We start from the raw sequence: 57,671 nt of genomic DNA on the forward strand, positions 1-57,671 counted from the left end.
AAATCAATAGAATTAAAACAATGGAAAAAAATAAATCGGAACAGAATTAATTCTGTTCCGATTTAACTATTTTTGATATAGTAACGAGTCAACCTTTTTTAGGACAACTCAAGGCTAAAATTCCAGCTTTTAAACTGTCTGGAATAGAATTTTCTAGTTTCGCAAATTGTAAAGATAAACTGCCTTCTCTAATTTCATCTAACAACCATTTCCCTTCTGTATATTGGAATAACCAAATATAATCTAAACTTTGTACCCCACTTTTTCCTTGCACAATTTTTCCAGAATCTCTTTCTTTTAAATAATCTTCGGCTTCTACATCGATAGCAACTGCAATGCGGGTTCCTTCAAAATCAGGATCTTCTGTTAATTCCAAGTATAAAGGTCTTATTTTTTCAAGTTTTTGTAAACGACTAACATTTTTTAAATTATCTCTTTTCCATTGTTCAATAAAAACTGCTTGTTGATTTTGCCAATACCAATGATTTACATATTCTCTTACTTCGCCCATGTCTTCATTGGACCAAGCATTGTAAACTCTTCTGATACTATTTGAAAATTCTTTTTCAAGTTGTAGCCAATTGAACGCTTTATTCTTGATGCTTATTTTTTGTAAAATCTTTTTATTCTTTCGCTCTTTAATAGATTCCACAATTTTCACATATAGAATCAAAGGGAAAAGAACTACAAATAAAAGGGCTAATAAAATCTTACCCCAAAAGGATTTAAACAACCCTTTTGCTATGAACCCTCCAGGTCCAGCATATATTGGGTCTATATAAAATAAGGTTATAAGAACAACCAACCAAAACCATTTTTTCTTATCTAATTTCATTTTGTATGTTTTAGGGATTGAAAAGTATACTATTTTTCTTTAATACTAAAATAAATTTTAAAAAGCTTACAAACCAATGTTCATAAGCTTTTCACTAACTAAACTATTTCACAAAAATTTCGCGCAATTGTCCGATGACGTTGCCACCTCCAGAAATGGTAATTTCTCCAATCTTATCTGCAATCTTTTCTACATATTCCATTTCTTTCAATTTCCACAACATCTCATTTTCTTCCATCAATTTGGCAGTATTCAACATATTACGCATTGCTGCAGTTTCTTCACGACGCATAATACTGTTCGCTTGTGCTTTTTTCTCTGCTACCAAAACCTGGTTCATGATTTCTTTCATATCACCTGGTAAAATCACATCACGAATACCTGCTTCTTGAATCACAACCCCTAAAGCAGCAGCTTTATTGCGTGTGTCTTCCAAAATGATTTCAGTAATGCTCTCTTTTTTGTTTAACAATTCATCCAAAGTAAATCCGCCTACAAACGCACGCAACGCCAACTGCATCAATACATACAATTGTTTTTCATACTCTTTGTTGTCGATAACTGCTTTGATAATATTGGTTACTTTGAAATTCACAAAGAAGTTGATACGCAAAGCCGCTTTATCTTTGGTCAACAATTCTTGACCAGAAATTTCCATTTGCTTTTGACGCATATCTACATAAACCACTTCTACTGGAATGGCGTTGTTCCAAAAGTAGTAGGTTCCTGCGGTTAACTCTTTGTTGAAAATACCATTGATAAACAACAACCCTTTCTCATAGCTTGCTACTTGAAATTTACGAGTGTATACTTTCAATTTGATGTTCTCTAACAAACCTCTTTCGATTTTTTCGGTAATCTCAACTTTCGTTAAATCTACCTTTACGAATTCATTCTTCAAATAGCCTTTCCAGAACGCATAACGACCGGTTTGCAATACTTCTTTAAATATACCATTGGTAAAGTACAACGCCATTTCGGTATCGCCTACTTCAACAATCTCTAGCATAGCAGCCAATTCTTGGTTCTCTAACAAAATATTCAATTCGACTGGAGCCACAAAAGAATGTTTCATCTCAAAGAGTTTAACCTCTTTCTTTCCCCAAATCCAGTATTTACCTTCTTTTAAAATTTGTACCAACTTACCGCGTTCCAATACCAAACCAACTTGGTAAGCATTAATAGTAATTAATCGAATCATTTCTTTATATTTTTAAATTTTAATTTGCTTTTAAAAAGAAAATTTTTGGTTTTTATCCTTCACCCAAAACGGAATAAGGTTAGTAAACAGAAGCATTCTCATGGTGTACTGTTTTATGGTATCGGTTTATAAAAAAACCAATCGTCACACAGCAAAGCAAAAGAACGGTTTTGAAAACGAAGCCCTGTTCAGGTTTCTTCGTAAGTGTTTCGCTTTTTCGAAAAATAACGAAACTGATAAAAACCAAAATATTTTCAATGGTGTACCTTTTTAAGAGTCGTACGTCTCTTCCTTAAGACAGATTTACAGTCTGTTTTTGGCACTCTACCAAGCTGAGTTAATACTCCATGATGAGTATATCGGAATCGAACCGATGACATCCAAAAGTTACAGTTTACAAGAACCCTAATCTTGCGCGTTTGACCACTCCGCCATACAGCCACAGTGGCTGTAGCAGGATTCGAACCTGCGAAAACTTTGGTGGATTATTTTTTGGAAAACAACCCAAAACCTCCAAGCCAAGTTGCATAATACGACTTCATACACCCTTCGTGCAAAACGCATCACATTAGTGCTATACAGAAACACCCAACAGGACTTGCTTGATATTTTTATCCTACTATTGTCATTTCGACGTAAGGAGAAACTTTAGTTCAGCGTAGCTAAATCTCATCATCTTTTTTATTTAAAGAACGTTTTCTTTATCGCTGAACAAAGATTCAAAAAGGTGTGCGCAATTATTTTTCGTTGTAAAAAAACTTATAATCCCATGCGTTTTTGATGTTCTTTATCGCGTACATCGATGGCTCCGAACGGACTTCCTTTGAAATAGCCAATATTCACAAACCCGTTTTCTTCTGTTATAAGAGATTCTTTCTTGGTTATGGCTCCTGTATACTTGGAACCATACTGACCTGTTAATTTTTTAGTCACCACATCTACATCGCCCCATTGTGGCGTTTTACCCGTATAAATGGGTTCTACAAAATAGATGATTCCAGTAATTCTCGACTTCATCAAAAATCTACCCGTCTCATCCGTGTTGGTCAAAAATCGTTTTAAAATGTCTTGTCTCATCTTCTTTTGATTTAAATTAAACGTTGTTTTTAGTGGAACAGATTCGGATCGAACGAATCCCTCTAGGTTTAGCTCCATGCTCTTATTTTATATTTTGGTCTCGCTGAATGAATAAATTCATTTCAAACTAGCGTGCCACACCAAGTACACCACTGTTCCTTTTGTACAGGAAGAGAGATTTGAACTCTCAAAATTCAGATTCTAAGTCTGACGCGTCTACCAATTTCGCCATTCCTGCTAGTCGTGGAAGTAATAGGATTCGAACCTACTCAGTCAAAAGACAACGGTTTTACAGACCGTCTCAGCTCTCCAACTCTGACGTACTTCCATTATGTCTGGGAAGCAGGACTCGAACCTGCAACCTCTCGCATCCAAAGCGAGTAAACAACCAATCGTTATCTTCCCAGTGCTAACTCAAATTCATTTTTTGAGAGACAGTCAAAAAAATCCTTTGAGCAGGTTCCTTTCTAAGAACACTTGTAATTCCGTCAGGATTCGAACCTGAGACCCATCGCTTAAAAGGCGATTGCTCTAACCAACTGAGCTACGAAATTAGATGTAATGCCAGAAGGATTCGAACCTTCAACCTTTCGCTTCGTAGGCGAATGCTCTTTCCAGTTGAGCTATGACATTCTTTTTATAGTATAATCTTCATCCTTTTGAGAGCGAAGCGTATCGAGGTTTTTTTTCCTAATAAGGGTTCTCGATACATTTTTTATAAAATTGCTGTTCGCATTTGATAAAAAACACTCGAACTGACGAACTGCGATTTACTAAGTACGAATCACTAGTTACTAGCATACATAAAAAAAGCACCTCTTTTGAAGGTGCTCTATAATAATAGTATAGCAAATACATTACTATTCCGTATAGGGAGGCACCCATGATGTATCAAAATAAAAACGCGGTAGACCATGCGCTTTTGAAGCTGCTTTTACAGATAGTATTTGTACTGGTCGTTGTTTTAAATCTCGTTTCATTTTTATTGTATATTATATGAATTCTAAATTATTATTAATTCGTAATTTCTAATTCGTAATTCTTAATTGCTATTGCTTTTATTATTGTTATTGCAATTGTTATTGTTTCTTGTAATTTTCTGAGGCAAAGATAAAGTGAAAAAAACCGAACTTCCAAATCTTTTTTAAATTTATTTTATTGATTTTCAATTGGTTAAGAGTAAATTTAAGCAATACAATCCCGATCCGTTTTACAACAGATACTTCGAATTTTGCAAATGACTGTCTCTCATTTGATTACTCATTTTTGTTTATTTCAGCTCGGGTTTACTTCGCATCCACTATTTTTTTAAAAATTTTTCTCATTTTTTTTAATATAACTGATTTTACTTCCTTTTTGAGCATAAAAAAAGCGTCCTTTTGAATAAAAGGACGCCTTGAAATATGATATAATCGTTTACTTTAACGCATATATAATGATACAAAACATCCTGTTCGATTAAAAGGGTAATCTCCTTTTAAGCGAAAAACTGACTTTGCTAGTGCAACAGTATGTATGTTCTGTGTTCTCATTTCGAGGGCAAATATAGGATTTATTTTGAAAGAATTACTTTAAATTTCTTTTTCCCAACAGTTTATTGCACAAATAAAAGTATCTAAAATAAAATTGCACCCCTTCATAAACAGGTAATTCTACGCTATTTTTTCCCAATTGATAGCGGTAATTTTATACGATATTAATTCAAACAACATCATAAACATGGAAACAAAAGAAAAAAAACAAACGGAAAAAAGTAGCAGTGCAGCAGCTTCTACTTTTCAATTCAGAACTCCTGCGGGCATTCAAGATTTTTCGGATAACTCCTTAAAACAAGAAGCCATGAACGCGCTTTGGAGCTCTAATTTAGACGGCTTTACCCAACAAGGAATGCTTAACAATCCTTGGAATACAAACAATACTCCTAAAACCACTAATTATTTTAACCCTATTGATGACAATACGCAAAGTAGTGCTTTAAATATCAAATGGAATGCTTTTCCTGGGCGATTGGCTTTTAACTTTCCCAATGCCTCTCAAGATCAATTGAATCAAATGGCAGACACAGGAAATATGCCAGGAAAAATTACAAATAGTCCGTGTAGTGCAACCGGACAACAAGTTGCTTATTTTCCATACGGACCAAGAGGTTGGCAAGATGAATATTGCGAATGGGCAGTTACACGAGATACCAAAGGAAACATCGTTAGAATCGATTTTACTTGTGAAAATCCGGAATATTGGAACAGTTTATGGTTAATCGACCCCAATAAAGTGTTAGAATTGTATCAAACGATATTAGACAAACCACAAATTACTTTAGAAGATTTGAGTTTGCCAGGAGTTACCAATCCAATTACCAATCAACCCGTATATAATCCGTTGAACAAATGGAACTCGGGAACGGTTTCAGATAGTACGAAAGGAGGTGCGATTCATTTAACCAGTACGCCCAATACGCTTCAAACGGAAATTGGTTTAGCCACCACCTCAACGGTTCAACGTTTTAATCCACCAGGTTCCACTGGAACGAGTACGATGTGGCCTTCTTCTCAATACAATGATTTAATTTGTGTGGGCCAATTTGGGCAACGGTACCGTAATAGTGATCCAAATATTGGAGGAAATGTAAATAATTTGGTTACCCAAGGCACCGTAGTAACTTTAGCCGATCCACCAGGATTGTACATTCAAATGCCTGATTTTTCAAATTATGTAACTCCAGACAATACTCCTGCTTCGGATTTTTGGACGATAAAAAGAGGCTCTAAAACCTTAAATGATCAATATGGCAATCCGTTACCCGGTAATTTTATTTTACATGCAGTCTTTGAAGTTCCAAAAGACAAATCGTATACCGTAAGTGATATTAAAATTTCTGGTGAAACGATTGATTGGGGCTCTCAGGTTGCTGCAACTTTTAAAATGCAAATTGTAGCCGCAGGATATTCGGGTACTACACCTCAAGGATATAATCAGGTAACGGATATTGAAAAAGATGCTTTGGCACAACCTTTACAAATTTTCTACAAAGACTATTTTGATACCATGTACAACACTCCAGTTCCCAACCCAGTAAACAATCCTATTTCCCTTTTAAGTAACAGTACGTATGTACCGCTAAGTGTGAATGTTGGAACAACAAGTGCGGAAATGGTAGTGATAGCAGGAACGTGTACGGCTAAAGAAAACCAACCGAATACGTATCCTAAAATATCCTTTAACGATCCTAACATTACTGCTGTAGTCACCGCAGTAAAAGAAAATGTGTATTATGCCGTTCCGGGAAATAGTCAACCCAGTATGAATACAGCTTTATATATCACCGTAACGATAGGTAGTGCAGCCAAAACAGGTCAGCAAGGGGTTTTTGTAACCAATGTAGGTCAGCAACTGAGTACTGCAATGCCTGCTTTATTTTTAGTGACTCCCGTATCGGTTCAAGCGGATTTGGCATGGCAAAATACTGGTGTTGTACTGACGTCTTCTAATAAAACACAAATCACCTATCAATCGGGATTATGGACTGCAAACCCCAATGACAATGGCGGAAAATTATACGATGCCAAAGGAAATCCAACCTTTATTCCTGCCAAAACAGGGTACACTATGCCTGGTGAAAATGAAGGAGCGCTTATTGGTAAAGTGGGGAATACAGTTTTCTTAGTAGGATTAGGAACTACTGTTCCTGCTGGACTTTCGGGAGAAATTCAACTTTGCATCAACGACGATTTGAATGCTCTATATGGAGTAGGTTTAGTAGATAATTTGGGAGCAATTACAGTTGCTATCGAAGTACAATAAGTAGTCCTTTTAAAATAAACTAGAAAACATGAAACTACTTCATTTTAAAATTACAGTCTTGATAAGCCTGATTGTCATTGGTTGGCTCTCTTTACGAAATACGAGTAGTCAAAGTGCCACCTATCAGAAGATAGCTACTGTTGACAATTCTTGTGATTGCTACTCTACATCTCCTTTAACTAAAATTGTCATCAATTTTAATGGCAAGGTACCAGGTGATTTACTTTCGTTTACCAATCAATCTCAAGCCAATTGTTTTGCTTGGCAAGAATTTATCAGTTTGAATTGGCCTACCACTAAAAGTGCTTCTTTTGGAGATCCTGGAGATACCAATCCGGTAGCATGGGAAACCTATATGCCAGAAAACGTATTGTTTCAACCCGAAGGTGTTCCACCTCCAGAATGGGGAACATTAGTGTCGCAGGAGTATGCTTCCAAGTTTAAAACCAGTCGCTTACAATTCAATCCATCCAAAACCAAATTGCTTACGTTTGCCGCAAAGTTTGATGTAAAGGACACGGTTAAAGGTTTGAATCCAAATCAGGCTGCCCCTTTTGGGAAACCCAATTGGCTAGGCGCGCAGAACAAAACTAATGTTTGGTATGAGATCAAATTGAATTACGATTACTATAAGTTTGTAGTAGATAATGGGTATTACAATGCCATTACACAGCATGATAGTGTTCGAAATGGCGTGCCTATTAACTTTCCACAAGGCGTGTACAATGGCAAAGTAGGTGCTATCGAACTGAAAGCCGCTTGGATGGAAGTAGATACTCCAAGTTCGGCCAAATGGAAGCAGTACAAACTTTCCAATGCCATTGTGATGGATCCGTATACAGGGAAGTTACGCAATACAACTGTGGCTTTAGTAGGACTGCATATTTTGCATAAAACCCAAAACCAACCCACTTGGGTTTGGGCTACCTTTGAGCATATCGATAATGTACCCGATGTGGCCAATGCACCCACACCAACCTATGGTTATAATTTTTACAATGCCAATTGTACGCCTACGCAAGTAGCATTAAAAAATGGGAAAACAGTGACTGTTCCTTGTACGCCCAACACACCACCACCCTATTATTTATCAGAAGGTAGAGTGGCACCCATACAAGTAACGCGGGTAAACAGTATCGATCCAGAAGATGCGGTACCTATTAATACGAGAATGCAAAATAACATTAAAACGTTTTATCCGAATTCGGTGTTTCAGTATTACCAATTGGTGGATGTCATTTGGTCGCAATTGCCCATTCCTGATCCAACCAAACCCATTCAAGCACCACAAAATATTAACGCCTCTTCCATGTTGAGTGGAAAAGCCATAGTAGCCAATACCACTATGGAAAGTTATGTACAAGATAGCAATACTTGTTACAGTTGTCATAAATACAGTACGATTGCCGATTACAGTAAAGACACCATAAACAATAATGTATTTGGCGATTTTAGTTTTGCCATTTCAGCGGCTCAGTATCCTAAGAATGGTACCGTAATGAAATTTAAAAAGAAGGGAAAAAAATAATTTTGTAAATAACTAACTTTTATACCTAGCACCCTATTGTTCTTCGGAAGAATTGGGTGCTTTTTTTAGGTGTAAAAAACAACTGTAAGGTAAAAAACTATATCAATAAAGAATAAATTGTCTTTAAAAGTCTTTTAGGAGCGTTGCTTCTTCACTTTTGATTTGCTTGCTTGACTTAATCGTTTCGCTTGAGCTCTTGCTTCTTCTAAGGTAATTGGAGATTGTTTGGATAGTATTTCCATACCTAACTTGGCTCTTTCCTGAAATGATATTTTGTAGTTCATGCTTCATAGAATTAGTGTAACAAATATACTGATTTTATTCTTTCAAATCTTAGTATCCATTTTGGAACCTAAACCCATTACTATGCAACAATCTATTAGAAAAATCCATCCCTTACAATTTTAACTCGAGAACCTAAACTTTTAGGTAAGACAGTTAAGATTTTATGTCTGGAACTTAAAATTTTATGTCTGGGACTTAAAATTTTATGTAGTAGGACGTAAAATTTTACCCTAGAGACTTAAAATTTTATGTAGTAGGACGTAAAATTTTACCCTAGAGACTTAAAATTTTAGGTGGGTGCGTTAAAATTTTATGTCGGGCACTTAAAATTTTATGTTTAGCGCACGGCTGGTACGAGTTTTTATTTTTTTGACTACGCTTTTTTGATACTTAAATGTCACCCTGTAATCCCGAAACTTCGGGACATAAGATGCTCCACCCAATTTTTTAATCTCTGATGAGATTCCTAAAACTTTTAAATATCCATTTTAACCCAATACCCTAAAATTTTACGTTACAGACCGAAACGTTTAGGTTAGGAACCCAAAATTTTAGGTTAGGAAGCCAAAGTTTTACGTCTGCCTACGTAAAATTTTACGTGCCGGGACGTAAAATTTTACGCTAGAGACCCAAAATTTTACGTTAGGTGACGTAAACGTTTAGGTCTAGCGCACAGCTGGTAAGGGGTTTTGTTTTTTGGAGGATGAGATTGAGTATAAAAAACGTCCTTTTGGATTAAAGGACGTTTTGAAATAGTGCACTGTTCAATCTAAAATAATTAAATATATAATTCTTTTCGTATTGCAATTAGTTTTCTAAGTATCATATCGTTTTCAGGAGTTTCTGGTAAACTTGTTACTTCATACAAACCTTCTATTTTACGAATTAAATCTTCTGCTTTTTGCAATAAAGTATCATATTCCATTTTACCAGATTTAATTGAAAGTAATTCTTCTCTATTAGGCACTCGAATATCTATACTTCCCTTTGAAAATATTTGTTCCGCAGTTTGTAATAAACGAATTGTATGCATCATGTTCTTACTATCATAGTTTTTACTATGAAGTTGATTCGTATTGTAACGTGCTTCATTTCGTTTTTCAATCCAATCCCAATATTCAGAATATTCTTTACAATATTTCGAATACCCTTCTAAATTACAACTTAAATAACCCATGGGTTCGGCTCCTTTTTCAATGGAAGATACCGATACTTCATTAGACAATTCATTTTTAACAATACCTCTATATCCCAATATTTTATGATAATCATAAAAGAGTGCATATATACCTTTTGCATTGGGAACCTTAATTAATCCACATTGTTCTTGAGAAAGACCATACTCCTCTAACCATTTTGTAAGTGGAATTGAATCATAGCCCTTTAAAATAGCACAAAAATCTAATAAAGTTTTACGCTCCTTTGTCATTGGATTTACAATCTTCTTTTTCAAACCCCGTGCTTTTTTTATTTGCGTCATAGCATAACCTGCAAAACTATCTTTACACAACTTAGACAGAAAATCTTCAATTTGAAATTGATTCATAATTGGATGTTTATATAAAATACAGTCTTCAGGAGTAGCTAGAAGTTCCAAAATATTTGGATTATTTTTTAGCAATAACTCAATAAAACGACCCAATTCATAATATACAATATCATTGGTTTCATTACTAATTTGAGGAATATACTCTAACCCAAAGAATTTTTCTTTTGGTAAATAATATACCCCTTTAATATCAGTATCTGAAGTTGGTGTGTCTAAACCAAAAGCTTTGCTTCCAGAAATCACTTCAAACAGTAGTAACTTACCCGATTTTAAATCTTCAATTGTCATTTCATTTATTTAGAATTATTTTTTTGAAAATTTCATCAAGTTTGAAATTATCTCTTTTACTATTCGCTAAACTAGTAGCATTTTCGATATTGAAAGTTAATGTTTCTTTTATAAAATTAGTTATAATCTCTTCTTTAGGGTGCAGGTAACTTTCGTCTTGACTTGCTTTAATATCCATTAACGTTATTACTTTCTCCTTTATTTTTTTAGGTGCTATATCCAACAACTCCATAAAAGCTACAGGCGGAAAACTATTCATTTTAACAATCCACATTCCAGATAATACAGTTCGTAACGCATAAAAATAACTTTTCAATTTGACTTGTTCTTTTTCGCATACTTCTAGAAAGTTTTTAGTTGTGCCGATATAATGATACATGCAAGAAACTGGAGAAAAACATTCATTGGCTACTTTTCGTAATTCATCTATAAAATCTTTATTTTCAAAATATACTATTGGACTATATATCCATTCTAAAAAAGGTGCATTTGATTTTGCCAACAGCAATAATGCTTTCCGTATATCCCAACCTGAGCCATCTAAATCTTCATCAGTCATGAATTCAATTACATCAGTTTTTTCCCAAATTGATAAATAATAATTCAAATCATGTTTGTAAATGAACCGTATATCATAATCACTGTCTGGAGATGCAAATCCCCAAGCCCTGCTTCCCGATTCTACTGCGTATAAAATTTCTACTCCTTTTTCAAGTTCTATTTCTCGTATTTTTTTTAGTATTAATTCTTTCATCATTAAATTTTTAAAAAAAGTAAACTTCTCTAATCCTCCCTACTCCCATCATCTGCCATTCGTACCATTTTAGGAGTAAACTTGGCAACGACATCGACTAAGGCTTCTTGGCTTGCCATTACTTGGTTGATGTCTTTGTATGCCATTGGGGCTTCGTCTAAACCAGCTCCAATTAACGTAACGCCATGATCTTTTAAAATCGCTTGCATCTCCTTTTTCGTAATGTTTTTTATCGCCTGAGTTCGACTCATTTGTCTCCCTGCGCCATGTGATGCCGAATGCAAAGCTTCCGCTTCTCCTTTTCCGCGTACTAAAAATCCGGGTGCGGTCATACTTCCTGGAATAATTCCCATCACACCTTTGGCTGCTGGTGTGGCTCCTTTTCGGTGCACAATCACTTCTTCTCCATTATGGATTTCTTTCCAAGCAAAATTATGATGGTTTTCCACTTTGGCTAAAACGGTTGCCCCTAAAGCTTGAGCCATTTTATTATGAATTACTTCATGACAAGCGGAAGCATAATCACCAGCTAAATTCATGGCAATCCAATATTCTTGACCTAATTCGGTATCCAAACCTAAATAGGCTAAGTTTTTGGCTTTTTCAGGGAGTTTGCAATGTTCTTTGGCCAACTTCGTATACTGTCCGGCTATCGTAGCACCAAAACCTCTCGAACCCGAATGCGTTAACAAGGCTACATAGTTTCCTTTTGGAATGTTCAACACGGCATCGTCTTTTTCAAATTGGAGGATTCCAAATTCGACAAAGTGATTACCACCACCCGAACTTCCTAATTGCGACCATGCTTTGTCTTTCAATTGCTGGATGAATTTGTGGTTCGCAAACTCTTTTCGTTCCATCACTTCGTGATCGGCTTTGTACTGACCGTGAAATCCATGACCCGCACCAAACTTCGTATGTGCAACCAATTCTCGTTGGAACTTGGCTTCGTTTTCGTAATAAAATAATTCTGGAATATCATATACCGATAATGCCATTCTACATCCAATATCTACACCTACTCCATACGGAATTACGGCATTAGTTGTGGCCAACACACCACCAATTGGCAATCCATATCCTTGGTGCGCATCGGGCATTAAAGCCCCAGCAACAGTTACTGGCAATTGCATCGCTACTTCCATTTGTTGTCTTGCTCCTGCTTCAATATGATCGGCTCCATACATCGCAAATACAGCTGGAGTATCGTTTAACGCAATGAAATCTTCTGGCTTTTCATTGGATTTTTCAATAATGGCTTGCGCCAATGCACCGAATAAAGCATCATCCAAATAGGTTTCGGGTTGCGCTAAGACTTTAGTATAGTTATCCAGCATTTGTTCTTTGGTAAAACCCGTTCTTTTTCGGTTGCATTTTAAAGCAATACCGATTAAGTTTCCTTCTGCATACCCTAAGGCTAATAAATCGTTTCCGTTAATGGCTGTGTTCATAACTGTAAATTTAATGTATTTTGGTAAACCAATTATTTTGTGTTGGATGCATTGGTAAACCTTCTTATTTTGATACTGCAAAGATTTTATATCCATACGCAATTATTTCGCGTAGTACTAAAAAAGTTTTAGTTTACTTGTAGCTTCAACTTAATTTTAATTGGATTACTTTTAAGAATGAAAGTTTTTTACTGTATTTTCGTGATTGAATTGGGTTCCCATGAAAAATATAGTCTTATTTCTAATTTTCCTATTATTTGCTTCTTGTGCAAACAAGGAAAAACAACTTGTGGGACATTGGCATGAATACGAAAAAGGAAATGATGATTTTATAAACTGTCATAAAATTACAGATAGCACCTATTTTCTTAATGCATATACATATGGAAGTGGTGAACCATTCAAAAGAGGTATTGAAATGAAAAAGACTGAAATTGCAATTGGTGGCGATTATTTTTTTTCTAGCGATTTTACTTTTGATAAAAACCAACTTATAGTGAATGATTCTATTTATTGGATCAAACAAGAAGATAACCTGAAAACATTTATCGATGATTTTTCAGCAGGTCTTTTGGTAAATATTCATCCTTTTGAAACGAACTTAACTGAGTTTGATTATAATAAATCGGAAAAACCTCTTGAAATTATAATATATATTGGTACACTTAAAAGAAGTACACTTACCCTTTATAAAGACTATAATACAAAACTACATTACATTCAACTGAATGATATGATTAGTTCTATAGATGACATAAGAAGTTTTGTAATTCCAGCATGCACTTTAAATAGTACTAAAGAGGATAAGATTTTACTTCATTTAGATAAAGAAACACCAGTTGAATTGATTAATCAAATAGAAGCAGAAATTCTAAATAGCGGTTATAAACGAAATCAAATGTATTATCTAACCATAAACCCTAATAAAAGAGTGTATGGTTATAATCATCGCAACTTATGAAAACCTATTTTATTTTCCTCTTACTCCTTCTCTTTTATGCTTGTAATGAAAAAAAAGAAAATGTAGTAGAAACACAAGAAATAGTTTCTGATAGCATCCTTAAAAAACAGGATAGTTTAGAAGAACTTAAATTTACTGTGGAAGAAACGCCAACTGATACCCTTTCAGAATTTAGTGAAATAGAGACCTTTTATGTAGTAGTAGTCGATACCAGTTTGAATTATGCAATGTTGCACCAAAAAATGTTTGACGTTCACCATAAATTAACTATTCCTATTGACACTATGGGTAGGTATTACAACCCTACAAAAGATTTAATTACACTTCCAGAGGATGATGAAGACGAATTGTATGCAGGTGATTATTTTCCAAGACGTTTTCCTTCTGAGACCTTAAGTTTAGAATATTTATCTATATACAAAAACAATACAAATGAAAAAACAATTGCTGTCGTTTCTGGTATATTTGAACAAGAAAAAAAAGCAGACAGCTCTTTGAAAGAGATTCAAAAAGTGTTTCCCAAAACATTTAAACTAAAGACAGAAATGTTTGTGGGATGTTTGCATTAATTGCAGTTCCTCATGTATTTACAGTATATTTTAATCGATCTTCAATAGAAGTTACACTCATTTTAAAATAAGAAGCGCCTCCATTCTTATAAAACCGATCAAAATCGCAAAGAAGTGTGGTTAGGAAATGAAAACAAGCCAGTTTTTCCAAGTTGGGATTTTTCTTTTCAATTAATTGTGGAATGGCTTCCATACAATACCTTCCAATAAAGTTAAAATAATCAGCTGTAAACTGTTGTAAATAACAATCTACATTTTCTAATAACTCAATTTGAATACATAAAAAATCTTCTATAGTAGTTGCTTTATGCAAAATCTTACCTATTTCATAATTGGTGTACATCCAGAATTATTTAGTTTGGGTTAGCGGGTTAAAAAGCATATACGTATAGAAGTTTGTTTTGGTTTAAAAAAATCACTTTTTTATTTATAATGCTTGAATACAATAGGAAAGTATATAGTATTTTTACTATATTCGCTTTACCTATCAATTCGTTTACAAATGAATATTAGATTGGTTTTGATGCAGCTAATATACAAACAAGTTTTTATTTTACAAACATATTTTAATAAAAATGCAAACTTTTTTTAAAAGATTATTACATATTGTTGAATTTCAGGGATTTAAAAACATAAATGATTTTGCTTTAAACGGATTAAAATATGACAGTTCCAGTAAATTAAACCGTTTGAAAGATGAAAAAAACAAACCTTCAGTAGAAATTATTTTGGATATTGCCAATCAATTTCCCGACATTAACATGCATTGGCTACTTACAGGAAAAGGAAATGTATTACTTTCCCAAAACGACACTCAAACAACTCATCTACAAGAACCTACCGAAACATATGTTTTAAAAAATAAGAATCCATTAGCTAACAATTATGATACTTTGAAAGAAACTATCTTTCTAAAAGATGAACTGATAAAAACGCTAAAAGAAAAAATTGAAATTCAAGAAAAACAATTCGTTCCCATAGCATCTATTTTAGAAAAAATGGAAAACCGAATTACGTCTATCGAGGAATTTTCGATTCTTGCCAAGGAAAAATTAGATATAAAATAAAAGCCTGAAAGAATCCTTTCAGGCTTTTAAATATTTTTCAGTACTATTAAATATTAAACCTCTACCCCTACAAATTCCAAACGTACACTACCATCTTCATCAATATGCGTCAATTTTATTTCATGTAACGTATTGGCTAATGCTGGATTCCAAGGTGTTTTTACTTTTACATAATTTTCAGTAAAACCATGAATATAACCTTCTTTATTTTCACTTTCAAACAGCACAGTTCTTTGCATTCCTATTTGGCTTTCGTAAAACGCCCTACGCTTTTTAACCGATAACCCACGTAGCATTTTACTTCGTTTTGCACGCACATTTTTTGGTACAACACCTTCCATAGTTGCCGCTTCTGTATTATCTCTTTCTGAATAGGTAAAAACATGTAAATACGAAATATCCAAGTCATTTAAAAAGTGATACGTTTCTAAGAAATGTTCGTCAGTTTCTCCAGGAAAACCTACAATTACATCCACACCAATACACGCATGAGGCATTACTTCACGAATTTTATGGACTGTATCTACATACAATTCTCTCAAGTAACGACGTTTCATTTTTTTAAGAATGTCGTTACTTCCAGATTGTAAAGGAATGTGAAAATGAGGTACAAAAGCTCTGGATTTTGAAACTAAATCAATGGTTTCATTTTTTAACAAATTCGGTTCAATGGAAGAAATTCGCAAACGTTCGATTCCTTCTACTTTGTCTAATTCGGTTACTAAATCTAAGAAGGTATGTTCGTGTTTTTTGTTCCCAAACTCACCTTTTCCGTAATCTCCAATATTCACTCCTGTTAAGACAATTTCTTTAATCCCTTTTTCAGCAATTTCTTTGGCATTTTTTATAACGCCTTCCATAGTATCACTCCTAGAAATTCCTCTTGCTAAAGGAATAGTACAATAGGTACATTTATAATCACAACCGTCTTGTACTTTTAAAAAAGCACGAGTACGATCACCGATAGAATAACTCCCAACATAAAAATCTGCGTCTTCAATTTCACAAGAATGCACTTCTCCCATGTCGTTTTTAGACAAATCCTGAATATAATCGGTAATTTTAAATTTTTCAGTAGCACCAAGAACTAAATCTACACCATCAACTGCAGCTAACTCTTCTGGTTTCAACTGTGCATAACAACCCACAGCTGCAACAAAGGCGTTTTCATTTAATTTTAATGCTTTTTTTACGATTTGCTTGAATTGTTTGTCTGCGTTTTCAGTAACCGAACACGTATTGATAACATACATATCTGCTACTTCTTCAAAATCAACACGTTCAAATCCTTCGTCTTGAAAACTTCTCGCTATAGTAGAGGTTTCGGAGAAATTTAATTTACAGCCTAAAGTATAAAAGGCAACTTTCTTTTTATTTTCCATATATCAGCTCAATTAATGAAATCGTTGTCAAAAAATTGAGGGTGCAAATTTACATTATTTTTATAATTATATAAAATTTATACATAATTCTGTAAGACAATTTTAGTTGGTTATTCAGAAATTTGAAGTAATAAAAAATCAAAACGTTATGTCTAAGGAAAACTTATTTAGTAAAGATGCTATAGAAAAATTAAAAGAGCTTTCAGAAAAAGCTGGAACTTGTATGTTTGTGACCAATTTAAATACCAAACCGCCTTTTAACGCTCGACCTATGAGCCTACAAGAGTGTGATGAAGAAGGGAATTTATGGTTTATAAGCAGTAAAGAAAGCAACAAAAACATGGAAATCGAACGCAATAATGAAGTACAATTGTACTTTATGAATAATGGCGATTACGAATACCTTTCTGTGTTAGGAAATGCTTTTATTTATGACGATAAATATACGATTGAAGAGAAATGGTCAGTTTTTGCAAATGCTTGGTTTGATGGTAAAGAAGATCCAAATGTTAGTATCATTCGAGTAGAACCAAGAGATGTATATTATTGGGATACCAAAGCTGGAAAATTCGTATCCATGATGCATTTTGTTTCATCAATTCTTACCGGAAAAAAAACTGATAATAAAGATGGTGTAGAAGGAAAAATTAAAATTTAATCTAGATAACTTATTGATCTCTATAGATACAAAAGAGAAGTAATCTACTGCAAGATTTACTTCTCTTTTCTTTTATAAGTAATGCTATTAAAAAAATATCAAGATGGGTTTGTAACAATTTTACAATTTTCAGCGTACAATTATAAACCCTAAAAAATAAAATTATGCCAGGCGAAGGTTCTATGATGAGTGCTAATACAAGTTTAAAGAATAATAGAAGAAATAGAACTTCTAAACTAGAAAAATTTGTCAACACCACTACAAATGACAGTATTGAATTTGTGGATCCAAATACAGCAACTCCTGAAGAATTAGCTGCTATTAGACAACGAATGCAAGAAGAAAACAAAGTGATTCAAAAAAAGAAAATCACACTAACCTTTAGCATTCTAGTTGTTATTCTAATTACTCTTGCTGTATTAAATTGCTATTTGTAACAGTATCTTTAAAATTAAAAATATGGGAGGATATTATGGTTCACCAGCAACCGTTCTAAGAAATAACAAAAAATTATTAGGTGAGAAAAACAAGCTCACCCGAAAGGACTATGTGGGTATAAAGAGTAAAAAAAATGAAAATCAAACAACAGCAACAGCTGACTTAAAAATACTTTATGAAATTAGAACAAAAATGCAAATTGAAAAAAGAAAAAGAAGGAGAAAACAACTTTTTCTATTCTTATTTTCTATCTTTTTGACCATTTTAGCGCTCTATTTAATTACAAAGATAAAATGGATCGGTATTGATCTAAATAGAACTATATATTAAATAAAGAATCGTTATCTTTTCCAATATCATCAATATTTTCAATGGGCTCTGCTTTTTTTGATTTCCAATGTTTTTCTAAAAAATAATAAAAAGCATAACAAAACAAAGCTCCAATTGGAATTCCAATAAGACTGTACACAACATTATCGATATCTATATCCAAATAAAAAAATTCAGATATAATAACCAAGATTATTCCATACACAAACTGACCGAAATAATAGATAATTACACCTAAAATCGCAAACAACCATTTGTTTTGATGGTATTTTTCTGCCAGTGTATAAAAACGCTTACCTAACCAATAAATTAAAAATAATCCTAAAAACATAACTATTCCTTTCTATATTTTTTAGTTTCTTCGAAAACATGTTCTAATATCTTCGCGTCTTGTTCTGAAAATTCAACTTGTCTGCGTTGCATTACCACTTTAGCTACCTCAAAAGCTTTTTTAGTTAAATAGGTCGTAAATCCAGAAGCTCCTCCCCAAGAAAAACTCGGTACAAAATTGCGTGGAAAACCACTTCCAAAAATATTGGCAGAAACACCGACTACTGTACCAGTATTAAACATGGTATCGATGCCACACTTACTATGATCACCCATCATTAATCCGCAAAATTGCAAACCAGTTCTTGCAAAACTTTCGGTTTCATAACTCCATAAGCGTACTTCTTCATAATTATTTTTTAAGTTGGAAGTATTGGTATCTGCACCTATATTACACCATTCTCCCAAAACTGAATTTCCTAAAAAACCATCGTGCCCTTTGTTAGAATACCCAAATAGTACCGAATTATTAACCTCTCCTCCTACTTTACAATGCGGACCAACGGTAGTAGCACCATATATTTTGGCACACATTTTTACTTGACCGTATTCGCATAATGCAAAAGGCCCTCGAATCACAGAACCTTCCATAATCTCAGCATTTTTACCAATATAAATGGGTCCTGTAGAAGCATTCAAGGTAACAAACTCTAATTTTGCTCCTTCTTCAATAAAGATATTTTCTGGTGCAATCACATTGACACTTTTAGGAATAGGTTGTGAATGTCTGTCTTCCGTTAATAATTGAAAATCTTCACGTATCGCTTCATCGTTTTTTGAAAAAATATCCCACGTATTTTCAATTCTAAGGATTTCTTCCTCATAATCAATTAGTTCGTAATCATCAAAATCAACTTCTTCTTGGGTTTCATTAGAATAGAATGCGATAATTTCTTCCCCAGCTATAATCGCTTGTTTGGGTTCCAAATTACGAATCATCTCCACAACTATTTCATTGGGAAAAAAAGAAGCGTTAATCATAATATTCGCTTCCATTTCCACCATAGGAAATTTTTCCATTAAATACTCTTCAGTTAACGTAGTAGTTGTATATCCTAAATATTTTTCCCACTTTTCTCTAATGGTTAAAATTCCTACACGAATATCGGCCACGGGTCGGGTAAAAGTAAATGGAAGTAAAGCATTGCGAACGGTTCCATCAAAAAGTATGTAGTTCATGATTGGCAGCTATTATCAGTTTTCTTTGTACGGATGCATTTTGAGGTTAAATTTACTATAATTTGTTTAAACCAAAAATTTAAGCATAAAAAAAGCTCCATTTTTATGGAGCTTTTTTAGTATGATATACGTTCGATTATTTTTTATCGAATTTAGCGTATTTGTTTTTGAATTTATCAATACGTCCAGCTGTATCGATAAGTTTTGATTTACCTGTGTAAAAAGGGTGAGATGTTCTAGAAATCTCCATTTTAAATACTGGATACTCTACTCCTTCGTGCTCAATCGTTTCTTTTGTTTCTACTGTAGATTTAGTAATAAATACATCATCATTTGACATATCTTTGAAAGCTACTAATCTGTAATTCTCTGGGTGAATTCCTTTTTTCATCTTGATAAATCTTTTTTTATTAATGATTATAAATTGCTTCGCGGCTTTTTTTATTTTATTAAAAAAGGTGTAAACACTTTATAACCTTTTCGTTTATAATCTTTTATTTTGAGAGTGCAAATTTACACTAAATTTTTAATTCACAAGCATTGGTGTAACTTTTTTTTATTTTTTTACACTAATACACTAAAACTTTATTATTTCTATATTTGTAAACTAACAAAACTTATTATGGACAAATCAACTTCACCAGCAAAATCAGGTTTAAATTACGGAATTATCTTTGCAGTAATTATGATTTTAGAATTTGTAATTATGTATGCATTAAATATCAACCCACAAGAAAAACCTATGGTGGGAATCATCATGAATGTATTAAACTATTTAATTTTACCTTTCGCTTTTATTTACTTAGCTGCTACAAATTTTAAAAACAATTTTAATAACGGTTTTATTTCTTTAGGGCAAACATTAAAAATAGGTGTATCTTTGTGCGCATTTGCTGCACTTATTTATGGTTTATTTTATATTATATTTGATTTAATTATTCCTGAATTTAGTGTTGAAATGTTTGAAAAAATTCAAGAAGTCACAGTTAGACAAAACCCTAATATGACTTCAGAACAATTAAAAATGTCCATGAAATTTGTTAAAATGTTTATGAACCCTTATGTTTTAGTTCCGTTCACCATTATAATGTATTCCGTAATAGGTATTGTTCACTCATTGATAGTTGGACTAATAGTTAGAAAAGACAAACCTTCATTTTAAAGCATGAATTTATCCATAGTTATTCCTTTATTAAACGAGCAAGAATCGTTACCCGAATTACATAATTGGATTGTAAAAGTTATGACAAGTCATAACTTTTCTTATGAAATACTGTTTATAGATGACGGAAGCACGGATGCTTCTTGGAACACTATAGAACAGCTTTCTGAGCAAAATCCAAATGTAAAAGGGATTCGCTTTCTTAAAAATTATGGCAAAAGTCAGGCTTTACATGCTGGTTTTGCTAAAGCTCAAGGTGATGTTATTATTACTATGGATGCCGATTTACAAGATAGCCCGGATGAAATTCCAGAATTGTATCATTTGATTTGTAAAGAAGGTTTTGATTTAATTTCTGGATGGAAGAAAAAAAGATATGATTCGGTACTGTTTAAAAATGTCCCTTCCAAATTATTCAATTGGGCAGCCCGAAAAACCTCAGGGGTAAAATTGAATGATTTTAATTGTGGCTTGAAAGCTTACAAAAACGAAGTCATTAAAAACATTGAAGTTTCTGGGGAAATGCATCGCTATATTCCCGTTTTAGCGAAAAATGCAGGATATTCAAAAATTGGCGAAAAAGTAGTGATTCATCAAGCCCGAAAATACGGCAGCTCAAAATTTGGTATGAGTCGTTTTATTAATGGCTTTTTAGACTTGATTACTATTTGGTTTTTATCTAAATTTGGGAAACGTCCTATGCATTTATTTGGTGCTTTAGGCGTTGTAATGTTTTTCATTGGTTTCTTAGCGGCTGGAAGTATTGGTGTTCTTAAATTATGGAAGTTATACCATCACGAATCTACCATTTTAGTAACTAGCAATCCTTGGTTTTATATTGCATTAACTACCATGATTATAGGTACTCAATTGTTTTTAGCAGGCTTTTTAGGAGAAATCATTTTAAGGACAAAAAACAACGAAGAACGATATAAAATTTCAAAAATAATAGCGTAATAGCCCTGATAGTAGTGGCATCCTTTTATTTTATCGGAGCTTGTCGAAGTAAAATAAAAGATATAACGAATAGCAGGAAATAGCTTCAAAAAAAACATACAATATGCATATCGACAAACAAATTCTAGACAAAGCAAATGAATGGTTAACGCCTACATTTGATTCCAAAACGAAAGAAGAAATTGAAAAAATGATGACTAGTTCTCCCAAAGAACTGGAGGATTCTTTTTATAAAAATTTAGAATTTGGTACTGGTGGAATGCGTGGTATTATGGGTGTTGGAACTAACCGTATTAACAAATATACTTTAGGCAAAAACACACAAGGTTTAAGCAATTATTTAAAGAAAGTATTTGCTGGCGAAGCTCTTAAAGTGGCTATTGCTTATGATTGTCGTCATAATAGTAATACTTTAGCTAAAGTGGTGGCTGATGTTTTTTCTGCAAATGGCATTCAAGTCTATTTATTTTCAGACTTAAGACCTACTCCTGAATTGTCATTTGCTGTACGTCATTTAAAATGTCATGCTGGTATTGTTTTAACCGCTTCTCATAATCCACCAGAATACAATGGTTATAAAGTATATTGGCAAGATGGAGGACAATTAGTACCACCTCAAGACAGTGAAATTATTGAAATCATTGAAAACCTGCAATACAGCGATATTCTTTTTGAAGCAAATGATTCTTTAATTGAATACATTGACGAAGAAATTGATGTTGCTTTTTGGAATTCAACAATTGAAAACGCAAGTTTTAATACACCACAAAGCGCAAAAGATGCGTTAAAAATTGTGTATACTTCTTTACACGGCACTTCAATTAAATCTATTCCAAGTGTTTTAGATTTGGCAGGTTATAAAAATGTAAATATTGTTCCTGAACAAGCAGTTCCAGATGGTAATTTCCCAACTGTAAAATCTCCAAATCCAGAAGAGCCTGAAGCGTTAACCATGGCTTTGGCATTAGCAGATAAAATAGATGCTGATATCGTAGTGGGAACCGATCCTGATAGCGACCGATTAGGCGTTGCAGTGCGTGATTTAGAAGGTAATCTTAAATTGCTTAATGGAAACCAAACGATGGTGATTATGACTGCCTTTTTGTTAGAACAATGGAAAAGAGCTGACAAAATAACAGGAAATGAGTTCATTGGCTCGACTATTGTATCGACACCCATGATGCTCGATTTAGCTTCTGCTTATGGTGTAGAATGTAAAGTAGGTTTAACCGGTTTTAAATGGATTGCGAAATTCATTAAAGATTTTCCAAAACAACAATTTATTGGCGGTGGTGAGGAAAGTTTTGGTTATATGGTAGGCGATGCAGTACGCGATAAAGATGCTGTTGCCGCTATTCTATTAGTCTGTGAAATTGCTACTCAAGCGAAAGCTGCTGGTAGTTCCTTATTTAAAGAATTAATCAACCTTTCTTTAGATTATGGCTTTTACAAAGAACACCTTATTTCTATCACCAAAAAAGGAATTGAAGGTGCAAATGAAATTAAAAAAATGATGGTTGACTTGCGCGAGCATCCTTTAAAAGAAATTAACGGTCAACGCGTGGTTTGTATTGAAGATTACCAAAGTTCAAAAGCTTTGGATGTAATGAGTAATGCAACCTATGAAATTACCATTCCTAAATCGAATGTATTAATTTATTACTTAGAAGACGGAACAAAAATTTGTGCAAGGCCAAGTGGTACGGAACCTAAAATTAAATTTTATTTTAGTGTACATACCGAATTACCATCTGTAGATGATTATAATGCAACAGAATTGATTTTAGATCAAAAAATTACAAATATTATTGCTGAAATGCAGCTTACCTAATGAAAAAAATAATTCAAAAACTTAGACCTTATTTAAAACCTTTCAAAAATCATATTGGTTGGAATGTATTCTATAATATTTTATATGCTTTATTTAGTACATTATCTTATGTGACTTTGTTGCCCATGATGAATGTATTATTTGATAAAACAAAAAGAGTTACAATCGAACCTATTTATCAAGATATCTTTCATTTAAAAAGTTATTTGGAAAACTTACTCTATTATAAAGTAACACTATTTAGTGATAGTGGCACACCTCAAAAATCGCTACTTTTAGTGGTTTCTATAGTAATTTTTACATTTTTACTCAAAAACATATCTGGCTATTTAGCTTCTTATCATATGATGCATTTACGGAATGGTGTTACTGCTAAATTACGTAATGTGATGTATAAAAAAGTTATCAGCTTACCCGTTTCTTTCTACTCTGAAAAACGAAAAGGAGATGTAATGGCAAGAATGCTTGGTGATGTAGGTGAAGTACAAAATTCTTTCTTTATGCTATTAGAACTTATTGTAAAAGAACCTTTTACAATCATTTTTTCGATAGCCATGATGTTTGTTTATAGCTGGAAACTGACCCTTTTTGTATTCATCTTTATACCGATATCAGGTTTAATTATTTCCAGAGTTGGTAAAAGTTTAAAATCACAATCCTTACGCGCGCAAAACGAAGGTGGTTACATGATTTCTTTAGTTGAAGAAACACTTACAGGATTAAAAGTGGTAAAAAGCTACAATGCAGAGCCTGTTTTTAAAAATAAATTTGCTAGTTCCATAGATCGTTTATTAAATCTTTCCAATAAAATTGGTAAAAAAAATAACTTAGCAGGACCTTTAAGTGAGGTAATGGGTATTATAACCATTGCTATTCTTCTCTTTTATGGAGGAACTCTAGTTTTAGAAGACAAAACTCTTGACGGAGCCATCTTTTTGGTTTTCATGGGATTAGCCTATAACATTCTTACACCTGCCAAAGCCATTTCTAAAGCTTCTTATGCAGTAAAAAATGGTATTGCTGCGGCTGATCGTGTTTTTGAAATTTTAGAACAAGAAAACACCATTGATACGAAAGAAAATGCTTTAGTAAAAAATACTTTTGAAAACGAAATTTCTATTGAAAATATCAACTTTAGATATGGAGATGAAAATGTACTTAAGAATTTCTCTATAAAAGTACCTAAAGGAAAAACGGTTGCTTTAGTAGGACAATCCGGTTCTGGAAAAAGTACGATTGCAAATTTATTAACGCGTTTTTACGACGTGAACGAAGGTAGCATTAAAATTGATGGAACCAATATTAAAGACTGGAACATTCATTCTTTAAGAAGTTTGATGGGATTAGTTACGCAAGATTCTATCCTATTTAACGATACGATCAAACAAAACATTTTGATTGGTAAACCAGATGCAACAGATGAAGAAATCATTGAAGCTTTAAAAATTGCGAATGCTTACGAATTTGTAAAAGATTTACCTCTTGGCATTGAGACCAATATCGGTGATGCGGGTGGAAAATTATCAGGCGGACAAAAACAACGTTTGTCTATTGCTCGCGCAGTCTTGAAAAATCCTCCAATCATGATTCTAGATGAGGCGACTTCTGCTTTAGATACAGAAAGTGAAAAGTTAGTACAAGTTGCTTTGGAAAACATGATGCAAAATCGTACTTCTGTTGTTATTGCACACCGTTTGTCTACTATTCAAAAAGCAGATACTATTGTAGTAATGCAAAAAGGAGAAATCGTAGAACAAGGAACACATGCGGATCTTTTAGCTAAAGATGGAATGTATGCTAAATTGGTTTCTATGCAATCTTTTGAATAAACCCTACTATGAAAAAAATAGCTTTCTTTTTTATTGTAACAGCGTTGGTTAGTTTAAGTTTTTCCTCTTTACGAACGGGTAGCAATCCCGCTGATGCTATTGTAGGAACTTGGTTAACGGCTGGTGAGGACAATGCTAAGATTGAAATTTACGAATCGAATGCAAAATACTACGGTAAAATAGTATGGTTAAAAAATCCTCTTCGAGAAGGCAAAAAAGCTTTGGATGTAAACAATCCTGATAAAAGTAAGAGAACCAACCCTATTTTAGGATTGCAAATTATTTCTGGATTTGAATACAATTCGGAAGATAAAATTTGGGAAAACGGAAAAATATACGATCCGCAATCGGGTAAAACCTATAGTTGTCATCTTAAAAAAGAAGGCAATACTTTAAAAGTTAGAGGTTACATCGGCATTTCCTTATTAGGTCGTACGGAAATTTGGACAAAAGTAGATTAATTTCTACTCCAACTATTTTAAAAATTTACTACATTTGAGAGGAAACGGCTTCCATATGCATGTAAATAGTCCTGACATTAAATTATCTGATAACGACCAACTTGTGGTTTGGAAATATTTGGATTTATCCAAGTTTTTAGACATGCTTTTATCGCAAAAGTTATTCATGTCGCGTTCGGATAAATTTGAAGACCAATACGAAGGTACTTTTTCCGAACCCACCTTTGAAGAAATTAAAAAAATTGCAGCCAACAATCCCAAGTTTTTAGATTATTATAAATCACATCGTGAAAAAGTAGTGGTGAGTAGTTGGCATGCCAATGAATATGAATCTTTTGCAATGTGGCAAATTTTCACTAAAAACAATGAAGGTTTAGCCATACAATCGACCATTGGAAGGTTAAAAAAAGCTCTAATTGTAGAAAAACATTTTGAGCAATATATTGGTGAAGTCAATTATATCGATTACAAGAAAGAATACATCCCTTTTGAAGATACATTTTTCCCTTTTTTATTCAAACGAAAAAGTTTTCAATACGAACGTGAAATACGAATAATTTCAGATGTAAGTCATTCGCAAATGTCAATTAATGAAGGATTAAAAATAGATGTAATAATCAATGAATTGATTGAAAAAATTTACATCCATCCCAAAAGCGAAAATTGGTATAAAAACCTAGTAGTTCAAATGGTGAAAAAACTCGGTTATGAAATTGCTATTGAAAAATCCGATTTAGAAAGTGATATATTAATCTAGAATTTAGAAATTAGAATTTAGAATTCAGAGGTTAGAATTTCATAGGATTTACTTTTCGTTATTTTTTCATCTGATTACCAAAAAAGAACTTTATAGGTAGAAAATGATTTTATATTCCGTTATTTTCTATATTAAATTTTAAACAGATTAATTGAACTATTAAATCAATCTTTGTTCCAATTACAACAGTTTTATTTTTAATTGGCCAATCTGTCATAATAGCTATTAACTTTGGTTCTGAATTTGGAATTAATATTTCAAGTGGATTCGTAAACCATAGACCACAACCACTCATTCCAAACAAATCTGGTCCCATAGTTATTTTAACTTTTCTTGTATTTACAGTTCTTTTTCTATCATATTTAATTATTATATTTCTTTTTTCATCACGATTTAGTAGCTTGTACGTTTTTAGAGGTTCAGGATAATTATAATGAAAAAAAACGTTAGAATGAAAGCTCTTTTTAGAAACTGAATATTCAGAGAATGTAGTTGGATATCCAAGAAAAGTATAGAATGTGTCTTGTACTGTATGATTAGTTAAAATATTTTCTTCTGATAAGAAATTGTAGTGATTATGTAATTCTTTCACAGTATAATCATCGAGTTTCATGAACGCTATATCTATCGGATCATTCTCTCTACTCTTCTCAAAATTTGAATAAGTAATTAATCCTCCAGGTCTCAATAATTTATCAGACCCTAAAGGTATTTTTAAATCGTCTCGTAAATCTATTACATGTGCAGCAGTTAGAAGAAAATGATGTTCTTTGATTCTAACAAAAACTGCACTCCCATAAACCTTATATCCAAAACCATCATCAATTAATAATTTTGTGGTATATTTTTGAGCTTTTGAAATATGTTCAAAATGACGTTTTTCATAAATTTCACTCAAGTCTACCATAAAATCAAATATACTATACTTTTAAATAGGCCTATATTCCTCTACTTTCCATTCGTCTGCTAATAAATTAACCGAATGGTAATGCACTTTATCGTTCTTATCAAAAGCACCGTTTTTATTAATATCTTCAATACATCTAAAATACAGTCGGTTTTGTACTTCGATAATGTTCCAATCGATAAGTTCTTGTAAAGGTTCTGATAATTTAGTAAAACCAGAACCATCTATATTGCTGATATACAAGGATTTAATATCATTTTGATTCACCTTACCATCGATATTCGTATCAGAATCTACTAAAATATAGACTAAAATTTGCTTTTTAGTTTTATCTGCAATAGTATTCAAATAGGTTACCGTTTGAATTTGAATAGTTTTATCAGTTAATTCTTTTACCGAAGTAGAATCGATATGTTGAAATTTTAAATTTTCAAAATAACCTGTCAATTCAAAACGGTTGTAATTAGAAATAGCATAACTTACTTGATTGGTTTTACTAGAACCATAGACTCTGCTGTAATCATCATATACGCGAACATCTCCAACGGGATGAATCAAAAATTTTGTTCCTTCCATTAAAATAGGTAAATCGGCTATCTTAATAGAAGAAGTATCTATTTTTTTCTGTTCCGTAGGTCTTTTCGTTTCTTCATAGATAACTTTAGGAGTTGTTTTTTCTTGTTTACAACTCACTAAAAAAACAATAATCAAACAAGGGAGATATTTTATAATGTAATTCATAATCTGAAATATATAATCAAATATACTAATTTTTTTGACTGCTTTTATTTATAAATGCGCGATTAACTTTACATTAAAAACCCTTGTGGTTAAATAGTTTGGCACACCATATTGAGATTTGGTATACACATCTCTAACCCAAGTATTTGTAATGGCATTCTGATTATTAAACAAATTGAATATTTCTAATCCTAAAGAAAAATCAGTAAAAGGTTTCAACCATTTTTTACTGGATTGAATCTCATGATCTTTAAAAACATATGAAAATCCAACATCCGCTCTACGGTAATCTTTTAATCGCAACTGATAGTCATATGGATCTGCATAAGAAGGAGAACCACCTGGTAAACCAGTGTTGTAAACCAAATTCAAATACACTTTAAAATTCGGAATATTTGGCATATAATCTTGAAACAATAAACCAAATTTTAACCTTTGATCGGTTGGTCTTGCAATATAACCTCTATCATTCTGATTTTCTTCTGTTTTTAAATAACCAAAACTAAACCAAGATTCAGTACCTGGCACAAATTCCCCATTCAAACGCGCATCAAAACCATAGGCATACGCTTCTGCATCATTGTTGGCACGATAACGAATTCTTACATTATCAATCGTATAGGTATTTACATCCGTAATTTTTTTATAATACGCTTCACTAACCAATTTAAAAGGTCGGGTCCACAATTTAAAACTATAATCATTACTCACTACTAAATGCACCGATTTTTGTGCTTTAACATTGGGTTGCACCACACCATCATAATCTCTTAGCTCTCTGTAAAAAGGAGGTTGGTAATACATTCCTCCAGAAATTCGGAACAACATATCCTTTTCCCAATTCGGTTTAATCGCAAATTGTCCTCTAGGAGAAATCACAAATTGACTATCTCCATCCACACTATTAGCATTCTTTACTTGCCATTGATGTCCTCTTACACCAAGATTCATCCAATATTTATGTTCACCAAATGTGCCTTTGTAATTCCATTGCGCATATCCAGAAATACGATTAATGGTAGTATAATTAGTTGCTCTTCTATTTTGATAGGGTGCTAAAGGTCCAACATAAGGATTATAAGGCTGATCATTTTGGTAATCCAAAATTGGTGCTGGTAAAGAAAAACCAGCAGAATCAATTACTTCCCATTCTACAATTCGATCACGAATATCTTCTTTGGTGTATTTAATTCCCCATTCAATTTGCGTTTTTTCATTGATTTCATGAAATCCTTTGGTTTCTGCATTAAATATTAAAGCATCTAAATCATTTCTAGCGTGACTTAATTGCGAACCAATTCCTCTAGAATACACTACATTTCCAAACGTTTCCGAACCAATATTAGAATCTACTTCACCCAAACGATATTGAGCTAAAATATCATAATATTCTTGTTCTTGCGTATGATATGTTGAAGCAATGAATTTCAGTTTATTGTTTGCATTGTATTGGTAAACCGATTTAAAAGCACCAAATAAAGTCAAGTATTTATCTTTTTCTTGTCCGTCATAAACAACCACAAGAGCAATCGGTTCACTTACCGTTCCAAAATTAGTCTGACGTGTTAAGGGTTCGTAATTGTATTTATTTTGAGAAATATTACCTAAAAAGCTCCAACTCCATTTTGTAGAGGCATTAAAGTTCACTAAAGTTTGCACATCGGCAAAAGAAGGTCTAAAATTAGTTTCTGTTTCTTTGCTGTTTACCAATAAACTATTGTCTCGATAACGAATACCCGTTATATTACTCCATTTTTGATTTTTAGAAACCGCTTCTACGGTAGCACTTCCACCCATTAAACTGGCTTCAATACCTGCTGCAAATTGTTTGGGATTACGATAGGTAATATCTAAAACGGAAGACAATTTGTCACCATATTTCGCCTGAAATCCTCCTGCTGAAAAATCAACATTTTCAACCATATTAGTATTCGTAAAACTTAAACCTTCTTGTTGTCCAGAACGAATTAAAAACGGACGATATACTTCTATTTCATTTACATACACTAAATTTTCATCATAATTTCCTCCTCTCACCGCATAGGAAGTACTCAACTCATTATTAGAATACACTCCAGGTAAGGTCTTTAGTACATTTTCAATTCCAGCATTCGCTCCAGGTATTGTTCGTATTACAACTGGATCAATAGAAGTAACCCCTTCTACTCTTTTTTTACTTGTTCCAGTAACGGTAACAGGTCCTATTTGATTGACTCTATCATTTAACACTGGATAAAATTCGAAATCTTCATTCTTTTTTAAAGTTGTGATGATGGTAGCACTTTTGAAGGATACGTGAGAAAAAACGATAGTAATTTCTTTTTCTGCTGGAACTTCTAAAGAATAGAAACCATTTTTATTGGTTTCAGTTCCTTTATCTCCAACACTTACGGTTACTTTTTCGATAGGATTATTAAACTCGTCTAAAATAACACCTTTAATTCTTGCTGTTTGTGCCAAAATAAATTGTGCTAAAAAGCAAAAGAAGACTAAAAAAATTCGTTTTTTCAATTATTCCAACTTTAATTGTTCATAAAAAAATGCGACTCAAAGGTAGCTGAATTTTGCATATTATCGGTTACTACAACTTTAAAATCGTTTTTACCTTTTATATACTTATTATCACTTAACGCATGAATTAGCTTTTTAGTCTTATAATCATATTCCATTAATATCCATTCTCCATTTAAATAGGCATTATAGGTATCAATTCCAGATAGATTGTCTGCAATAGAAACACTCAAGGTTTTTTGATTTTTCAAATCTTTACCTTCTACAAAATTCACATTATAAATTCTTGGCGCTATCGTATCAATGCCTAATTTGTAAGTATCCAAATCTCTTACACGTGTAGAAAAAGTAGTTCCTTTTCTATAGGTTTTGTTGTAATACAATTTATACCCTTCTACTGAGGCAATAAAGGTTTTATCCAAAAGATTCGTAGGTATATCTTCTACATCATTAAAAGTGATGGTAATATTTTTTTGAATCGGAATATTTTTCTCTGAAAAACGCAATATGCCATTCTTTACTTCAAAATCAAACTTAAAATCATCATAAAAAGCATTTTCTGGAACATAGATAGAGACATTGTCTTTTGTATAATTATTTTCAACTTTGGACCGCAAGGTATATGGTTTCTCACTTTCTGTTTTCAAAATAGTGGCTTGTTGATTTTGATATTCAATGGGAATAATAATTGTTGTTTTATTTCCATGATAATCAAACAATTCAATCTTATAATTATAACTTGCGTTAGGCTGTGTATTGATCACACCATTGTTTTTACTAAACTTAATTACCGACAAGGGATAAGGACTGTAATGAAACAAACGTTGTACTCTTTGATTCATTGCTTTATAGCGTTCATAGTCAATTAAATTATTAATGTATCGCGATTCATCAAATGAAAAAGTTTCAAAATCATATTGATAATACAACACTCCATTTAGATAAGCATTCACTTTATACAATCCGTTTTTGTTATAGGGATTGGTACAATAATCATAAGCATTAATACCAAAACCTATTTTTCCATTGGTAAACACTTTAGAAGCTAAATACGAGCCATCCGCTTGTTTATTATATGAAATTGCAATCGGTTTTTGGGATTTATTTACAGATGCACTATCCATAGGATACGCTATTATTCCTTGTAAAAAAGGTTCTCTTTTATCGGAAACGAATTTAGTAAAACCAAAATGCAAAGGATTGACTATTTTTTCCGTTTTAACATCGCGAAATTCAAAATGCAAATGAGGTCCACCACTTCCTCCAGAATTTCCAGAAAAGGCAATCACATCACCTTGTTTCACCTTAAGTTCACTTGCGTTTGGAAACATTTCAACTTCAAATGATTTTTGAGCATATTGTTGCTTTTTAATATAGGTTTCAATAGCTCCATTGGCTTCACGCAAATGTCCATAAACAGACACGTAACCATTAGGATGTGTTACATAAATTGCTTTTCCATAACCAAAAGTTGAAATTTTAATTCTAGAAACATAACCTTCAGCTACCGCGAAAACGGGTAAACCTTCTTTTTTATTGGTTTTAATATCTAAACCAGCGTGAAAATGATTGGAACGTAATTCTCCAAAAGAACCAGATACATCTATTGGAATAGATAATGGAGAAATAAAGCCGTCAGGGTAATTAGTCTGCCCAAATAGGGAAACCGAACAAAATAGGATAATAATAAGTCTCATGTGCGTATAGTATATTTAGGCTAAAATAATAAAAAAACTTTTATGATTTGAAGGAAATAAAGGCTTTTTATAAGTAGTTAATAATCAAAATATTAAAAAAAATACAAATAAAAATATAATTTTTTACAAAAAGTATTGTTATTATCCAATAGTAATACTAATTTTGTAGAAATAGAAATGAATTTTATCATTGATGAATGGATTATCTGAACTAATTGATTCTCTTGAAATTAAATTTTTCAAGCTCAACCAAAAGTTGGTACACCTTGAAAAAATAAACAAAGAATTAGTTGAAAAAATTAAAGTTTCTGAAGATATTCAAAAACAACAAGCAGCTGAAATAGCTGAATTGAAAGATAATATTGATAATTTGAAGATGGTAAATTCACTATTAGGCAGTGAAGAAAATAAAAGAGAAACGAAACTCAAAATAAATTCATTAATACGAGAAATTGATTATTGCATAGCACAACTTTCTAATTAGAGAGGCATGAGTGAAAAATTAAAAATTAAAATATCGATTGCAGACCGCGTGTATCCTTTAACTATTGAGGATTCGCAAGAAGAAGGATTAAGAAGAGCTTCAAAAAAAATCGATACTATGATTAAAGAATTTGAAGAAAACTATGCCGTGAGAGACAAACAAGATGTTTTAGCCATGTGTGCGCTTCAGTTTGCATCACAAACAGAACAGAAACAAATTGACAACTCACAAGAGTATGAAATAGCATTACAGCGTTTAAGGAATTTAGATAAAAAAGTGAGTGATTTACTCTATAAATAAAGACGTTCTTACATACAAACAAAGATACTGCCTACATTAGTATATATTTGATAAACTCAACACTAACAAATTAAAATGAGTGAATCTTCGTAACTATTGCAAGCCCTTCAGTGGGAAGCATGAAATGCGAGTTAGCTCAAAACTTGTCTTTACGAGTTTATACAAACACCTAATGTAGGCTTTTTTTATATAATTTATTTAACAAACTATGGACATACTAAGTATAATAATTGGAATCATCGCAGGTCTTGCTTTAGGTTTTGGAATTGCTAAATTTCTTGAAAAGAGCAATGTTTCAAACCTTATCAAAAATGCTAAAAAAGAAGCAGGTTCCATTTTAAAAGACGCTAAAACGGAAGCGGAATCACTTAAAAAAGATAAAATTCTACAAGCTAAAGAAAAGTTTTTAGAATTAAAAGCAGAACACGAACAAGTAATCTTATCTAGAGATAAGAAAATGGCTGAAGCTGAAAAAAGAACAAGAGATAAAGAATCTCAAATTTCTAATGAATTAGCAAAAAGTAAAAAAGCCAACGAAGATTTAGAGAAAAAAATAGCTGATTACGATACTAAAATTGATTTCTTAGAGAAAAAACAACAAGAAATTGACAAGCTTCACAAAAGTCAAGTAGAGCAATTAGAAGTGATTTCTGGTTTATCTGCTGATGAAGCTAAAAATCAATTAGTAGAAAGTTTGAAAGCTGAAGCAAAAACAAATGCGATGTCTTTCATTCAAGATACAATGGAAGAAGCAAAATTAACAGCGCAACAAGAAGCTAAAAAAATCATCATTAGTACCATTCAAAGAGTGGGAACTGAAGAAGCTGTTGAAAACTGTGTTTCTGTATTCAACATTGAATCAGACGATGTAAAAGGTAGAATTATTGGACGTGAAGGAAGAAATATTAGAGCTTTAGAATCGGCTACTGGTGTAGAAATCATTGTAGATGATACTCCTGAAGCTATTATCTTGTCTTGTTTCGATCCAGTAAGAAGAGAAATTGCACGTTTGGCTTTACACAAGTTAGTAACTGACGGACGTATTCACCCAGCTAGAATTGAAGAAGTAGTTGCGAAAACGCAAAAACAAATTGAAGAAGAAATCATTGAAGTTGGTAAACGTACTGTTATCGATTTAGGAATTCATGGCTTACATCCTGAATTAATTAAAATTGTAGGTAGAATGAAATACCGTTCTTCTTATGGTCAAAATTTACTACAACACTCAAGAGAAGTAGCTAATCTTTGTGGTATTATGGCGGCTGAATTAGGTTTAAATGTGAAATTAGCAAAAAGAGCTGGTTTACTTCATGATATTGGAAAAGTTCCTGATACAGAAAGCGAATTGCCTCATGCTATTTTAGGTATGCAATGGGCTGAGAAATATGGAGAAAAAGAAGAAGTATGCAACGCAATCGGTGCGCACCACGATGAAATTGAAATGAAACATTTAATTTCTCCAATTATCCAAGTTTGTGATGCCATTTCTGGAGCTCGTCCTGGTGCAAGAAGACAAGTACTAGATTCATACATCCAACGTTTAAAAGATTTAGAAGATATTGCTTTTGGATTTAATGGCGTTAAAAACGCTTATGCAATTCAAGCTGGTAGAGAACTTCGTGTTATTGTAGAAAGTGAAAAAGTATCGGATGAATTAGCATCTAATTTATCTTTTGAAATTTCTCAAAAAATTCAAACTGAAATGACATATCCAGGTCAAGTTAAAATAACAGTTATTAGAGAAACTAGAGCGGTTAACATCGCAAAATAATTTTTCAAAAACTATTCAAAACAAAGGCGCTTTTCTAAAGAAAAGCGCTTTTGTTTTTCGTAACAGGCAAATACAAAAAGCTTTGGCACGATTTTTACATATAAAAAAAAGCAACATTAAAATAAATTTATATGAAAAAAGTTCTTTTTGCTTGTTTTGCATTGGTTATGACCCATGCAGTTTTGGCTCAAAATGGAGATTCAGAAAGTTTCGGAATCAAAGGTGGTTTAAATTATTCTACAATTACAAAAGGAGACTTCAATGAAGGTGCAGATCCTAGAACCAGTTATTATATTGGATTTTTTGGTGAAGTTCCAATAATTAAAAAAGTTTTATCCTTACAACCCGAAATTATTTATTCAAGACAAGGTTTTGAAAACAATTACACTACGTTTTTAGGTGAAAACTACACACAAGAGTATCGTATCGATTATATTAATTTGCCTGTATTAGCAAAAATTCATATTGGTCGTGTATTTTCTGTAGAAGCTGGACCTCAATTCGGATTTAAAATCAATGAAAAAATTAAATCAGAAAACAATGCAAGCATAAACAACGATGTGAATAGTTTTGATACAGCACTAGCTGGAGGTGTTTCTTTCAATATAGATAATTTCCTTATTTCTGCTAGATACACTTACAGTTTAAAAGAAGTAATCAAAAATACCGATTCTAAGAATTCGGTCTTTCAACTTGGCGTAGGTTTTAGATTCTAAACCTAAAATAAAAAAGCATTACGTTTGTAATGCTTTTTTATTTCCTTGGATGATAGTTTTGCAACACTTCTTTCAAAAATTTTCTATCTAAATGCATATACACTTCCGTGGTTGTTATGGATTCATGTCCTAGCATTAATTGGATAGAACGTAAATCGGCTCCATTCTCTAGCAAATGAGTAGCAAAAGAATGTCTAAACGTATGCGGACTAATAATCTTGTTCAAATTTATTTTAGAAGCCAAATCTTTAATAATTGTAAATATCATAGCTCTTGTTAATTGTTTCCCTCTACGGTTTAAAAACAAGGTATCTTCATGCCCTTTTTGGACCTTAATTTGATTTCTAATTTGATTTTTATATATAGATATATATTTTTCCGTTATACTACCAATAGGCACAAAACGTTGCTTATTTCCTTTTCCAGTGATTTTTAAAAATCCTTCTTCAAAAAATAAATCTGATATTTTTAAATTTACCAATTCTGAAACACGCAGACCGCAACTATATAAGGTTTCTAAAATAGCTCGATTGCGTTCTCCTTCTAAAGTAGACAAATCAATGGCTTGAATTAAAGCATCAATTTCTTGAACAGAAAGTGTATCTGGAAGTTTTCTACCTGTTTTAGGCACTTCAATTAATTCCATTGGTGTATCTGTTCTGTAGTCTTCAAAAACTAAATAGGAAAAAAAACTTTTCAATCCAGAAATAATACGAGACTGACTTCTAGCATTCACTTCTGAAGCAATTTTATAAATAAACTGTTGTACCGTTTCTTCTGATATTGTTAAAGGGCTTTCCGAAATTGAATTTTCTGAAAGAAATAAAACTAATTTTTCAATATCAAAAGTATAGTTCTCAATAGTATTTTGAGAAAGTCCGCGTTCTAATTTTAAATAATGCTGATAATCTTTGATATACGTTTTCCAATTATTCATATTTCAAAAATATCAAATTAATTGCAAAAAAAATCTCAAGATAAACTTGAGATTTTTGATTTTATAATTTAAAAACGCCACCAATATTAAATGAGCCATAAGTATTTCTAATGGTATAATAATTATCCTTTGGAACATCTGTTAAACCAGTTATTCCTTGATAGTCAATTAAAATACTAAATTTCTCATTCACTTCAATTTTATATCCAATACCATAAGCTAATCCTAATTGAAATGAATTTGCTTCGTCTTTTATATCAACTCCATTTCCATCTGCAGCAGTTAAAAAACTAAAATTAGGTCCAAAATTCAAATTCCATTTTCTAGTGGAACCAAAATGCCAGTTCGCATTTACAGGAACAGTAACATAATGCAATTTTTCTGTATAATTTCTCGCTACTTTTGAACCCATAGTTTGAAAAAGCAGACCCGATCTTAAACTCCATCTATCATTAAAGAAAAAGTCTAAATCTGCACCAAATTGAGTACTAGAAAGGTTTTGATTGTCCAATCTATCTTCTCCATAATAGTTAGAAAATGCTACTCCAAGAATAGGTGTTAACTCAACATCATTCTTACTTCTTTGCTGCGCATTTAAAGAAGTCATAGTTAAAATTGTAAAGGCAAAAATTAATTTTTTCATTTGAAATTGTTATAAAAATTTATAGCTGCAAAACTATTGATAAATTTAATATACGCAAGTAAATTTCAAACAAAAACAACGCTATTTTAAACAAAAAATCCCGCTTAAAAGCGGGATTTAATTATTTAATAATTTACAAATTAGAATTTGTAAGTTAAACCAAATTGAGCTGTTGTAAAGAAGTTATTGAAAACATTTACATTAGCATTGAATTCAGATACAGCTTCTCCACCATCGTACTTGTTTGTAGAGTAAGATAAAATATCAGTTAAAGCAAAGTTAATTGCAAAGTTCTCAGTAAGGAAATAGTTAATTCCTAAACCAGCACCAGCACCAACTCCAGAATATTTAGCGTCAGCTAAACCTTGTTTTCCTGAATTAAATCCAACACCAGCTTCAGCATACGTTTTGAATCTTTGTCCTAAATCTAAGAAATAGTAACGACCAAAAACACCAGCTCCAAAGTTAGAGTTTTTGTCAGTTTCTGTTCCAGCTACTTCTTCTTTATCAGAACCAACAGATAATTCAAGACCTAAAGCAAACTTATCATTTAAGAAATAACCCGCTTTTGGATTGAATTCAAAACTGTTCGTTTTAGTCTCAGTGTTTTTGTCATTTGAAGATGAAAAACCTAAATTCCCTTCTAAAAGGATATTTCCTTGAGAAAAACCAAAAGTACTTCCTTCTTCTTGAGCATTAGCTGTAGCGAATGCAAATACTGCAGCAGCAGCAAATAATAATTTTTTCATTTTTTATTTAATTTTAGAAATTTGAGAAAGCGAATTTATAGAATTAATGCATTCGAGCAAGAAAAAAAGTATTAAAAAAAACATAAAAATCGCAAGTCTCTAATTATCAAATACAAAAAAATCCCGTATATTACGAGATTTGATTTTCACAATTAAATTGAGATAAAAAAATGACTAAAATAATCCATTATTACCTTTTAAAGTTAAATACAATTGAACTCTTCACTATTACTAACGCACCTATTTAAATAAAAAAATCAATCTTGCTGTTTTTAAAAATTGTTTTCAAAAATTAGAATCTATATCCTAAAGAAAATTGCAAGTTATTTATTTTAGATTTTGGCTCGAAAGTATACTGCATACCATTATATTCTTCTTGCATGTCTTTATAAACATTAGACAAGCCTAGATCATATCGTATCTCTGCAAAAATAGTATCGGTAAAGAAATAACCGGCACCAAAAGATGCAGCAATATTTAAAGCGTTCAATTGATTTTTAACATCTTCTCCTTTTATGGATTCATTTTCAGTGTTCCCGTTCGAAGTATATGTATAATTAGAATCTTGTTTTGCCATAACCAAAACACCTACTTTAGGACCAGCACTAAAATATAAGGTATAAGTAGGATAATATTTAAGCAAAAAAGGAAAATGAATATAGCTCGTTTTAATAGTCGATTCTGAATTTTCAGTATAATCAAATCCAAAATCTGAACCAGAAGCATTGGATTCATATTTTGAACCTTCAAATGAAAACAATAACTCAGATTGGAAAGTTATTCTTTCTGAAATTCCCATTTCAATAAAACCACCCGCATGAAAACCGATGAACATTTTATTATCTGGAACTGTAACCAATGTAAGATCAGTACCTGAAAAGGTAATAGGAATAGTAGCTAAATTGCCCCCAACTTTGGTTCCAAATTTGAATTGTTGTGCATATGAAAATCCAATACTAAAAAGGATAGCAATGAGTAGTGTTCTTTTCATTCATTTAATTTTAGTTTGTAAAACGAATTAATCTCTCTTTATCGTTGCTGCAAATTAGAATAAAATTTTAGACAAATACAAAGAAATATAGAATAAAAAAACCCGCAAGATTGCGGGTTTTAAAATATTGTATTGTAAAATTAGAATTTGTAAGCAAAAGCTAAAGCAATGTTGCTGTTCTTAGTATCTCCTAATTCATCATCTTTATTGATATTGCTTAATCCTAAAGAATATCTTACACCTAAGTTGATATTTTCAGTTACATCGTAACCAGCACCAAAGTTAAAACCAAAATCTGTAGAATTTGTTTCATCTTTAATATCTAAATCTCCTCCATCAGCTTTCAACTTAGCTGACATTAAGAAACCAATTTGTGGTCCTGCTTCTAAACTAAATCCTTCTGCAACATAAAACTTAGCCATTACAGGAATGTTCAAATAATTTAAGTTTGCATCATAATCTCCAAAATCATCACTAAATTTAGCTCCTTGAGTAGAGAAAACTAACTCAGGTTGAACAGCAAATCTATCAGAAATTTTAATTTCTACTAAACCACCAATTTGAAAACCTACTTTCATAGAGTTGTCTTCTACATCTCCTGTAAGATTAGATAAGTTCAAAGCCGCTTTAGCTCCAAATTTCACTTCTTGTGATTTAACTGAAGTGAATTCAAATACTATTGTTGATGAAAATGATATTTTTTCATTTTTATTTAATTTTTGAAATTTGAGAAAGTGAATCTATAGACTTAATCCAATCTATTAAAAAACATAAAAATCGCAACTCATTAATTATCAAACACAAAAAAACAATAACATTTTTTTAACTAATGGAAATGTTTAACATTAGGTTTAGAGATTATATTTGCGGCTTAATTTTAACAAGAAAAAACATGAAAAAAAAAATTATTTCTTTAATTGCTTTAACTGTGAGTCTATTTATTACTTCTTGTAGTAAAAATGATGAACTTAATGAAACTATTAATAATAGTGATTCATTCGAAATTTTCGAAAAAGACAATAACACTTATTTAAAATTAAAATTTTCAGAAGCTTTTATAAATGCACTGAATGAAAGTTATGAACTTCGCTCTTTAATTAAAGATGAATCCAATAAAATGTTCAATAATGATTATGATGTTTTATATTTTTTAATTAAAGATAAAAAAATTGAAAATAACACCACAGTTGAAGAATTAATTACATCAAAATTTTTAGATAATAATGATTATTTACAATTAGTATCTATTTTTCCTAAATTAACAATTTTTATACCTACACTTCCTGAAAATTCATTCTCTTCTGAAAATTGGGATATAAATGAAGTTCCAGCAATTGGAGTTAGGTTAAATAATTCAAATGATGTACCAGTTATATATAAAAATGGAACAAAAAATATTATTAAAGGTGGTAACATTCCAGCATTTCCAATTTTAATTATTAAAGATAATGAAAGAATAGTAACAAACTTAGATAAAGAGTTTTCTAATTTAGAAACTAGAGAATTTAGCATTAAAACATCAAACATTAGATTTAAATTTTTAGATAATGCATTTGATAAACAAAGAAATACTACAAATAGAACTGGTTTGAATGCAAACAATCTAAATCCCGAAGTATTAAATGCATATAATACTTATTTAAATGCAGATGGTTGGCATAGAGATATGATTTATTATGATATAACACCAACAAGTCCAAATGGACAATTTAAATATAACTTTCAAGAATCGGTGACAACTTTTAGAATGATAGGCAATGGAATGAATGCTTACAATAAACTCTCTGACCAATCTGGTGATCCATCAATTAAACCTGCCTTAATAGGTAATCAGATTAATACTGCTAATAATTGGACAGAAGGTTTTTTTGAATTTAAAATTAATTGTCTGGTAAATGCAAATAACGGTGTTGGTGAACAAATAACTAAATATATATCTGTAGACCCAAATGATCTTTTTACAGTTAATCGCGTTAGAAAAAACATTTTCTTTTACGTTGTTAACTCTGTTAGCTTAAAATCAATAAATCTAAATATTCCTATTTTTAATTGGGATCTAAATCAATATGCGTCAACTATAAAAATATCTGTTGAAGAAGTTGATTTAACAGAAACAACTACAATTACAGATACTCGATCTGTAAAATTCGCTACTAATTTTTCAATTGAGCCTTCTAGCGGCTTACTAAAAAAAATTGGATTAAAGTTTGGTGCAAGCTTAGAACAAAATGCAACTCAAACAGTACAAAGAAGTTTTACACAAGGTAATGATCAACTTGGCGATGTAATTGTAAATTTTGCTGATAATATTATAATTAATAAATATTTTGATTCAGCTTCAAGCTCTTATAAATACAACACTAGAGAATATGAATCTGGATGGTATTCAATCGGAATAGAACCTATGCAAGTACAATAAATAAAAAAACCCGCATGAATGCGGGTTTTTTTTTATCCTATTAATTTGCATATTAGAAATATAAAGCAAAACCAATATTTACTTGGAATACACCTTTATCAGCGTAATCTTCGTTCAATGAGTGATTATATCTTACACCTGGCTCAATAGAAACTTTATCTCCTAAGAACCATGCATATCCAGCACCAACTCCTAACCACATTGGTGTTTCTCCTGCGAAATTTTCAACTGCCTCACCAGAAGCACCTGTTAAATCTAGAGTTACAGGAATCATACTTTTTACATAATATTTAGCTCCAATACGATAAGAAAAAGCACTAACTGCATCTCCCCCATCATATTTCTCTCCTCCATATCCTAAACCTACTTTAAGAGCTAAATCATCCATAATGAAGTAACCACCATCTAAACCAATGTTGTAAGAACTACTTCCATCAGAAGAAGTAAAATAGAAACCAGTAGTACCTAACATTGCATTTCCAGTATTAGCTTCAACTAATATCTTTCCTTTTGAAGTCTGACCATCTTGTGCATTAGCAGCACCAAATGCAAATACTGCAACAGCAGCAAATAATAATTTTTTCATTTTTTTAAATTTTAGTTATATAACAAATTTATAGTATTTTTTTTTAGATTCTTACAAAAAAACGTGCGTTTTTAACTTTTTTTTTACCCAAAAAAACAATACACATTGTAAATCAATTAGTTATATTTTTATTTAGAATTGATATTTACTAAAAATAAACTTTTTTTAACACTAATTTCATTATAAATCTTACAAAATTCTAACTTTTAAGGATTAAAAAGACTTCAAATTTTAATTTTAAGTTGGTTTTATTTAAAAGAGAAAACCACTATAAAACAATCTATTAGGAAGTAAATTAATTAGAAAAAAATATTAATTTATTCTATTTAACTTTTAGAATTCTCTGAAAATAAAATTCAAATAAAAGTTTAAAATTGTACGTATTAAATCATAAACTTTTGATAAAACCATGCATCAAACGAATGGTTTTTTTATTTTTACTTTAAATCTAAAACAAATATGAAAATAGCAATACTTAATGGTCCCAATCTCAATTTATTAGGAAAAAGAGAACCTGAAATTTATGGAAACTTAACTTTTGAAGCTTATCTTTCCGATTTAAAAAGTAAATTTCCTGAAATTTCTTTTACTTATTTTCAAAGTAATATTGAAGGCGAACTCATAGACCAACTGCATGCTTATGGTTTTTCATATGATGGAATTATTTTAAATGCGGGTGCTTACACGCATACTTCAATAGGCATAGGTGATGCTGTTAAAGGAATTACCACTCCAGTTATTGAAGTGCATATTTCCAATACTTTTTCTAGAGAAGAGTTTAGGCATCAATCTTATATTTCCCCAAATGCAAAAGGTGTTATAATTGGTTTTGGCTTACAAAGTTATGAGTTGGCCATTCAATCTTTTTTGTAATAGCATACAACCTTTTTTTTAGCAAACTCGTCTTCAATTGTATAAACGAATAATTAACATGAAAAAAAAAATTACGCTAGCCTTTATTTTAATAACTAGTTTTATTGCTGCTCAAATTAAAGGAACTGTTACTGATTCTAATGGTAGTGCACTCCCTTATGTAAATATCTATATTGAAAACACTTATATTGGCACCACTACAAATGAAAATGGTAAATATGAATTGAATGTAAACACTGCAAAAAATGTAACATTGCTTTTTCAATACCTTGGTTACAAAACCCAAAAACATGTCTTAAACATTACGCAAAACCCTTTTATTTACGATGTTACGCTTCAAGAAGAAGATTTCCAATTGAATGAGGTTGTGGTACAAAATGGTATCAATCCAGCAGATGAGATTATCAAAAAAGCCATTGCGAATAAAAAAATCAATGCCGACAAAACCGATAAATTTGAAGCCGATTTTTATTCTAGAGGTATTTTTAGAGTGAAAGATATTCCTGAAAAATTCATGGGGGTTGAAATTGGCGATTTAGATGGAAGTTTAGATTCCACAAGAAGTGGTGTTATTTATTTATCAGAAACGGTTTCCAAAATTAAATTTGAAAAACCTAATAATTTGAAAGAAGAAATCATTGCTTCCAAAATAGCAGGTAATGATAACGGATTCAGTTATAACACTGCTTTGAATACCAATTATGATTTCTACGAAAATTATGTAGATTTTGGCATCAACATGATTTCACCTATTGCTGACAATGCTTTTAATTATTACCGATACAAATTAGAAAGTTCTTTTTATGATGACAAAAAACAATTAATCAATAAAATTAATGTAACACCTAAAAGAGATAAAGAACCTGTTTTTGAAGGTTATATTTATATTGTTGAAGATACTTGGGCTATTTATGGGATTGATTTAGATATTAAAGGATATCGCATGCAACAACCTATTTTAGAAACCATGAAACTCCTTCAAAATTTTAGCTATAATACGGAAGAAAAACTTTGGGTCAAAAATGTACAATCGTTAGATTTTGATGCTGGTATTTTCGGAATGAAATTCACTGGAAAATTTACTCATGTTTTTAGTAATTATAACTTTAAAGAGAACTTCGACAAAAAAACCTTTGGTAAAGAAATTGTCACATTTGCTGAAAACGCAAATAAAAAAGAAGATGCTTTTTGGCAAACAAACCGACCTGTTCCGCTTACAGATGAAGAAGTAAGTAATTATACCAAAAAAGACAGCATACAAACCATTCGTAAATCTCAAACGTATTTAGACTCTATCGATGCGAAATCAAATACGTTTAAAGTTTTTGATATTATAACTGGATACACTTATAAAAATTCGTTTAAAAATTGGAATTTTTCCTATGACGGACTACTAAACTTCTCTTCTATAAGTTTTAATACTGTACAAGGATGGAATTTAGACAGTGGATTTTCCTTTAGAAAATGGAACGAAGAAACGGGTAAATTTACTTCGATAAATTCAAAATTCAATTATGGATTTGCAGAAGATCGATTACGCGTTGTGGGGCGTTATTACCATCGCTTTAATAATAAAAATTATGCCAACCTATCGCTTTCTGGTGGTAGCACTGTAAGTCAATTTAACAGTAACGAACCAATTCCTAATTTTGTAAATACGGTGAGCACCCTTTTCTTTAAAAACAACTTTATGAAATTGTACAATAAAGAATTTGCTGAAATTAATTACGGACAAGAATTGGTCAACGGAATTTTTATCAATGCGAATCTTTCCTATGAAAACAGGCATTCACTTTTTAACACTACTGATTACACACTTATTAAAAACGATGATGTATACACTTCTAATGATCCTTTAAATCCTTTTGATTATACATCTGGATTTGAAAAACATAGTTTGTATAAAGCTGGAATTTCAACTCGTATCCGTTTTGGACAAAAGTACATTTCTAGGCCAGATGGAAAAATTAACATCCAGAATGATAACTATCCTATTCTTAGTTTTTCATACCAAAAAGCATTTGGAGGTAGCGCATCCAATTACAATTATGATTTTGTAGCGGCTCGAGTAGATTACAGTAAAACTTTTGGAAACAAAGGAGAATTTGATTTTAATATTAGAGGTGGAAAATTCTTTAATGCGGATGGAATTTCTTTCATCGACTACAAACATTTCAATGGAAATCAAACCCATGTAAATTTCAGAGGAAATTATACGAATGCCTTTAATTTACTACCTTATTATACACATTCTACAAACGATGCTTATATAGAAACGCACCTACAGCATAATTTTAAAGGATATATTATGAATAAAATTCCATTATTAAACAAATTACAATGGAATTTAGTTGGTGGTTTTCACCAAATTAATGTTCCAAACGTAAAACCGTATCAGGAGTTTAGTGTAGGTTTTGACAATATTGGTTTTGGTAAATTCCGATTTTTACGCATTGATTATGTAAGAGCGTATCAAAATGGTTTCCAAGGAGACGGAATTCTATTTGGCTTGCGTTTTTAAAAAAACTATAATGAATTTAAATTTTCAATAGATTTGAACATTGATTTGTATTCCCCATTTTCAAAAAGATAAAATCTATCATAAAAGGAATATTGGTCAGTAAGGTCAACAATGAATTTTTTCAAGTATTTATCCGTCAAATTAGTTTTATAAAATTCAGTATCTATGCCAAAAATGGGATTGTTAAGATTGTAATCATTATCCATTAATTCAACATCATAATATTCTGCTACAATGTATAAATCTAAATTATTCAAATTACATTTCTGTTGAAGCAACTCTAGTGGGTAACAGTGCTGACTTTTACATTTTGGTGCCCAGATATAGACAATTGTGTTCTTATTTTTACTAAAGCATTCTTTAATATTTTTGCCATTAATCACAGCTATTTTATTTTTAACTAAATTATTACAATCAAAATCAGAAGGATTTAAAAAAAGCTCAGGCTTTTCTTTTATACTTTTATTGTAATAACTGTATAAACCTTGCAAACTCCCATTTATATTACATGAGATAAAAAAAAAAGCTTGCAATGTAAATTAAAAGTTTCTTCATGTTGATTTGAAAAAATAAATATAAATGTCCATAAAAAAATCCAAATTCAAGAAAGAATTTGGATTTTTTATTTTATCTAGAAAAAGATATTAGACTCTCACGATATCCGCTCCAAGCGCTCTTAAGCGTTCGTCTATTCTTTCATAACCTCTATCAATTTGTTCGATATTTTGAATCGTACTCGATCCTTTAGCCGTCAAGGCAGCAATTAATAATGAAATTCCCGCGCGAATATCTGGTGAACTCATTGTAGTCGCTTTTAATTGCGATTGAAAATTATGTCCCATTACTACGGCTCTATGAGGATCACATAGCATAATTTTGGCACCCATATCAATTAATTTATCCACAAAGAACAATCGGCTTTCAAACATTTTTTGGTGAATTAAAACATCCCCTTCTGCTTGTGTGGCTACCACCAAAACGATACTCAATAAATCAGGAGTAAAACCAGGCCATGGTGCATCTGCAACCGTTAAAATAGAACCATCAATATCCGTTTTTATTTTATAACCGTCTTTATGAGCAGGAATATAAATATCATCTCCTTTTCTTTCTAAAGTAATTCCGAGTTTACGGAAAACGTTTGGAATTTGTCCTAAATTATCCCAGCTAACATTTTTTATGGTAATTTCACTTCTAGTCATTGCAGCAAGACCAATCCATGAACCAATTTCAATCATATCAGGCAAAATTCTATGTTCGCAACCCCCTAAAGTTTCAACACCTTCAATGGTTAACAAATTGGAACCAATACCTTGTATTTTGGCTCCCATAGAATTCAACATTTTACACAATTGTTGCAAATAAGGTTCACAAGCTGCATTATAAATTGTAGTTGTTCCTTCTGCTAAAACAGCCGCCATAACAATATTAGCTGTTCCAGTAACCGATGCTTCATCAAGCAACATGTACGTTCCTTGTAATTTTCCATCGATTTCAACCCCATAAAAATGATCTTCTCTTTCGTATCTGAATTTGGCTCCCAAATTAATAAAGCCCTCAAAATGCGTATCTAAACGTCTACGACCTATTTTATCACCTCCTGGTTTTGGAATATATCCACAACCAAAACGCGCTAATAAAGGTCCAACAATCATAATAGAACCTCTTAAACTTCCTCCTTCTTTCTTAAAAGCTTCTGTCTTTAAATAGTCAACATTTACTTCATCGGCTTGAAAAGTATAATCTCCTGCTCCATTTTTTTGAATCTTAACACCTAAATTTCCTAGTAATGTTATTAATTTATTGACATCAATAATATCTGGAATATTGGTTACTCTAACTTTTTCTGAGGTTAACAAAACCGGACATAAAACCTGTAACGCCTCATTCTTGGCTCCTTGTGGAGTAATATCACCTTTTAGTGGTTTTCCACCTTCAATTTTAAATGTTCCCATGAAAATTAATTCCTTTTGTGGTTTTTAGTGTTATTATTGTTGGTTTTCTTTTTGTGATTTTTGGAGTTCGTATTCTTATTTCCAGAATTAAATTGAGATTTATTAGAAACTTTTTTATTCACTTTCATTAAATTATGTGAATTAGAAAGTTCTTCATTGGTTTTAAACAAATTGATTTTCCCATCTGACAATTCTAACAAATGTTGAAAAATAACCTCATCTTCTACTGTTTCTTTGTTCCAACTCAAATAGCATTTTTTCATATGGTTGGCAATTACCAGAATTAAAGCACTTTTTAAGTCTCCTTCTTCCCATTTCATCGCTACATCAATCATATACGTGATATTGTTTCCGTAAAAACGATATTTTGGAAAATTTTGTGGATAATTTAATATTTCAGGTCTTTGATTTAATACCTCTCGTGAAGGAATTGGATAAGGAGAATCAACATCCAATTTAAAATCAGACATAATAAACAACTGATCCCATAATTTATGTTGAAAATCGGGCACATCTCTTAAATGAGGATTTAAAGAACCCATCACCGAAATTACGTATTTAGCGGCTTTATTGCGTTCTTCTTTATCTTTAATTTCAGTAACCTGATCGATTAACTTCTGTAAATGTCTTCCATATTCAGGAATAATTAATGGTTCACGCAATGAATTATATTCCAATTGTGATACTGCTTCCGTTTTTACTTCCATAATTATAATGATATGATTCCTTCCACAACAGATAATTCTTGATATTTATCAATAACGCTTTGTGGACTTTTCATTTGAACACTAATAGAAACACTAGTGTATTTTCCTGTTTTTGATTGTGTTGTATTAATAACTGCTCCCATTTCATTAAAAGCATTTTCAACTATTTCTACTTTTTCAGCATTTGAAGGAACAATAAACTTAAATAAATATTCTGTTGGCCACATCGAAGTATTTGCCAATTCTTCTTTCAAACGAATGTAAAAGTCTTCCGTTTTCTTATCCATCTTCATTTTTTTTAGAGTAGCAAATATACTTTTTTAAGTTAAGAATAAATATTTTGAAGAACATAAATTTGAAATATGGATTAGATTTTTAAAAAAAACTTACTTTTGCGTTTTAGTTTATAGGGAATGGAGAAAGAAATAATCGTTTTAATAGGTGGACCAAGTTCTGGAAAAACCACTTTAATTAATGCATTAAATCAGAAAGGATACATTTGTTATCCAGAAATATCAAGAGAAGTAATTCAAAAAGCACAACAAGATGGAATTGAGCAATTATTTCTTGAAAACCCACTTTTATTTAGTGAATTATTATTACAAGGACGTATTAATCAATACCATCAAGCTAAAAGTGAAGCTTCTGAAATTGTCTTTATTGACCGTGGTTTACCTGATGTAATTGCTTACATGAATTTTATTGGAGATCAATATCCTGATGCTTTTCACCAAGCATGTTTGTCACACACATACTCTAAAGTTTTTGTATTACCTCCTTGGGAAGAAATATACACTAGTGACAATGAGCGTTATGAATCTTTTGAAGAAGCAGTTCAAATTCAATTGCATTTAGAAGAAACCTACAAACAATATGGTTACGAGTTAATTCATGTACCTAAAGACACGGTTGAAAAACGAGTGGCCTTTCTAATGGATTTCATTCAGAAATAATTAGTAAATTTAGCCCAAGTAATTACCAGTAAAAAATGTCTAAGCCTTTACAAATTCTTCAAACATATTGGAAACACAATTCTTTCAGACCGCTTCAGGAAGAAATTATTCATGCTGTTTTAGAAGGTAAAGATACTTTTGCGTTATTACCAACTAGTGGTGGAAAATCGATTTGTTATCAAATTCCTGGTATGCAAATGGAAGGAATTTGTTTGGTCATTTCACCTTTAATTGCGCTCATTAAAGATCAAGTTCAAAATTTACAAAACAAAGGCATAAAAGCCATTTCTTTATTAGGTGGCATACCTCAAAATGAAACCATTGATTTATTGGACAATTGTGAATTTGGCAATTACAAATTCTTATATCTTTCACCAGAAAGAATGCAGCAAGATTGGATTGTTGAAAGATTAAAACGATTACCAATTAACCTAATTGCTATTGACGAAGCGCATTGTGTGAGCCAATGGGGACATGATTTTAGACCTTCCTATCTTAAAATTAAAGATTTAAAAAATCATTTTCCAAAAGTTCCTTTTTTAGCTTTAACTGCTTCTGCAACCCAACGGGTTCAAGAAGATATTATTGAACATTTGGCATTAGAAAACCCAGTACGGTTTCAAAAATCTTTTGAAAGAAGTAATTTAGCCTATCATGTCATTGAAACAGAAGACAAACTATATAAGGTTAGGCAAATTTTAAGCAAAAATCCGCAATCGAGCATTATTTATGTTCGCAATCGTAAATCTTGTTTAGAAATAGCAGGACAATTGCAATCATTAGGATTAAAAAGCACCTATTTTCATGGCGGTTTGCCTGCAAAAGAAAAAGAAAGCAACATGCAACTTTGGTTAGAAAACAAAGTACAAGTCATGGTGGCTACCAATGCTTTTGGAATGGGAATTGACAAACCTGATGTTAAAACTGTTATTCACATTCAACTTCCAGAGAGTTTAGAAAATTATTATCAAGAAGCTGGAAGAGCGGGAAGAAATGGTGAAAAAGCATTTGGAATACTCTTGGTTAGCGTGGGTGACATTGAAATTGCCAAAAAACAGTTTTTATCGTCACTTCCAGACAAAGACTTTTTGAAAGAAATATACAGTAAGCTGAATAACTATTTTCAAATTGCTTACGGTGAAGGTTATAATGAAACTTTTAATTTCAATTTAAATCAATTTTGTTCCCAATATAACTTCCCTGTGCTTAAAACATTTAATGCCTTACAATATTTAGACCGGCAAGCCGTAATAACCTTACAAAATGAATATTCTGAAAAAGTGAGTCTGCAATTTACGGTTCCTAGCAAAGAAGTAATTCGTTATATGAGTTTACATCCAAAATCGGAAGAAATTATTACCAGTATTTTGAGAACCTATCCAGGTATTTTTGAAATAGAAACTTTAATCAATATAAGTCTGGTAGCCAAAAAATCTGGTAGCAACGAGAAAGAAGTTTTAAAGACGATAACCGATTTAGAAAAAAGCAATACGATTATATTGCATATTCAAAACAACGACAGCAAAATAACTTTTAATGAAGTAAGAGAAGATGCGTTAACCATTAATCGAATCTCAAAACCTTTAGAAAAACAAAATGAAATTAAAGTCAACCAATTAAAAAGTGTGATTAACTTCATTTCTAAAGACCAATGCAAAAGTCGTATTCTATTACAGTATTTCGATGAAAAGAAAACAAAAGAATGTGGTATTTGTTCTTATTGTGTAAGTCAAAAAAACAAAATCTCAGAAGAAAGCATTTCAAAAATTCTTTCCTTATTACAAAATGAACCACTCAGCTCTAGAGAAATAGAAAATCGTCTTGATAAAACAACAGAAGAAATTATCTTTGCCATACAAACGCTACTTGAAAACAATAAGATAGCCATTAATACCTACAATCAATATTATATATTAGAATGGAAAAATTAAAAATTGTATTTATGGGAACACCTGACTTTGCCGTAGGTATTCTCGACACTATATATCAAAGCAATTATGAAATTGTAGGTGTTATTACCGCTCCAGACAAACCAGCTGGTAGAGGTCAAAAAATAAGTACTAGTGCAGTAAAAGAATATGCTTTAGAAAAAAACTTACGCTTATTACAACCTACTAATTTAAAATCCGAAGAATTTTTATCTGAATTAAAAAGCTTAGAAGCCAATTTAAATGTGGTTGTCGCATTTAGGATGCTTCCAGAAGTAGTTTGGAAGATGCCAAAATATGGCACTTTTAATCTACATGCTTCTTTATTACCACAATATAGAGGTGCTGCTCCTATTAATTGGGCTATCATAAACGGAGAAACTAAAACTGGTGTTACCACGTTTTTTATAGACGACAAAATTGATACGGGCGCTATGATACTTCATAAAGAAACAACAATTGGTTCAGAGGAAACAGTAGGTACGCTTCATGATAGATTAATGCTTTTAGGTAGTGAAGCCGTTTTAGAAACACTAAACATCATTTCAAAAGGAGATGTGAAAACGACAATACAAGAAGATACTTCAGAAATCAAAACCGCTTATAAACTCAATAAAGAGAATTGTAAAATTGATTGGAGTAAATCGGGAATTCAAATTTATAATTTAATTAGAGGTTTAAATCCTTATCCAGCTGCATGGACCTTTTTTAAAGATGTTGAAAATGAATGGAATGTAAAATTGTATGACGTTGTTTTTGAAAAAGAAAATCACAAACATACGTCTGGTCAAATTTTAGCTACCAAAAAAGAACTTAAAATTGCGGTTACTGATGGATATCTTTACATAAAAAGTTTACAATTCCCTGGAAAAAGAAAAATGGAAACTGGTGAACTCTTAAATGGAATTCAATTTTCGGAAAATGCAATGGCTTTTTAAGCCTTGTAAACACTAAGAAAAAACATTTGTTTATAAAAAAAGTAAGAGGTTATTAACAAAAAACATGTTTTATTAACATTTTAAGGTAAAATCATAGCAAACACTTGCACAATTCAGTTATACGACTAAATTTGTGTAGAAATAATTAAGTTTAACCAAATTAATAAACATTTTATTATGAACAAATCAGAATTAATCGATGCAATGGCAGCTTCTGCTGGAATTACAAAAGCAGCTGCTAAATTAGCTTTAGAATCATTTTTAAGCAACGTGGAAGGAACTTTGAAAAAAGGTGGAAGAGTTTCATTAGTAGGATTTGGTTCTTGGTCTGTATCTAAAAGAGCTGCTAGAGATGGTAGAAACCCACAAACTGGTAAGACTATTAAAATTGCTGCTAAAAATGTAGTTAAATTCAAAGCTGGTGCTGAATTAGACGGAGCAGTAAACAAATAATATTTTTTTACATACAACTTAAAAATCCCGTTTTCACGGGATTTTTTTTTAAACTTATGTTCTAAATATTTGATTTTGTAAAGATTTTTTGATAATTTTAGGTAAAAATAATTTGCTTATGATATCAGTTTTACCCAAAAAAGGACATTTGCTGATAGCAGAACCTTCCACGCTAGGCGATTTTTCTTTTAACCGATCTGTAGTTTTATTGGCAGAACATAATACTGAAGGATCTGTTGGCTTTATTCTTAACAAACCTTTAGGATATAGTATCAACGATTTGGTTCCAGAAATAAATGCCTCATTTAAAGTTTACAACGGTGGCCCTGTTGAACAAGATAATTTATATTTCATTCACAACATTCCACATATTATTCCTGGCAGCATTGAAATTGCCAATGGTATCTATTGGGGTGGTGATTTTGAAACTACCAAAACACTTATCAATCAAGGTGAAATTTCAAAACACAACATTCGTTTCTTTTTAGGATACAGCGGTTGGGCAGTAAATCAATTAGAAAATGAATTGAAAGAGAATTCTTGGATCATCACTGAAAACAATCAAAAAAGTGAGTTGCTTTCAAAATCTTCTCAATCCTTTTGGAAAGAAAAAATTCAAGAACAAGGAGGTGAATATGTATTGTTTTCTAACGCTCCTTCAGACCCTATTCTTAATTAAGACGAACTAAGGCATTTAATTTTAGCAGTATTTCTTCTGCTAAAAGTATCTGATATTCTTTCTTTCTATATTTAGTAATAGGCTGTATTCCTACGATTACATTTGTAATAAACAATTCGTCTGCTTTTTGTAAATCAAACGGAGATATTGATTTTTCAACAACCTCATACCCTTCAATTCGTTTTGCAATGGCTAAAATTTGCTTACGCATAATACCATTTAAGCATCCGTCAGTTACTGGTGGTGTAATTAATGTAGTACCCATACGCATAAATAGATTGCCTTGTAAAGCCTCAATGACATTTTTCTCATCATTAAGTAATAAACAATTGTCATACCCATTTTCAGCAGCAAAAATACTACCCGTAATCTGAATCATTTTATTATTGGATTTCAAAGAAGAAAACAACTGCTTTGTCACATAGGCATCTTTGTACAGTTCCACCTCATAAGCTCCTTTTTTAAGATAATAAATTTCGCTTTCTAAAGGCAAAATAGTAATCACATACGATACATCATTGGTTTTAGGAAGATAAAAACCAGCACCTTCTCTAAAAACGGTAAAGCGAACGCGAAAAGACATTGCTGATTGTATTTGAGATTCCACTAAAAGTAAAATTTGCTCTTCCATGAATTCCATGGTAAAAGACATTGGAATTTCCATTCTAAAAATACGCATGGTAGCCATCAATCGAAAATAATGGTCTTCTAAAAATAAGACTTTCTTGTCTAAAACTTTAACCGTTTCAAACACACTATCTCCAAATAAAAAACCTCTATTGTTTTCAATATATACCTTACTATCTTCTAAAATAGTTCCATTAAAATTTACCATAATAAAAAAGTCCCGATTAAAATCGGGACAAATATACTTTATAAAATTGAGTTTTACACAGAACCTAGCACATGTTTCAAATCAGAAACCTGATTTTCCCATAGTAATTTTGACTCTTCCATTTCATCTTCTTCAGAGAAATCCACTACTACTAAAGACACATCTTTGGTAATTTCATCTTCCATGATTTTAATTTCGAAAAAGTAATCCGTATCATCACCGTCTTGGTCTAACCAACGAAACTTTACACGTTCTCCAGTTCTTTTAGCAATAAGCTTTGCTTTCTCTTCGGAATCGTCCCAAATAAAGGTAAAAAGTTCTCCTCTCGAATTAACGTTATCTGCAAACCATTCAGATAAACCAGAAGGAGTGGATATATATTGATATAATAATGAAGGCGAGGCATGAATGGGGAATTCTAGTTCGTATTTTAATTTAACTTCCATTTTTAAAAATTTATTTTGGAAATATATAGAGAATAATCTAAAAAACCAAAAAGAAAAATTCAGATTTTTTTTTATAAAATTTTTTACAAAAAAATATTTGCACTAAAGAGAATTAATTATATATTTGCACCCGCATTGAGAGATGCACAACCAACAATAATGGCGAGGTAGCTCAGTTGGTTAGAGCGCAGGATTCATAACCCTGAGGTCACGGGTTCAACTCCCGTCTTCGCTACTAGATTTTATCTATTGAAAATAAACGGTTTAGGTTTCTAAATCGTTTTTTTTATGTCCAATTTTTTACCAGCATTACACAAGGTATACGATTTAGTATACGATTCAGTATACGGTTTTGACAAAAAATTAAATTATATTGCAATGAATTTTAGCAATAGTTCTAAAGAAAAAATAATGTCAAAACCTAATTTTTCTATCCCAAAAATATACACAGGTGGTGTTTCTATTACCGATTGGAAACTACTTTCCAAACAAGAACAACAGAATGCATTGAAAAAAGACTGGTATGTGTATTATAGCTTTCGATCTCCTGAAACAGATAAATTAGTTCGACAAACACCCATAAAAGGTTACGCTAACTCTTATAAAACAAAAAGAGAACGTATTATGTATTTAACTGTTATGCGTGATGCTTTAGAATTATTATTAAAAAATGGAGCAAATCCTTATACTGATAATGATTTTACCTACTTATATCAAAATGATAATGAAAAATCAGCTGAAAAAGATTCTTTAAATGTTGAAAAAGAGATAAAACCAAAAAAAATCGAAGTACAAGAGAACTTCATAATTGATTCTAAAGAAAAAATTGTAACTATACAAGAAGCTTTTGAAACGGTTTTGAAATTAAAAAAGAATGTAATGAACACTACTTCTTTTAATAGTTATCAATTACGAATTCATAAATTTCTAAATAGTTTACCAAATACTTCTGACGACATCAAAAGTATTACAAAAAAAGATGTAATACAGTTTTTAAATACCATTCTTCAAAATACAAGTCCAAGAAACCGAAACAACTATAGAACCGATTTAAATTCATTTTTTAATGAACTAGAAAACAATGAGTATATTGCTACTAATTTTATAACAAAGATTAATGTTTTAAAAGCAGTACCCGAAAGAAACAAAACTTTCAGTGACAAAACCCAAGAAGAAATATATACATTTTTAGAGAATAGAAACCCTACTCTACTCCTATTCATTAAATTTATTTCTTATAACTTTTTACGTCCAGTAGAAGTTTGCAGATTAAAAGTAAAAGATATTGATGTAAACGAACGTAAAATTTATGTTCGAGCAAAAAATCAACCTGTAAAAATTAAAATCATTCCTGACATTTTAATAAAAGATTTACCCGATTTAAAACTATTGGAATTAGAAAACTATTTATTCACCCCTTATGGTTTTGGACAAGAATGGGAAGCTGAAGAAAATAATAGAAGAGATTATTTTAGCAAACTATTCAGTAAAGAGGTTAAAAAAGAATTCAATTTAAATCAAGACTATGGTTTATATAGTTTCAGACATACTTTCATTACACGACTTTATAGAAAATTACGCGAAAACAATCCTCAACATGTTGCCAAAAGTAATTTAATGTTAATTACTGGTCACAGTACGATGACTGCATTAGAAAAATATTTAAGAGATATTGATGCAGAATTACCTACTGATTATTCGAATTTGTTAGAATAAAAAAGTCCCAACGAAGCAGGACTAAAGATTTTTTTATCAATAGTTTACATTTTTTTCAAAATGCAATATTTGTATTTCGTATTATTTTTAATCCTTTCACATATTTATTTTCACTCAGAACGCTATATACAAATAAATTAAAATACCTCTATAAAACTATCAAATATCAAATTGATAGATAATATACTTATAGATACTTTAGTTCAATCATTTAGCTTACAATCGATACTTCCATTTTGTCTAACTTCAGATTGTAATACTAGCTGTAAGTTTTTAGTTGTAATAGATGTTTTATTCTCAATTAAAATCGATTTTTAAAGCATTTTTATTACTAATATACTCATTTTCAATATAATGAATTTACTAAAAACCGTAAAAAGGACATGATTTTAACATTTAAACGTCAAGTAATACTAGAAATTTAAAATCCTGTAAAATGTTGGAAAATCCTGTAAAATGTTGGAAAATCCTCGCAAATCCTCGCAAATCCTTGCAAATCCTGACAACGTTATTTTTTATTGAAATAACTTTCGAAAAATTTAAGGAAATAAATAGTTGACATCCAATACAGCATATGAAGTTTTTTTAGCTCTTTCTAATGAAGAAAGAGAAAAATTCTTAATGCTAATAACGAAACATCAAGCTAGTATTTCTAAAAAACTTAGTAAAAAAAGAAATACTATTGATTTTAATAAAGACGATGCTATTAAATACCTAATAGAAACCATTTTCAAAAAAAGTAAAATTCAAAAACACCATTCATCATGAAAAATGAAACCATTACCCTTCGACTAGAAAAGGATCTTAGAGAAAAACTAGAATTAATTGCCTTAGAGGAAAATTGCAACTTATCAAAAGTTATAAGAATGCAACTTTCTAAATCAGTAAAAGAGAAAAGCGATGAAGAAAGAGATTCAACTACTTCATTAATGAATAATCCTCATTTTAAAATAGCGATTAGTTGCATGTATTTTATTGGCATAAAAAATGTAAGTCTAATTAACAGCTACAATATAAAGGTTCTTCAATATAGCGTAAATGAAATTTTATATTTTGAAGAACTACCAGATTATCTTTATACAGATTTTGAAAATTTAAAAAACGTATTACAATATTGTAATACAAATTGTATTGCCTTAGAAAGTATTAATTTAGACCATTATGCATCATTATTTCATTCTGTTTTTAGATATATATTTAATATTTCAATGCAAAATATTACTCAAACTCGATAATTTTCTAAAACGTATTACAAAATAACTTAAAAATTTAAAAATGTATTACAAAATTGTAATACATTTTTTTATAATTAGATTAGCCGTTTAGAGTTAAAGAGATTACGCAAAAAAAATAGATTTAGTTAAAAAATACGTGAAAATACGTACAAAAAACAGGTAAAAATACGTATTTATACGTATAGGAATTTTAAAGTGAATAGATTATATTTGAGAAAGTAAATTTATATTAACTATAGTTATTAGATTAAAATTTATATACAGTTTTTTATTTATTCAAAAAAATTGTGTAAAAAACCT

The 57,671-nt window shown here is 31.4% G+C and carries 57 protein-coding genes and 7 tRNA genes; 30 read left to right on the forward strand and 34 right to left on the reverse strand.

Annotation, left to right across the window (positions count from 1 at the left end; translation table 11 throughout):
- Window positions 1-88 precede the first annotated feature (88 nt).
- The 9 genes from FHG05_RS08010 to FHG05_RS08040 form a co-directional block, all read right to left on the reverse strand.
- Complete coding sequence (locus FHG05_RS08010) at window positions 89-835, reverse strand: TIM44-like domain-containing protein (RefSeq protein WP_140997507.1); 747 nt, start codon at window positions 833-835, stop codon at window positions 89-91.
- A gap of 103 nt (window positions 836-938) precedes the next feature.
- Entirely contained in the window at window positions 939-2,036 is a 1,098-nt protein-coding gene (locus FHG05_RS08015) for a slipin family protein (RefSeq protein WP_140997508.1), read from the reverse strand.
- Between the two features lie 350 nt (window positions 2,037-2,386).
- Window positions 2,387-2,478 (reverse strand) — tRNA-Pro (locus FHG05_RS08020).
- Window positions 2,479-2,795: 317 nt separating this feature from the next.
- Complete coding sequence (locus FHG05_RS08025; protein ID WP_130735458.1) at window positions 2,796-3,113, reverse strand: hypothetical protein; 318 nt, start codon at window positions 3,111-3,113, stop codon at window positions 2,796-2,798.
- Between the two features lie 164 nt (window positions 3,114-3,277).
- Window positions 3,278-3,351: transfer RNA gene (locus tag FHG05_RS08030), tRNA-Leu, on the reverse strand.
- Window positions 3,352-3,357: 6 nt separating this feature from the next.
- Window positions 3,358-3,441 (reverse strand) — tRNA-Tyr (locus tag FHG05_RS18360).
- A 6-nt stretch (window positions 3,442-3,447) separates the two neighbouring features.
- A tRNA-Pro gene (locus tag FHG05_RS18365) sits at window positions 3,448-3,520 on the reverse strand.
- 73 nt (window positions 3,521-3,593) lie between these two features.
- Window positions 3,594-3,667, reverse strand: a tRNA-Lys gene (locus FHG05_RS08035).
- Window positions 3,668-3,672: 5 nt separating this feature from the next.
- Window positions 3,673-3,746, reverse strand: a tRNA-Arg gene (locus tag FHG05_RS08040).
- A 1,086-nt stretch (window positions 3,747-4,832) separates the two neighbouring features.
- Between FHG05_RS08040 and FHG05_RS08045 the strand changes: the two genes are divergently transcribed.
- Window positions 4,833-6,914: a hypothetical protein gene (locus FHG05_RS08045; RefSeq protein ID WP_181369153.1), complete on the forward strand. Its 2,082-nt coding sequence runs from the start codon at window positions 4,833-4,835 to the stop codon at window positions 6,912-6,914.
- A gap of 28 nt (window positions 6,915-6,942) precedes the next feature.
- A complete protein-coding gene (locus FHG05_RS08050) occupies window positions 6,943-8,442 on the forward strand; it encodes a cytochrome c family protein (protein ID WP_140997509.1) in 1,500 nt (499 codons plus the stop codon).
- Window positions 8,443-8,576: 134 nt separating this feature from the next.
- Here the strand turns inward: FHG05_RS08050 and FHG05_RS18370 are convergent, their stop codons facing one another.
- The 4 genes from FHG05_RS18370 to FHG05_RS08065 all read right to left on the reverse strand — a co-directional run bounded on the left by FHG05_RS18370 (window position 8,577) and on the right by FHG05_RS08065 (window position 12,769).
- Window positions 8,577-8,726: a hypothetical protein gene (locus tag FHG05_RS18370; RefSeq protein ID WP_157504203.1), complete on the reverse strand. Its 150-nt coding sequence runs from the start codon at window positions 8,724-8,726 to the stop codon at window positions 8,577-8,579.
- 779 nt (window positions 8,727-9,505) lie between these two features.
- Window positions 9,506-10,564 (reverse strand): nucleotidyltransferase domain-containing protein, encoded by a 1,059-nt coding sequence (locus tag FHG05_RS08055; RefSeq protein WP_140997510.1) that lies wholly within the window; start codon window positions 10,562-10,564, stop codon window positions 9,506-9,508.
- 1 nt (window position 10,565) lies between these two features.
- Window positions 10,566-11,321, reverse strand: a complete 756-nt coding sequence (locus FHG05_RS08060) for a nucleotidyltransferase domain-containing protein (RefSeq protein WP_317130137.1) — start codon at window positions 11,319-11,321, stop codon at window positions 10,566-10,568.
- Window positions 11,322-11,347: 26 nt separating this feature from the next.
- Window positions 11,348-12,769 carry an RtcB family protein gene (locus FHG05_RS08065; RefSeq protein WP_140997511.1) on the reverse strand — a complete coding sequence of 474 codons (1,422 nt, stop codon included), beginning with the start codon at window positions 12,767-12,769 and terminating at the stop codon, window positions 11,348-11,350.
- A 220-nt stretch (window positions 12,770-12,989) separates the two neighbouring features.
- Between FHG05_RS08065 and FHG05_RS08070 the strand changes: the two genes are divergently transcribed.
- Complete coding sequence (locus FHG05_RS08070) at window positions 12,990-13,730, forward strand: hypothetical protein (RefSeq protein WP_140997512.1); 741 nt, start codon at window positions 12,990-12,992, stop codon at window positions 13,728-13,730.
- Complete coding sequence (locus FHG05_RS08075) at window positions 13,727-14,299, forward strand: hypothetical protein (RefSeq protein WP_140997513.1); 573 nt, start codon at window positions 13,727-13,729, stop codon at window positions 14,297-14,299. The genes FHG05_RS08070 and FHG05_RS08075 overlap by 4 nt, the downstream gene beginning before the upstream one ends.
- Before the next feature lie 10 nt (window positions 14,300-14,309).
- Here the strand turns inward: FHG05_RS08075 and FHG05_RS08080 are convergent, their stop codons facing one another.
- Window positions 14,310-14,642: a hypothetical protein gene (locus FHG05_RS08080; RefSeq protein WP_140997514.1), complete on the reverse strand. Its 333-nt coding sequence runs from the start codon at window positions 14,640-14,642 to the stop codon at window positions 14,310-14,312.
- A gap of 232 nt (window positions 14,643-14,874) precedes the next feature.
- Here FHG05_RS08080 and FHG05_RS08085 point away from each other — a divergent pair, with 232 nt between their 5' ends.
- Window positions 14,875-15,366: a hypothetical protein gene (locus tag FHG05_RS08085; protein WP_140997515.1), complete on the forward strand. Its 492-nt coding sequence runs from the start codon at window positions 14,875-14,877 to the stop codon at window positions 15,364-15,366.
- 53 nt (window positions 15,367-15,419) lie between these two features.
- Here FHG05_RS08085 and mtaB read toward each other — a convergent pair whose 3' ends face one another.
- Window positions 15,420-16,748, reverse strand: coding sequence for a tRNA (N(6)-L-threonylcarbamoyladenosine(37)-C(2))-methylthiotransferase MtaB (gene mtaB / locus FHG05_RS08090; protein WP_140997516.1), 1,329 nt, complete (start codon window positions 16,746-16,748; stop codon window positions 15,420-15,422).
- 148 nt (window positions 16,749-16,896) lie between these two features.
- Between mtaB and FHG05_RS08095 the strand changes: the two genes are divergently transcribed.
- From FHG05_RS08095 to FHG05_RS08105, 3 genes are all read left to right on the forward strand, one after another.
- Window positions 16,897-17,406 (forward strand): pyridoxamine 5'-phosphate oxidase family protein, encoded by a 510-nt coding sequence (locus FHG05_RS08095; RefSeq protein WP_140997517.1) that lies wholly within the window; start codon window positions 16,897-16,899, stop codon window positions 17,404-17,406.
- A 164-nt stretch (window positions 17,407-17,570) separates the two neighbouring features.
- Window positions 17,571-17,843 (forward strand): hypothetical protein, encoded by a 273-nt coding sequence (locus FHG05_RS08100; protein WP_140997518.1) that lies wholly within the window; start codon window positions 17,571-17,573, stop codon window positions 17,841-17,843.
- Between the two features lie 22 nt (window positions 17,844-17,865).
- Window positions 17,866-18,174 (forward strand): hypothetical protein, encoded by a 309-nt coding sequence (locus FHG05_RS08105; RefSeq protein WP_140997519.1) that lies wholly within the window; start codon window positions 17,866-17,868, stop codon window positions 18,172-18,174.
- On the opposite strand, the gene FHG05_RS08110 is transcribed toward FHG05_RS08105, so the two are convergent.
- From FHG05_RS08110 to FHG05_RS08120, 3 genes are all read right to left on the reverse strand, one after another.
- A complete protein-coding gene (locus FHG05_RS08110) occupies window positions 18,164-18,505 on the reverse strand; it encodes a hypothetical protein (RefSeq protein WP_140997520.1) in 342 nt (113 codons plus the stop codon). The genes FHG05_RS08105 and FHG05_RS08110 overlap by 11 nt on opposite strands.
- Window positions 18,506-18,507: 2 nt before the next feature.
- Window positions 18,508-19,683, reverse strand: coding sequence for a GlmU family protein (locus FHG05_RS08115; RefSeq protein ID WP_140997521.1), 1,176 nt, complete (start codon window positions 19,681-19,683; stop codon window positions 18,508-18,510).
- Between the two features lie 136 nt (window positions 19,684-19,819).
- Window positions 19,820-20,074: a type B 50S ribosomal protein L31 gene (locus tag FHG05_RS08120; RefSeq protein WP_140997522.1), complete on the reverse strand. Its 255-nt coding sequence runs from the start codon at window positions 20,072-20,074 to the stop codon at window positions 19,820-19,822.
- A gap of 231 nt (window positions 20,075-20,305) precedes the next feature.
- Here FHG05_RS08120 and FHG05_RS08125 point away from each other — a divergent pair, with 231 nt between their 5' ends.
- The 6 genes from FHG05_RS08125 (at window position 20,306) to FHG05_RS08150 (ending at window position 26,680) form a co-directional block, all read left to right on the forward strand.
- Window positions 20,306-20,845 carry a DUF4199 domain-containing protein gene (locus tag FHG05_RS08125; RefSeq protein ID WP_140997523.1) on the forward strand — a complete coding sequence of 180 codons (540 nt, stop codon included), beginning with the start codon at window positions 20,306-20,308 and terminating at the stop codon, window positions 20,843-20,845.
- Between the two features lie 3 nt (window positions 20,846-20,848).
- The gene (locus FHG05_RS08130) at window positions 20,849-21,802 is read left to right on the forward strand and encodes a glycosyltransferase family 2 protein (protein WP_140997524.1); all 954 of its coding nucleotides are present in this window, start codon (window positions 20,849-20,851) and stop codon (window positions 21,800-21,802) included.
- A gap of 103 nt (window positions 21,803-21,905) precedes the next feature.
- Window positions 21,906-23,633, forward strand: coding sequence for a phospho-sugar mutase (locus tag FHG05_RS08135; protein ID WP_140997525.1), 1,728 nt, complete (start codon window positions 21,906-21,908; stop codon window positions 23,631-23,633).
- A complete protein-coding gene (locus tag FHG05_RS08140) occupies window positions 23,633-25,462 on the forward strand; it encodes an ABC transporter ATP-binding protein (protein WP_140997526.1) in 1,830 nt (609 codons plus the stop codon). The genes FHG05_RS08135 and FHG05_RS08140 overlap by 1 nt, the downstream gene beginning before the upstream one ends.
- Window positions 25,463-25,470: 8 nt before the next feature.
- The gene (locus FHG05_RS08145) at window positions 25,471-25,923 is read left to right on the forward strand and encodes a DUF2147 domain-containing protein (RefSeq protein ID WP_140997527.1); all 453 of its coding nucleotides are present in this window, start codon (window positions 25,471-25,473) and stop codon (window positions 25,921-25,923) included.
- Between the two features lie 55 nt (window positions 25,924-25,978).
- Entirely contained in the window at window positions 25,979-26,680 is a 702-nt protein-coding gene (locus FHG05_RS08150) for a hypothetical protein (protein WP_140997528.1), read from the forward strand.
- Between the two features lie 109 nt (window positions 26,681-26,789).
- Here FHG05_RS08150 and FHG05_RS08155 read toward each other — a convergent pair whose 3' ends face one another.
- Genes FHG05_RS08155 through FHG05_RS08170 form a run of 4 tightly spaced genes read right to left on the reverse strand, consistent with a single transcriptional unit; the run spans window position 26,790 to window position 32,536 of the window.
- On the reverse strand, window positions 26,790-27,587 hold the full coding sequence (locus tag FHG05_RS08155; protein ID WP_140997529.1) for a hypothetical protein: 798 nt from the start codon (window positions 27,585-27,587) through the stop codon (window positions 26,790-26,792).
- A gap of 21 nt (window positions 27,588-27,608) precedes the next feature.
- Complete coding sequence (locus tag FHG05_RS08160; protein ID WP_140997530.1) at window positions 27,609-28,328, reverse strand: hypothetical protein; 720 nt, start codon at window positions 28,326-28,328, stop codon at window positions 27,609-27,611.
- Between the two features lie 48 nt (window positions 28,329-28,376).
- On the reverse strand, window positions 28,377-30,839 hold the full coding sequence (locus FHG05_RS08165) for a TonB-dependent receptor (protein WP_235889678.1): 2,463 nt from the start codon (window positions 30,837-30,839) through the stop codon (window positions 28,377-28,379).
- Window positions 30,840-30,850: 11 nt separating this feature from the next.
- Window positions 30,851-32,536: a M23 family metallopeptidase gene (locus FHG05_RS08170; RefSeq protein WP_140997531.1), complete on the reverse strand. Its 1,686-nt coding sequence runs from the start codon at window positions 32,534-32,536 to the stop codon at window positions 30,851-30,853.
- A 193-nt stretch (window positions 32,537-32,729) separates the two neighbouring features.
- Here FHG05_RS08170 and FHG05_RS08175 point away from each other — a divergent pair, with 193 nt between their 5' ends.
- The 4 genes from FHG05_RS08175 (at window position 32,730) to FHG05_RS08190 (ending at window position 35,807) form a co-directional block, all read left to right on the forward strand.
- Window positions 32,730-33,020 carry a hypothetical protein gene (locus FHG05_RS08175; RefSeq protein WP_140997532.1) on the forward strand — a complete coding sequence of 97 codons (291 nt, stop codon included), beginning with the start codon at window positions 32,730-32,732 and terminating at the stop codon, window positions 33,018-33,020.
- Window positions 33,021-33,026: 6 nt separating this feature from the next.
- Window positions 33,027-33,320: a cell division protein ZapA gene (locus FHG05_RS08180; RefSeq protein WP_140997533.1), complete on the forward strand. Its 294-nt coding sequence runs from the start codon at window positions 33,027-33,029 to the stop codon at window positions 33,318-33,320.
- A 208-nt stretch (window positions 33,321-33,528) separates the two neighbouring features.
- Window positions 33,529-35,091, forward strand: coding sequence for a ribonuclease Y (gene rny / locus FHG05_RS08185; protein WP_140997534.1), 1,563 nt, complete (start codon window positions 33,529-33,531; stop codon window positions 35,089-35,091).
- Between the two features lie 131 nt (window positions 35,092-35,222).
- Window positions 35,223-35,807 (forward strand): porin family protein, encoded by a 585-nt coding sequence (locus tag FHG05_RS08190; RefSeq protein WP_140997535.1) that lies wholly within the window; start codon window positions 35,223-35,225, stop codon window positions 35,805-35,807.
- 37 nt (window positions 35,808-35,844) lie between these two features.
- On the opposite strand, the gene xerD is transcribed toward FHG05_RS08190, so the two are convergent.
- The 5 genes from xerD to FHG05_RS08215 form a co-directional block, all read right to left on the reverse strand.
- Entirely contained in the window at window positions 35,845-36,744 is a 900-nt protein-coding gene (xerD, locus tag FHG05_RS08195; protein ID WP_140997536.1) for a site-specific tyrosine recombinase XerD, read from the reverse strand.
- Window positions 36,745-36,805: 61 nt separating this feature from the next.
- A complete protein-coding gene (locus tag FHG05_RS08200) occupies window positions 36,806-37,387 on the reverse strand; it encodes a porin family protein (RefSeq protein WP_140997537.1) in 582 nt (193 codons plus the stop codon).
- Window positions 37,388-37,527: 140 nt separating this feature from the next.
- Window positions 37,528-38,136, reverse strand: coding sequence for an outer membrane beta-barrel protein (locus FHG05_RS08205; protein ID WP_140997538.1), 609 nt, complete (start codon window positions 38,134-38,136; stop codon window positions 37,528-37,530).
- A gap of 292 nt (window positions 38,137-38,428) precedes the next feature.
- Window positions 38,429-39,127 carry a porin family protein gene (locus FHG05_RS08210; RefSeq protein WP_140997539.1) on the reverse strand — a complete coding sequence of 233 codons (699 nt, stop codon included), beginning with the start codon at window positions 39,125-39,127 and terminating at the stop codon, window positions 38,429-38,431.
- A gap of 140 nt (window positions 39,128-39,267) precedes the next feature.
- Complete coding sequence (locus tag FHG05_RS08215; protein ID WP_235889679.1) at window positions 39,268-39,771, reverse strand: porin family protein; 504 nt, start codon at window positions 39,769-39,771, stop codon at window positions 39,268-39,270.
- 248 nt (window positions 39,772-40,019) lie between these two features.
- Here FHG05_RS08215 and FHG05_RS08220 point away from each other — a divergent pair, with 248 nt between their 5' ends.
- A complete protein-coding gene (locus FHG05_RS08220; protein ID WP_140997541.1) occupies window positions 40,020-41,546 on the forward strand; it encodes a hypothetical protein in 1,527 nt (508 codons plus the stop codon).
- Between the two features lie 52 nt (window positions 41,547-41,598).
- Here FHG05_RS08220 and FHG05_RS08225 read toward each other — a convergent pair whose 3' ends face one another.
- On the reverse strand, window positions 41,599-42,132 hold the full coding sequence (locus tag FHG05_RS08225) for an outer membrane beta-barrel protein (RefSeq protein ID WP_140997542.1): 534 nt from the start codon (window positions 42,130-42,132) through the stop codon (window positions 41,599-41,601).
- Window positions 42,133-42,591: 459 nt separating this feature from the next.
- Here FHG05_RS08225 and aroQ point away from each other — a divergent pair, with 459 nt between their 5' ends.
- Window positions 42,592-43,005 (forward strand): type II 3-dehydroquinate dehydratase, encoded by a 414-nt coding sequence (gene aroQ / locus FHG05_RS08230; protein ID WP_140997543.1) that lies wholly within the window; start codon window positions 42,592-42,594, stop codon window positions 43,003-43,005.
- A gap of 58 nt (window positions 43,006-43,063) precedes the next feature.
- Entirely contained in the window at window positions 43,064-45,526 is a 2,463-nt protein-coding gene (locus FHG05_RS08235) for a DUF5686 and carboxypeptidase regulatory-like domain-containing protein (RefSeq protein WP_140997544.1), read from the forward strand.
- Window positions 45,527-45,531: 5 nt separating this feature from the next.
- Here FHG05_RS08235 and FHG05_RS08240 read toward each other — a convergent pair whose 3' ends face one another.
- From FHG05_RS08240 to FHG05_RS08255, 4 genes are all read right to left on the reverse strand, one after another.
- Entirely contained in the window at window positions 45,532-45,783 is a 252-nt protein-coding gene (locus FHG05_RS08240) for a hypothetical protein (protein WP_140997545.1), read from the reverse strand.
- A gap of 387 nt (window positions 45,784-46,170) precedes the next feature.
- The gene (gene murA, locus FHG05_RS08245) at window positions 46,171-47,481 is read right to left on the reverse strand and encodes a UDP-N-acetylglucosamine 1-carboxyvinyltransferase (protein WP_140997546.1); all 1,311 of its coding nucleotides are present in this window, start codon (window positions 47,479-47,481) and stop codon (window positions 46,171-46,173) included.
- 5 nt (window positions 47,482-47,486) lie between these two features.
- A complete protein-coding gene (locus tag FHG05_RS08250) occupies window positions 47,487-48,188 on the reverse strand; it encodes a DUF4290 domain-containing protein (RefSeq protein WP_140997547.1) in 702 nt (233 codons plus the stop codon).
- A gap of 2 nt (window positions 48,189-48,190) precedes the next feature.
- Complete coding sequence (locus FHG05_RS08255; RefSeq protein WP_140997548.1) at window positions 48,191-48,475, reverse strand: DUF493 family protein; 285 nt, start codon at window positions 48,473-48,475, stop codon at window positions 48,191-48,193.
- A gap of 126 nt (window positions 48,476-48,601) precedes the next feature.
- Between FHG05_RS08255 and FHG05_RS08260 the strand changes: the two genes are divergently transcribed.
- The 5 genes from FHG05_RS08260 to FHG05_RS08280 all read left to right on the forward strand — a co-directional run bounded on the left by FHG05_RS08260 (window position 48,602) and on the right by FHG05_RS08280 (window position 53,139).
- Window positions 48,602-49,141, forward strand: coding sequence for an AAA family ATPase (locus FHG05_RS08260; RefSeq protein ID WP_140997549.1), 540 nt, complete (start codon window positions 48,602-48,604; stop codon window positions 49,139-49,141).
- Between the two features lie 35 nt (window positions 49,142-49,176).
- Entirely contained in the window at window positions 49,177-51,072 is a 1,896-nt protein-coding gene (locus FHG05_RS08265) for a RecQ family ATP-dependent DNA helicase (RefSeq protein WP_140997550.1), read from the forward strand.
- The gene (fmt, locus tag FHG05_RS08270; RefSeq protein ID WP_140997551.1) at window positions 51,060-52,007 is read left to right on the forward strand and encodes a methionyl-tRNA formyltransferase; all 948 of its coding nucleotides are present in this window, start codon (window positions 51,060-51,062) and stop codon (window positions 52,005-52,007) included. Before FHG05_RS08265 ends, fmt begins: the two co-directional genes overlap by 13 nt.
- 177 nt (window positions 52,008-52,184) lie before the next feature.
- Window positions 52,185-52,460 (forward strand): HU family DNA-binding protein, encoded by a 276-nt coding sequence (locus tag FHG05_RS08275; RefSeq protein WP_140997552.1) that lies wholly within the window; start codon window positions 52,185-52,187, stop codon window positions 52,458-52,460.
- 118 nt (window positions 52,461-52,578) lie between these two features.
- Window positions 52,579-53,139, forward strand: a complete 561-nt coding sequence (locus tag FHG05_RS08280) for a YqgE/AlgH family protein (protein ID WP_140997553.1) — start codon at window positions 52,579-52,581, stop codon at window positions 53,137-53,139.
- Here the strand turns inward: FHG05_RS08280 and FHG05_RS08285 are convergent.
- Entirely contained in the window at window positions 53,132-53,974 is an 843-nt protein-coding gene (locus FHG05_RS08285) for an aminotransferase class IV (RefSeq protein WP_140997554.1), read from the reverse strand. The genes FHG05_RS08280 and FHG05_RS08285 overlap by 8 nt on opposite strands.
- Window positions 53,975-54,027: 53 nt before the next feature.
- Window positions 54,028-54,420 (reverse strand): START-like domain-containing protein, encoded by a 393-nt coding sequence (locus FHG05_RS08290; RefSeq protein WP_140997555.1) that lies wholly within the window; start codon window positions 54,418-54,420, stop codon window positions 54,028-54,030.
- A gap of 161 nt (window positions 54,421-54,581) precedes the next feature.
- Here FHG05_RS08290 and FHG05_RS08295 point away from each other — a divergent pair.
- From FHG05_RS08295 to FHG05_RS08310, 4 genes are all read left to right on the forward strand, one after another.
- Window positions 54,582-54,655: transfer RNA gene (locus FHG05_RS08295), tRNA-Met, on the forward strand.
- Between the two features lie 53 nt (window positions 54,656-54,708).
- Entirely contained in the window at window positions 54,709-56,136 is a 1,428-nt protein-coding gene (locus FHG05_RS08300) for a tyrosine-type recombinase/integrase (RefSeq protein ID WP_232338066.1), read from the forward strand.
- Window positions 56,137-56,691: 555 nt separating this feature from the next.
- Window positions 56,692-56,904 carry a hypothetical protein gene (locus tag FHG05_RS08305; RefSeq protein WP_140997556.1) on the forward strand — a complete coding sequence of 71 codons (213 nt, stop codon included), beginning with the start codon at window positions 56,692-56,694 and terminating at the stop codon, window positions 56,902-56,904.
- Window positions 56,901-57,371, forward strand: coding sequence for a hypothetical protein (locus FHG05_RS08310; protein WP_140997557.1), 471 nt, complete (start codon window positions 56,901-56,903; stop codon window positions 57,369-57,371). The genes FHG05_RS08305 and FHG05_RS08310 overlap by 4 nt, the downstream gene beginning before the upstream one ends.
- Window positions 57,372-57,671 lie beyond the last annotated feature (300 nt).

Origin of the sequence: Flavobacterium profundi (assembly GCF_006491645.1) — a bacterium.
In the GTDB taxonomy this organism is placed as follows: domain Bacteria; phylum Bacteroidota; class Bacteroidia; order Flavobacteriales; family Flavobacteriaceae; genus Flavobacterium; species Flavobacterium profundi.

Coding starts and splice junctions, on each gene's coding strand:
- FHG05_RS08010 (WP_140997507.1), bottom strand. CDS start 835: ATGAAATTAGATAAGAAAAAATGGTTTTGGTTGGTTGTTCTTATAACC.
- FHG05_RS08015 (WP_140997508.1), bottom strand. CDS start 2,036: ATGATTCGATTAATTACTATTAATGCTTACCAAGTTGGTTTGGTATTG.
- FHG05_RS08025 (WP_130735458.1), bottom strand. CDS start 3,113: ATGAGACAAGACATTTTAAAACGATTTTTGACCAACACGGATGAGACG.
- FHG05_RS08045 (WP_181369153.1), top strand. CDS start 4,833: ATGGAAACAAAAGAAAAAAAACAAACGGAAAAAAGTAGCAGTGCAGCA.
- FHG05_RS08050 (WP_140997509.1), top strand. CDS start 6,943: ATGAAACTACTTCATTTTAAAATTACAGTCTTGATAAGCCTGATTGTC.
- FHG05_RS18370 (WP_157504203.1), bottom strand. CDS start 8,726: ATGAACTACAAAATATCATTTCAGGAAAGAGCCAAGTTAGGTATGGAA.
- FHG05_RS08055 (WP_140997510.1), bottom strand. CDS start 10,564: ATGACAATTGAAGATTTAAAATCGGGTAAGTTACTACTGTTTGAAGTG.
- FHG05_RS08060 (WP_317130137.1), bottom strand. CDS start 11,321: ATGATGAAAGAATTAATACTAAAAAAAATACGAGAAATAGAACTTGAA.
- FHG05_RS08065 (WP_140997511.1), bottom strand. CDS start 12,769: ATGAACACAGCCATTAACGGAAACGATTTATTAGCCTTAGGGTATGCA.
- FHG05_RS08070 (WP_140997512.1), top strand. CDS start 12,990: ATGAAAAATATAGTCTTATTTCTAATTTTCCTATTATTTGCTTCTTGT.
- FHG05_RS08075 (WP_140997513.1), top strand. CDS start 13,727: ATGAAAACCTATTTTATTTTCCTCTTACTCCTTCTCTTTTATGCTTGT.
- FHG05_RS08080 (WP_140997514.1), bottom strand. CDS start 14,642: ATGTACACCAATTATGAAATAGGTAAGATTTTGCATAAAGCAACTACT.
- FHG05_RS08085 (WP_140997515.1), top strand. CDS start 14,875: ATGCAAACTTTTTTTAAAAGATTATTACATATTGTTGAATTTCAGGGA.
- mtaB (WP_140997516.1), bottom strand. CDS start 16,748: ATGGAAAATAAAAAGAAAGTTGCCTTTTATACTTTAGGCTGTAAATTA.
- FHG05_RS08095 (WP_140997517.1), top strand. CDS start 16,897: ATGTCTAAGGAAAACTTATTTAGTAAAGATGCTATAGAAAAATTAAAA.
- FHG05_RS08100 (WP_140997518.1), top strand. CDS start 17,571: ATGCCAGGCGAAGGTTCTATGATGAGTGCTAATACAAGTTTAAAGAAT.
- FHG05_RS08105 (WP_140997519.1), top strand. CDS start 17,866: ATGGGAGGATATTATGGTTCACCAGCAACCGTTCTAAGAAATAACAAA.
- FHG05_RS08110 (WP_140997520.1), bottom strand. CDS start 18,505: ATGTTTTTAGGATTATTTTTAATTTATTGGTTAGGTAAGCGTTTTTAT.
- FHG05_RS08115 (WP_140997521.1), bottom strand. CDS start 19,683: ATGAACTACATACTTTTTGATGGAACCGTTCGCAATGCTTTACTTCCA.
- FHG05_RS08120 (WP_140997522.1), bottom strand. CDS start 20,074: ATGAAAAAAGGAATTCACCCAGAGAATTACAGATTAGTAGCTTTCAAA.
- FHG05_RS08125 (WP_140997523.1), top strand. CDS start 20,306: ATGGACAAATCAACTTCACCAGCAAAATCAGGTTTAAATTACGGAATT.
- FHG05_RS08130 (WP_140997524.1), top strand. CDS start 20,849: ATGAATTTATCCATAGTTATTCCTTTATTAAACGAGCAAGAATCGTTA.
- FHG05_RS08135 (WP_140997525.1), top strand. CDS start 21,906: ATGCATATCGACAAACAAATTCTAGACAAAGCAAATGAATGGTTAACG.
- FHG05_RS08140 (WP_140997526.1), top strand. CDS start 23,633: ATGAAAAAAATAATTCAAAAACTTAGACCTTATTTAAAACCTTTCAAA.
- FHG05_RS08145 (WP_140997527.1), top strand. CDS start 25,471: ATGAAAAAAATAGCTTTCTTTTTTATTGTAACAGCGTTGGTTAGTTTA.
- FHG05_RS08150 (WP_140997528.1), top strand. CDS start 25,979: ATGCATGTAAATAGTCCTGACATTAAATTATCTGATAACGACCAACTT.
- FHG05_RS08155 (WP_140997529.1), bottom strand. CDS start 27,587: ATGGTAGACTTGAGTGAAATTTATGAAAAACGTCATTTTGAACATATT.
- FHG05_RS08160 (WP_140997530.1), bottom strand. CDS start 28,328: ATGAATTACATTATAAAATATCTCCCTTGTTTGATTATTGTTTTTTTA.
- FHG05_RS08170 (WP_140997531.1), bottom strand. CDS start 32,536: ATGAGACTTATTATTATCCTATTTTGTTCGGTTTCCCTATTTGGGCAG.
- FHG05_RS08175 (WP_140997532.1), top strand. CDS start 32,730: ATGAATGGATTATCTGAACTAATTGATTCTCTTGAAATTAAATTTTTC.
- FHG05_RS08180 (WP_140997533.1), top strand. CDS start 33,027: ATGAGTGAAAAATTAAAAATTAAAATATCGATTGCAGACCGCGTGTAT.
- rny (WP_140997534.1), top strand. CDS start 33,529: ATGGACATACTAAGTATAATAATTGGAATCATCGCAGGTCTTGCTTTA.
- FHG05_RS08190 (WP_140997535.1), top strand. CDS start 35,223: ATGAAAAAAGTTCTTTTTGCTTGTTTTGCATTGGTTATGACCCATGCA.
- xerD (WP_140997536.1), bottom strand. CDS start 36,744: ATGAATAATTGGAAAACGTATATCAAAGATTATCAGCATTATTTAAAA.
- FHG05_RS08200 (WP_140997537.1), bottom strand. CDS start 37,387: ATGAAAAAATTAATTTTTGCCTTTACAATTTTAACTATGACTTCTTTA.
- FHG05_RS08205 (WP_140997538.1), bottom strand. CDS start 38,136: ATGAAAAAATTATTATTTGCTGCTGCTGCAGTATTTGCATTCGCTACA.
- FHG05_RS08210 (WP_140997539.1), bottom strand. CDS start 39,127: ATGAAAAGAACACTACTCATTGCTATCCTTTTTAGTATTGGATTTTCA.
- FHG05_RS08220 (WP_140997541.1), top strand. CDS start 40,020: ATGAAAAAAAAAATTATTTCTTTAATTGCTTTAACTGTGAGTCTATTT.
- FHG05_RS08225 (WP_140997542.1), bottom strand. CDS start 42,132: ATGAAAAAATTATTATTTGCTGCTGTTGCAGTATTTGCATTTGGTGCT.
- aroQ (WP_140997543.1), top strand. CDS start 42,592: ATGAAAATAGCAATACTTAATGGTCCCAATCTCAATTTATTAGGAAAA.
- FHG05_RS08235 (WP_140997544.1), top strand. CDS start 43,064: ATGAAAAAAAAAATTACGCTAGCCTTTATTTTAATAACTAGTTTTATT.
- murA (WP_140997546.1), bottom strand. CDS start 47,481: ATGGGAACATTTAAAATTGAAGGTGGAAAACCACTAAAAGGTGATATT.
- FHG05_RS08250 (WP_140997547.1), bottom strand. CDS start 48,188: ATGGAAGTAAAAACGGAAGCAGTATCACAATTGGAATATAATTCATTG.
- FHG05_RS08255 (WP_140997548.1), bottom strand. CDS start 48,475: ATGGATAAGAAAACGGAAGACTTTTACATTCGTTTGAAAGAAGAATTG.
- FHG05_RS08260 (WP_140997549.1), top strand. CDS start 48,602: ATGGAGAAAGAAATAATCGTTTTAATAGGTGGACCAAGTTCTGGAAAA.
- FHG05_RS08265 (WP_140997550.1), top strand. CDS start 49,177: ATGTCTAAGCCTTTACAAATTCTTCAAACATATTGGAAACACAATTCT.
- fmt (WP_140997551.1), top strand. CDS start 51,060: ATGGAAAAATTAAAAATTGTATTTATGGGAACACCTGACTTTGCCGTA.
- FHG05_RS08275 (WP_140997552.1), top strand. CDS start 52,185: ATGAACAAATCAGAATTAATCGATGCAATGGCAGCTTCTGCTGGAATT.
- FHG05_RS08280 (WP_140997553.1), top strand. CDS start 52,579: ATGATATCAGTTTTACCCAAAAAAGGACATTTGCTGATAGCAGAACCT.
- FHG05_RS08285 (WP_140997554.1), bottom strand. CDS start 53,974: ATGGTAAATTTTAATGGAACTATTTTAGAAGATAGTAAGGTATATATT.
- FHG05_RS08290 (WP_140997555.1), bottom strand. CDS start 54,420: ATGGAAGTTAAATTAAAATACGAACTAGAATTCCCCATTCATGCCTCG.
- FHG05_RS08300 (WP_232338066.1), top strand. CDS start 54,709: ATGTCCAATTTTTTACCAGCATTACACAAGGTATACGATTTAGTATAC.
- FHG05_RS08310 (WP_140997557.1), top strand. CDS start 56,901: ATGAAAAATGAAACCATTACCCTTCGACTAGAAAAGGATCTTAGAGAA.